This window comes from Ruegeria sp. AF8, from assembly GCF_056541825.1.
Genome location: NZ_JBQFYW010000004.1, coordinates 224,540 through 279,462, shown reverse-complemented (window position 1 = coordinate 279,462; position 54,923 = coordinate 224,540). Strand labels below are relative to the sequence as shown.

Here is a 54,923-nt window from a genome sequence, read left to right as displayed (position 1 = left end):
GCTTTTCGAACATTTCCCAATAGGCGCGCGACACGGCGCGGGCATTGGTCATCATGAAGGGCAGTTCGAACACCTCGGTCGAGGGGAAGCGGCCCGGCGTGTAGCCGACCACGGTCCAGACCACGTCGGCCACGCCGTCGATCGCCTGGTCCATCAGTTCGGGAGGCTTGCCGCCCAGTTGCATCGAAGGATAGCGTTCGACCTTGATACGGCCGTCCGAATCCTTTTCGACATTGTCGGCCCAGACATCCAGAACCAGTTTCGGCACGTTGGCCTGCGCCGGCAGGAACTGGTGCAATTTCAGCGTCACCTCCTGCGCCAGCGCCGTTCCCGCGCCAAAACCGGTGGCCAGCGCCGCAACGGCCGCGCCGCCGATGACGCCCAAAAGCGTTCTCCTATAGGTCATGTTTTCCTCCCTTTGACCCCTCATTTAAGCAATATAATGCCTACATCTTTGCGCAATGCAATATATTGCTCACTCCTTGCTCAGGCGGACACCGTACCCTCAAGGCCGGTGCTGCCGTACAGCCATTCGACCGCATCGTACCACTGGTCCGGGGTTCTGGCGCTCATCATCGCGTTTCGCAGCGCCGCATGCGCCCCGGCAGGGTGATAGATGTGGTCTCCGATTTCCCGAGACTGCAACTGAACACGGGCTGTGCGCAAGCGTCGTCTTTCCTGATAGGCGCCTAAAACCCCGTCCACTTCGCCTCCGGCCTCGAAAAGCGCCGATAAACAAACCGCATCTTCCATTGCCATGCAGGCGCCCTGGGCGAAGTATTGCAGCATCGGATGCGCGGCGTCGCCCAGCAGCGCCACGCGCCCGTCGGTCCAATCCATGACCGGGTCGCGGTCGCACAGCACCCACAGTTTCCAGTCGCGGCCCCGCTCGATCACCTGCCGGGCCTGCGGGCAGACATGTTCAAATCCCCGGCGCACCTCGTCATGGGTGACCGGCTCTCCTGCCACCGGCTCGGGCGCGTCATTGTGACAGGTCACCACGAGGTTGAAGCTTTGCCACCCCGACAGCGGGTAATGCACGATATGGCACTTGGGGCCGGCCCAGAGCGTGGCGGCGTTCCAGCGCAGCTCCTCGGGCATGTCCGCCGCCGGTATCACCGAACGGAAGGTGGTGTGCCCGGAGACCCGCGGCGGCCCGTCGTCGCGCATCTGCGCGCGCACTTTCGACCACAGCCCATCGGCCCCGATCAGCGCCGCACCCTGAACGCGGATGCCGTCGTGAAGGACAGCCGAAACGGCGGCGCCGTCCTGCTCATAGCCCTGAACGGCGCTGTTGGTACGCAACTCGACCAGCGGGTGATCCCGGCAGGCCTTCAGGAACACGCCATGCAGCTCGCCCCGGTGCACCACCGCATAAGGATTGCCCATCCGGGCGCGGAATGCAGCGTCCAGCGGAATGCGGGTGATTTCGGCCCCCGTCACCGCATCCATCAGGCGCAGGTTGTCGATATAGACCGCCATCGCCCGCGCCGCGTCACCCACGCCGAGAAAGTCGAAGGCGTGAAAGGCGTTCGGGCCAAGCTGGATGCCCGCCCCGATCTCGCCGAACCGGGCGGCCTTTTCCAGAACCAGAACCCGCCGCCCCCGCTGGGCGAGGCCGATGGCCGCCGCCAGCCCGCCGATCCCGCCACCTGCGATGAGGATTCGGTCGGGCATGGGTCACTCGGCCTCGGACAGGGTCAGTTCGATCGGGTCCAACCCGTCGATCCCGCCTGTGATCATGTCCCCCGCGACCACCGGCCCCACGCCCGCCGGGGTGCCGGTCAGGATCAGGTCGCCGGGGCGCAGGTGATAGAAGCGGGACAGATGGCTGACGATTTCGTCGATCTTCCAGATCAGTTCAGACAGCGTGGCGTCCTGACGGGATTCGCCATTCACCTGAAGATGAATGCGTTTGCTGTCATCCGGCGACCAGTCGCCCGCCCTGGTCAGCGGCGCAAAAACGGCGGCGTTTTCCACATCCTTGCCCAGATCCCAGGGACGCTGCTTGTTGCGCTCGCGGATCTGCAGATCGCGCCGGGTCATGTCCAGCGCGCAGCCATAGGCATAGACCGCCTGCCACGCCTCTTGCGGTGTCGCCCGGAACACCGGTTTGCCGATGGCCAGTGCCAATTCCATTTCATAGTGAAAGTTCTCGGTGCCCGGCGGATAGGGCACTGTCGCGCCCGTCAGGATGGCGTTGGGCGCGGATTTGGTGAAATAGAACGGCGCTTCGCGATCGACCTCGTTGCCCATCTCGGCGGCATGGGCGGCATAGTTCCGGCCCACACAGAAAATCCGGCCGATGGGATAGGTGGCGGTTTCGCCAGTGACCGGGATGCCGGGGATGGGAGGAAGGGTAAACAGGCTGTCGCTCATCGCGGGCGCTCCTCGTAATAGCCAAGTTTGTCCTGCAGGGGACGGTCGTGAATGCGGATCAGAAAGGCCTCGGTTGACGCCCTGTGGGAAATGTCGGCAAAGACCGGCGCGGTGAAGGTGTCTTTTGGCCCCCATTGCACCGTTTCGCCGTTGATCGAGGTCTCGCCCTCGCCGCCGACAACATGAAAGGCGCAGGAGGACGAGCGGAAGGGCGGCGTGTGGCGCTCGCCCTTGTTCAGCATCATCGCGGCGAAACCCAGGGTCGGCAGCACATCTTCGCCGGATTCGGGGTTGATATAATCCAGTTCGGCCACGCCGTCGCCACAGGCCGCCATCCGGCGCAGGGCGGATTCGGTGCGGTTCCAGGGAAAGCGCATCATCGGGTAGCGGCGCGCACCCTGCCCCGGTCGCCGCGATGGGGCCAGACCGGCGGCGCTGTATTCGACCTGACTGGCGTCGGGGCGGTTGCGCTGCGCCTGCAATTCACCCTCGATTGCATAGGAGCCTTCGAGATAGACGAACAGCGGCAGGTCCAGCGCGTCCAGCCAGACGACGGGCGCGTCGCCGTCATGGCCGTGGTCATGCCACTCACCGCCGGGTGTGAGCACCAGATCGCCCGCCTCCATCGGCAGCCTTTCGCCATCGACCACGGTGTATCCACCGGTGCCTTCGACGACGATCCGGACGGCGGAGGGCGTGTGCCGGTGCGCCGGAGCCTTTTCGCCGGGCAGCAGCAGTTGCAGCCCAAGATAGATTGTCGAGGTCGCTTGCATCGCACCGACGCCGCGTCCGGGATCTGACAGCACCAGAACCCGGCGTTCGGCCCGTTCAACCGGGGTCAGTTCCCCTGCGCGCATCAAAAGCGGGCGTACCGCGTCGTAGTTCCAATACCCCGGACGGGTGACCGGTTGCGGCGCGCCATGCGGAAGCACATTGCGCATCATCGGCCACAAAGGCGCGACGCCCGCGCGTTCCATATCGTCGCGATAATCCTGCGGCAGGTCTTCCAGCGTTCCCAGTTCCCGTGACACGGCACCCTCCCCCAAACGCGTGTTGCACAAGATGTTATCTTATGAAGCAATCGGCCCGGTGCAAGGCTGGCCGGGCGGAAATGCCAAAGCGTTCGCCGATTCGCTGACACCGCGCGTCACGCACCGCGTATCACCGGAACTCAAGGAATGCGCAGGCGCACATCTCGCGCTGGAAGGATGCGCGACGGCGAACGTAAACGTGATCAAAGAATTTTCGTGCCATTGGCTTGGCAATCGGTATATGCGGGCTACTTGTCAGCCTAGAGATGGAACCGGGCCGGGCCATTTCCCTGCTAAGGTGCGCGGCGGGGCGGTCAATTTGCCCAGATCCACTGACAATTGGGGCGGCGAATCCCAGTCAAAAAACTTTCGGGACATGAAGGAACATGGCCACTCACGCATGTGGCGGCACAGGAATGCTTCAGGGCACACCCATCAGAGAACCCGCACCCAAGCTTCTCTGTGGAATGGGCGGCCTCATTTCAGGCCATTTAAGCCCTGTTGCAGAGGCTGGATTCCGGTTTCGGCCGGGAACATCCGGCCTGTGGTCAGGCCAAGTAACCAGTATCATCCTGGCCACCCCGCCGGAGATAGCCCCCCTTGTCTCCGGCGGGACCTGCGGGGGGCGATTTCCGGCAAACGGGACGTGAAGGAACCGGCAGTTTTTTCGGGCCGTGTTCCGCTCACTCGTCCATGTCGTGCAGTTCGTTGAGCAAATCCAGCAGGGTCTCATAGCGTTCCGCCCCCATCTGGGCGCGGATGCGCTCGGAGGCTCGGACACTGGTGTTTAGGTTTTCCGCGATGATCTGGCGCCCCTTGTCGCGGATGCTGATGACCTGCTTGCGGCGGTCATGGGCGTCGGGGCGCCGCTCGATCAGATCCTTTTCCTCGAGCTTTTGCAGAATGCGCGTAAGGCTGGGCAACAGTAGGCAGGCGCGGTCGGAAATCCGCGTGGGGTCCTGCGGGCCCTCTTCCTGCAGCACCCGCAACACGCGCCATTGCTGTTCGGTGATGCCGACATCGGCCAGCATGGCGCGGATCGGGCCCATCACCCTCTCACGCGCGCGCAGCAATGCGATCGGCAGGGATCTTGACGTTAGCGGCAGGTCTTGACTCATAAAGGAATCCTTGCCGAATTTCCGCCGGTTAGCAACCGATCAGTGACCTGCGGTAAGGGACAAATTGGCTCATTTACTTCACTTGTTAATTATATATCATGGCATGGTCTATGAATTGGCCCATGGGTGCGGGTAAATATGAGGCCCGGCAGAACGGAGTAGGCGATGAAGTGGGATGAATTTGGCGCATGGGGCCGCAAGGCGGCAGACTGGGCGCAGGATTATCATTTGACCGTTGCGGACCGCCCGGTGCGCGCCCGGTCCGAACCCGGCGATATTCTGAACGCGCTGCCTGCGTCGCCGCCGGAGCAGCCCGAACCGATCGAAAAGGTATTTCGTGACTTTGAAGAGGTCGTGATGCCCGGCATTACGCATTGGCAGCATCCGCGGTTCTTCGCCTATTTCAACTCGAACGCTTCCGCCCCGTCGGTTCTGGCCGAGTTTCTGGCCAGTGCCATCGCGCCGCAATGCATGCTGTGGCAGACCTCGCCGGCGGCGACCGAGATGGAAACGCGGATGATGGACTGGCTGCGGCAGGCGCTGGGTCTGCCCGAAGGATTTGCCGGCGTCATTCAGGATTCCGCCTCGTCCGCCACCCTGGCCGCGGTGCTGACCATGCGTGAAAAGGCGCTGGCCTGGCAGGGCAACCAGCGGGGGCTGTTCGCGCAAGAACCGCTGCGCGTCTATTGTTCATCCGAGGTTCATACCTCGATCGACCGGGCGATCTGGGTCGCAGGGATCGGGCAGGATAATCTTGTCCGCATCCCGGTCAGGGGCGACTGGCGTGGGATGGACCCCGAAGCGCTGGAGGCCGCGATCGAGGCAGATCTGGCCGCCGGGCATCACCCGGCAGGCGTGATCCTGTGCGTTGGCGGCACCGGCACCGGGGCGACCGACCCGGTGGAACGCTGTCTGGAAATCGCGTCGAAATACGGTCTTTACAGCCATGTCGACGCCGCCTGGGCGGGTTCGGCGATGATCTGCCCTGACTATCGTCATTACTGGACGGGTGTTGAACAGGCCGACAGCATCGTCTTCAACCCGCATAAATGGCTGGGCGTGCAGTTCGATTGCTGCGCGCATTTCCTGAAGAACCCCGACGACCTGGTGCAAACGCTGGCGATCAGCCCGGAATACCTCAAGACTCATGGGCGTGACGGGATCGTCAACTATTCCGAATGGTCGGTGCCGCTGGGCCGCCGGTTCCGGGCGCTGAAGCTGTGGTTCGTGATCCGCGCCTATGGGCTGGAGGGGCTGCGCCAACGGCTGCGCAATCATATCGGCTGGTCGCGCAGGTTGCATGACCGGCTGGCGGCAGAGCCGGATTTCGAGATCGTGACCCCGCCGATGTGGTCGCTGTGGACCTTTCGCTATGTCCCCGAAGGCGTGACCGATCCGGATGATCTGAACCTGCGGCTGGTGAACGCGATCAACGACGATGGCCGCATCTATCTGACCCAGACCCGCGTCGACGGTGATCTGGTGATCCGCTTTCAGGCGGGTCAGTTCGAAACCTCCGAAGCCGATGTGATGATGGCCTTTGACGTGATCACCGAAATCGCACGCGCCCTGACACCCTGATGGACACGGGCCGCGAATGGCCTAACCTGTCCGGCAACCCAAAAGACGAGAGGCCCGTTATGCCCGCACCAACCAACCGTTTCAAACAGGCCCTTCTGGGCGGCGACCGACTGATCGGCTGCTGGATGAGCTTTGCCGAGGCCACAACCGCCGAGATCATGGGCACCACCGGGTTCGACTGGCTGGTGATCGACGGCGAGCACAGCCCCAACGGCATCCGCGCGATCCGCGACCAGCTGGTGGCGCTGGCGGCCAGCCCCTCGCACCCGGTGGTACGGGTACCGGTGGGCGAAACCTGGATCATCAAGCAGGTGCTGGACGCGGGCGCGCAGACCATTCTGGTCCCCATCGTGGAAAGCGCCGAGCAGGCCCGCGAACTGGTGCGCGCCTGCCGCTATCCGCCGACGGGTGCGCGCGGTGTAGGGGCGACGGCAACGCGGGCCACGATGTTCGGAACGGTGGGCGAGTACATTCAAACCGCCGACGCCGAAATCTGTCTGCTGGTGCAGGTCGAGAACCGCGCCGGGATCGCCGCGCTGGACGAAATCCTTGAGGTCGAGGGTATCGATGGCGTGTTCATCGGCCCGGCGGATCTGTCAACGGATATGGGGTTTCAGGGCGACAGCGCCGCGCCCGAGGTGCGCGCCGTGATCAGCGACGCCATCACCCGGATCAGTGAGGCCGGGAAGGCCCCCGGCATTCTGGGCACCAGCGACGAAGCGGCGCAGGCCTATCTGGACATGGGCGCGCAGTTTCTGGCGGTGGGCATCGATGTGCTGATGCTGGCCCGGAGCGCCCGCGCGTTGTCGGCCAGGTGGAAGGCGAAATAGGCCGGGGCGGTCAATCGCGCATCGTGGCGGCGGCCCGGGCATAGCCACCCGAGGCGCCGTCGATGAAATGCAGGTGGTCGTCACGCGTGGCCGAGGGCACGATACAGGTCATCATCGCCTCGTCCTGCGCGTGCAGACCATAACGGATCTTGCCCTGCGCCCGTGCCTCTTCCAGAAGCCGCTCGATGCGGTCGCGCGATGCCCGATCGCAGTCGAGCGTCATTTTCAGCCCGTCATCGAATTTGCGGAAATCAGTATTGAGGGTGACCATGCGCCGGTAGTGGCGGGGGTCGAAAGAGCCGAGATTCAGCCCCGTCACGAACAACAGCCAGATCAGCAGGTTCTGCCCGAGCAACAGCAGTTTTTGGACCGTCAGGTTGCCGCCGCCACGCGACACGTGGGCGTCGATGCTCAGCCCCGGCGGCGGCCAGCGCAAAGGCGGGCCGGAAACCGCCACCGGATGCCCGCCGCGCTCCAGGCCCGACGAGGCCTGAACGATCCGCCGCGCCAGATCGGCAAAGTCGCGATCCGTGGCGCGAGGGGTCGGCTGGATGACGACCGACACGATCTGCCCGTGCTGCGTACGGCTGTTGGCCCAGCGGCAGGACAGCCCGGTCAGGTCGGGCCGCGCGCCGGGTTCGGCGGGGAGCACAAGGTATTCGCCCGACTTCATGCGCGCCTCGGCCCAGATGATGCCGCCGCCCGAGAACATGGCATAGTCAACGCCGTCAGAGGCTGCGTAGCGGGCCACCCGAACGTCGCGGCCATGGGCGCGGATATCGCTTAACGGCACCAGGGCGGCACGCAGCGGGATCGCAAATTCCTCTTCCGCCCAGCGCCGCAGGTTCGCCAGTACCCGGCGCGCACGCGGTGCAAGGTTGCCCGGCACGGCAAAAGCTGCGCCATCGCCGCCGAAGACGAACGGGAGCGGCTCGTCCGGCATCTCGTTCATCATGGCCGAGATCACGGCGGCGCCGACGGTGTTCACGGTCTTGTAGCGGCCGCGTCGGATTTCCCCGGTGGAATCGACGATGTCCGCGACGCCCACATGCCAGTCCGCGGGCAGCGGTGTGAATCGCGCGGGCTCGGCAAGCTCAGCAAAATCGCGCACCGGCGCGAGCGCCGCATAGAAATCGCCCTGTTCGCTGATGACTGCCCTCATTCCCTGCATGCAAATTAAAATAGCGCGATTGCGGCGATGACCAGTGGGCGCGAACAGATACGCGCGCTTGTGCATACCGGCGGGACGTGTCAACCATCCTTAACAAGACAGGTATCGGAGCGGATCATGCAGGCTGGCTTGGTGGTTTTGTGTCTGGCCTATGTGCTGAGCCAGTTCTTTCGGGCCTTTCTGGCAGTTCTGACCGCCGATCTGGGCCGCGATATCGGCGCCGCGCCGGACGATCTGGCGGCTGCCTCGGGGCTTTGGTTCCTGACATTCGCGGCGATGCAGATCCCGGTCGGCTGGGCGCTGGACCGGATCGGACCGCGCCGCACGGCGGCGGTGTTGCTGTTGTTGGGCGGCGGCGGAGGTGCGGCCCTGTTCGCGTTGGCGGCAGCGCCCGTTCATGTCAGCCTTGCGATGGTGCTGATCGGGGTCGGCTGCTCGCCGGTTCTGATGGCGTCATACTATATCTTCGCGCGCGAATTTCCGCCGGCAAAATTCGCCACGCTGGCTGCGGTGATGCTGGGTGTGGGTTCGGTGGGCAATCTGGTGGCGTCATACCCGACCGCATTGGCGGTGGAATTGATGGGGTGGCGCGCCACGCTGGCGGGGCTGGCAGTGATCTCTTCGGGCGTCGCGGTGGGCATCTGGATGACCGTGCACGACCCCGAGCGGATCGATACGGAGCAGAAAGGATCGGTACTGGACCTGCTGAAGGAACCCCGGCTGTGGGCCATTCTGCCGCTGATGCTGGTCGCCTATGCGCCATCGGCGGCGCTGCGCGGGTTGTGGGCGGGGCCGTATCTGCGCGATGTCTTCGACCTGAGCACGCCGCAGATCGGGCAGGCGACGCTGATCATGGGGGCGGCGATGATCGCGGGCACCTTCAGCTATGGGCCGCTGGACCGGATCTTCGGAACCCGCAAATGGGTGGTTCTGGGCGGCAATGCCCTGGGGGCGGCGGCACTGGGGCTGTTGTGCCTGTGGATTGGCCACGCGGTGTGGTCCTCGGTCATGCTGATGGCGGTGATCGGATTCATGGGCGCGTCTTTTCCGGTGATCATGGCACATGGCCGGGCCTTCGTTCCGGCGCATCTGGTCGGACGGGGTGTGACGCTGCTGAACCTGTTCGGCATTGGCGGCGTCGGCCTGATGCAGTTCGCCACCGGCCGGATGCATGCGGCGGCGGCCGATGTCAGCGTGACTGCGCCCTATGTGACCATTTTCGGCTTTTTTGCGGTCGCGCTTGGCCTTGGTTGCGCGGTATACCTGTTCAGCCGCGACAGTATCGACTGACCGGCGGCAAACGGATCGGGAGAGACCAGTGAACGACGTGCGTGTCATCGCCCCCAACCTGAAACGCAGGCTGTCCGGCGTCACCGCGACGATCGCGCGGCTGGTGCCGCTGCAGGCCAGGCGGATCGACATCGCCGCCACCGGCCCCGGCCTGCCCGATGACATTCCGCATATCCCGCTGGCGAAGGTGCCGTTCCTGCCGCGCCGGTCCCTGCGGGTCTGGCACGCGCGGCGGAATACGGAAATGCTGCTGGGCCTGATCCTGCGCGGCCTGTTCCGGATGCGCCTGAAGCTGCTGTTCACCAGCGCCTCGCAGCGGCGGCACACCGGCTATACCAAGTGGCTGATCGGCAAGATGGACGCGGTGGTGGCGACCTCGCGCAAGACCGCCGGGTATCTGGAGCGGGATGCGCGCGTGATCATGCACGGGATCAACCTGCAGGACTTCACCCCGCCCGAGGACCGCGCCGCCATCCGGGCGCGGCTGGGGCTGCCCGGAGGGCTGCTGCTGGGCTGCTATGGCCGCATCCGGCACCAGAAGGGCACGGACGCTTTTGTCGATGCGATGATCGACCTGTGCGGGCGCTTCGACGATGTGTCGGGCATCGTGATGGGGCGGGCGACCGAAAAGCATGTGGGATTTCTGAACGATCTGAAACGGAAGGTGGCCGAGGCCGGGCTGGCCGACCGTATCCTGTTCATGCCCGAGGTCACGGTGGACAGGATCGCGGAATGGTATCAGGTACTGGACCTGTTCATCGCGCCGCAGCGTTGGGAAGGGTTCGGCCTGACCCCGCTGGAGGCGATGGCCTGCGGCGTGCCGGTGGTGGCCACGGATGTGGGCGCGTTTTCCGAGATCGTGACCGATCCGTCGCTGGGCCGCGTCGTGGCGCCCGATGACATAAAGGCCCTGGCCGATGCGGCAGCCGGGATGCTGGCGGACCGCGATTCTCTGACAAGTTCCGGGACCGCTGCCCGAACTCATGTCGAACGCCATTTTGATATCGAAGGCGAGGCAAAAGCGCTGGTCGAGGTGTATCAGGGCCTGCTGTCCGGGGGCTGAGACACCGCGCCACGCCTCAAATCAGCACCGGCAGGGCAAATACGGCGCCTATACCCCTTTCTTCTCGGACAAACGGTGCTATGAACGCGCGTCCTTAACTTTGGAGACGGAAAATGGGCTATCGCGTCGTCGTCGTCGGCGCCACGGGTAACGTGGGCCGCGAAATGCTGAACATCCTGGCCGAGCGCCAGTTCCCCGTGGACGAACTTGCCGCACTGGCAAGCCGCCGTTCGCTGGGCACCGAAGTCAGCTTTGGCGACAAGACACTCACCACCCAGGATCTGGCCACCTTTGACTTTACCGGCTGGGACATGGCGCTGTTCGCCGTGGGCTCGGCCGCGACCAAGGATTACGCACCCAAGGCGGCGGCGGCGGGCTGTGTGGTGATCGACAATTCGTCGCTCTATCGCTATGACCCCAAAATCCCGCTGATCGTGCCGGAAGTGAACCCGCAGGCGATCCACGACTACAAGAACAAGAACATCATCGCCAACCCCAACTGCTCGACCGCGCAGATGGTTGTCGCGCTGAAGCCGCTGCATGACCGCGCCAGGATCAAGCGCGTCGTGGTTTCGACCTATCAGTCGGTTTCCGGTGCCGGCAAAGAGGGGATGGACGAGCTGTGGGATCAGACCAAGGCCGTCTACAACCCGATCAACGAAGTTGAGCCGAAGAAGTTCCAGAAGCAGATCGCCTTCAACGTCATTCCGCATATCGACGTCTTCATGGAAGACGGTTCGACCAAGGAAGAGTGGAAGATGGTGGCCGAGACCAAGAAGATCGTGGACCCCAAGATCAAGGTCACCGCGACCTGTGTGCGGGTGCCGGTGTTCGTCGGCCATTCCGAGGCCGTGAACATCGAGTTCGAAGAGTTTCTGGACGAGGACGAGGCCCGCGACATCCTGCGCGAGGCGCCGGGCATCATGGTGATCGACAAGCGCGAGGCCGGTGGCTACGTCACGCCGGTGGAATGCGTCGGCGATTTCGCTACCTTCATCAGCCGCATCCGTCAGGATTCGACCATCGAGAACGGCCTGAACCTGTGGTGCGTCAGCGACAACCTGCGCAAGGGCGCGGCCCTGAACGCGGTGCAGATCGCCGAGCTTCTGGGCCGGGAAGTACTGAAAAAGGGTTGAAACCGGTTGGATGTGGAATTGCAGAAGGCGATACAATGTGTCGCCTTCTTTGCTATTGTTTACAGCCCGAAAAACCCACCGCTTCGAATCGATATGCTGGCCCACGTATAGCCAAAGAAGTTTGCAAAGATGATCCAGGCGAACCTCGGGTACCTTTTGTAGAAAATAATCGCTATGAACATGCCGCCGAATACGACGACGTGATACAGAAACGCGAACAGCAGCGCGGGCAGGAAATTCGATGCTGTTTCCGGGGTAAAGCTGGGATCGTTTATTGTTTTCGCCGCCAACCGCATGGCGAACCCTGTGACAACACAAATTGCACCTGAAACGATCCTATAGGTTGCGGTTATCCCCGGCTTGGTCCGACCTCTGTTTTGCCTTGTTCTTTCGACGTTCGCGTCCGAAACACGCGTGCCTTCAACGGCATGGCCATAACTATGACGAGCCATAACAAATCCCTCTTAAACAATCACAGGAAGAAATGCTAACGCGCGCCACAATGGCGCACAAGTTCTTGCCTCGACTGAAGCGGATCGAACCGTCCAAACTGGAGGAGCCTGTCAAGCGGCGTACGCAAGGCCAGGGAAAACGCGCCTCTTTTTCGTTGACTGCCCTGCATGGGTGTCTAGTGTCCGCCCACCTTTCGGTGCCCGCCTGTCGGGAGAATCGGGAACGCGGTGCAAACCCGCGACGTGCCCAACGCTGTAAGGGGGACTGTGCGGACATGAACCACTGGCCTTGGCCGGGAAGGGGTTCGCACGGGATGATCCCGAGTCAGAAGACCGGCCGAGAGGGATGGCGCGGTCCGCGTGGACGGCGGGCGGCGCGGGACCATCCAAGGGGACTCCGATGGCCACCATTCCAGAACCGGCGCTGCTGGCGCCCGATGCCTTTAACAAGGCGAGCCGCGAAGCGGTTTATCGTACTATCCTGACCCGCCGCGACACCCGAGGTGATTTCCTGCCTGACCCAATACCCGAGGACCGGCTGAGTCGTGTCCTGTTGGCGGCGCATCATGCGCCGTCTGTGGGTTACATGCAGCCCTGGGATTTCCTGATCCTGCGCGACCGCGGCACCCGAAAGCAGGTGCATGACCTTTTTGCCGAGGCCCATGCCGAGGCGGCGCTGATGTTCTCGGGCGAGCAGCGCGATACTTACCGAAAGCTGAAACTCGAAGGTATCCTTGAGGCGCCGTTCAACATCTGCATCACTTGCGACCGCAGCCGTGCCGGGCCGGTGGTGATCGGCCGCACCCATATTCCGATGATGGACATGTTCTCGTCGGTCTGTGCCGTGCAGAACTTCTGGCTTGCGGCGCGGGCCGAGGGGCTGGGCGTCGGCTGGGTTTCAATTCTTGACAATGACGCGCTGAAAGAACTCCTGAACCTGCCCACGGATGTCATACCTGTCGCGTATCTTTGCGTCGGGCTTGTTCGAGGATTTCACGACAGGCCTGAGTTGGAAAAGGCCGGCTGGCGTCCGCGCCTCGCCGTCGCGAACCATGTACACCATGATCAATGGGGGCAGACCGGCACCGATGCGGGGCTGACCGAACGCCTGTGCGCAGATCAGGCGTCGATTGCGGACGGGACATTTTTGTCACAACGGCTGGACTGACCGCAAAGGCATGTTCGGGCACCGGTGTACGGTGCCCGGAAAACTTCGTTCCCTGATATCTCAGACAGGTACGAACTTGCCTGCCGCAGGATCGTAGCACTGCAGCCCACCCGCGCCGATATCGGTCCACAGGCCGTGAATGCTAAGGCTTTTCTCCTGGACGGCAGAGGCCACGAACGGGAAGGTCATCAGATTTTCCAGCGACGCCACCACCGCCTGCTTTTCGAACTGCCGGGCCTGTTCGGTGCTGTCCTTGAGATCCGCCACCAGATCGTATTTCGGTTTCAGGATATCCATCCAGCGGCCGACAAAGCTTTCCTTGGCCTCAAGCTGTGGGGCCTGCCCCTTGCACATGTCGATGCAGCCCTGAACGCCGCCGCATTGCGAATGCCCCAGCACGATCAGGTGCGCCACCTTGAGCGCGGTGACCGCATATTCGATCGCCGCACTGGTACCGTGATGGTCGCCATCCGGCGCATAGGGCGGCACCAGGTTGGCGATGTTGCGGTGGATGAAGAATTCGCCCTGATCGGCCCCGAAGATCGAAGTGACATGCACCCGGCTGTCGCAACAGGAAATCACCATGGCGCGCGGATGCTGGCCTTCGCTGGCCAGCGTGCGGTACCAGGCCTCGTTCTCGGCATAGGTGGTGGCCTTCCAGCCGTGGTAGCGCTTGGTCAGGTAATTTGGCAGAGGTTTAGCGAATTCCATTCCTTTGATCCCCGAAGATTTCCGTGCTGCAGGGTGATCTAATCCGAATTGAAACAAAATTCGAGACATTATCTGCCTCCCCGGAAACCATTTGCGAACTACTGTGGCCTCAGGATGCCGTCGTGCCGTGGGGGTGCGAAATGATTGGGGTGAACGTGGTGGAAAAAGTGATCACACTCGTTCAGAGGGAGTCCGTGCGTCTGGATCCAGACCCTCTGGGCAATCTTTATGATCAACTGGGCGACTCGGGTGCCGAGGACGTGCTGTGCCGGGCCATCGAGGAGCTGGCCCTGCGTCTGTCGGGTTGTGAACGGATGTGGCGGCAGCGTGACTGGCCGGGTCTGCGCAGGGCCGCGCGTTCATTGGTGGCAATTGCCGAACAGGTCGGCATGACCGCGCTGGTCCGGGTCGCCGGCGATGTCACCGAAGCGGTGGATGCGGACGATCAGGTCGCCGCCAGCGCCACGCTGTTCCGGCTCATCCGGGTTGGAGAGCGGTCATTGACCGCGGTTTGGGATCAACGGAACCTTTCCGTCTGAAATGGCTTGCAGGTGGATCGGCGCGGAGTAGTCTGGGCCACGATTCAACGATGCGAGCCGCTCATGACCCTGTCCTTTGCCCCGCCTTCCGACGATGCCCTGCACCTGCATGTGATCGCACAGTCCGAGCTGGACACCTGGCTGGAGGCGCAGGACACCGAGATCCGCAGATGGGTCGCATCCAACGGCTTCACCGGGGCGTTGGGGCAGACGCTTCTGGTTCCGGGCGGCGAGGGCGCGGTCCGGTTCGTGCTGGCCGGATACGGCGACGCGGCCAAGCGGGCGCGCAAGCGTTTCCCGCTGGCCGCCGCCGCAGAAAAACTGCCCAAGGGCGACTATCGCATCGTATCGGGCCTCAAGAAAGAGGAGGCGGCCAACGAGGCGCTGGGATGGCTGCTGACCGGATATGCCTTTGACCGTTATAAGTCGCAATCTCCGGCCGGGGCCCTGCTGGTCGCGCCCGACGGTATCGACGCCCGCCGGATTGAGGCGATCGCGAATGCCGAAACCCTGATCCGCGATCTGATCAACACACCGGCATCGGATATGGGGCCGGAACATCTGCAGACGGCAGTCGAGGCGCTGGCCGGCGAGTTCGGCGCCAGCTGCGAGACCGTGACAGGTGACGACCTGCTGGCACGGAATTTGCCGATGATCCACGCCGTCGGGCGCGCCGCCCGGCAAGCACCAAGGCTGATCGAGATGAACTGGGGCAACAGCGGGCCGGGCCTGACGCTGGTCGGCAAGGGAGTTTGTTTCGATACCGGCGGGCTGGATCTGAAACCCGCCGCGGCCATGGCGCTGATGAAAAAAGACATGGGCGGGGCCGCGAATGTGCTGGGGCTGGCGCGGATGATCATGGCGCTGCAGTTACCGATAAGATTGCGGGTTCTGATCCCGGCGGTGGAAAACTCGGTGGCCGGAAACGCGTTTCGGCCCGGCGATATCCTGACCTCGCGCAAGGGGCTGACGGTCGAGATCAACAACACCGACGCCGAAGGGCGGCTGGTGCTGGCCGATGCGCTTGCCCTGGCGGACGAGGACAAGCCGGATCTGGTGATCTCGATGGCGACGTTGACCGGCGCGGCGCGCGTGGCGGTGGGGGCCGATCTGGCCCCGTTCTATACCGATGACGACGCGGCGGCGCAGGTTCTGGTGCAGGCGGCATCAAGGGTGGCCGACCCGGTCTGGCGGATGCCGTTTCACGAACCTTATGAAGAGATGATCGAGCCGGGCATCGCCGATCTTGACAATGCGCCGTCGGACGGTTTTGCCGGGTCGATCACGGCGGCGCTGTTCCTGCGCCGCTTCGTGAGCAACAGCGCCTATATGCATTTCGATATCTATGGCTGGCAAAAGGCCAGGGCGCCCGGGCGCAGCAAGGGGGGGTTTGGGCAAGGCCCGCGCGCCTTGCTCGAGGCGCTGCCCGAGTTGCTGAAATCATGAACGGGCACAGCGTTCACGTGCCGGTGGCGGATCTGCTGCGCGAACCCGACGGCCCCCGCGATCGCCAGTTGCTTTATGGCGATCCGGTAAGGATCGAAGAGGTGGCCGGAGTGTGGAGCCGGATCACATCCGAAAAGGACACCTATCCCGGCTGGATCCGGTCGGAGGTGCTGGGCGACCCGCAACGGCCCACCCACTGGGTCGCGGCACCGGCAACGCATGCCTATTCGCGGCCTGACATGAAAAGCCCCGAACGCATGTCCCTGAGCTTTGGCAGCAGGCTGGCGGCCCGCGCGGAAAGCGGCGGTTTTGTCGAAACCGACGCGGGGTATGTGCCTGCGGTTCATCTGGTCGAGACCGGAACGAAGTATGACGATCCCGTTGCGGTCGCGGCGCTGTTTCTGGGCACGCCCTATCTGTGGGGCGGCAACAGCCGGTTTGGCATCGACTGTTCGGGGCTGGTGCAGGCGGCGACGCTGGCCTGCGGCATCCCCTGCCCCGGCGACAGCGGCGATCAGGCACGTGCCCTGGGCACGGACCTGCCTGTGGGAACCACGCCGCAACGCGGTGATCTGCTGTTCTGGAAGGGCCATGTGGCCTGGGTGGCGGACCCCGAGACGCTGCTGCACGCGAACGCGTATCACATGGCGGTTCAGTACGAACCGCTGGACAGCGCGATTGCCCGGATCAAGGCGCAGGGCGACGGCCCTGTCACGGCGCACAGAAGGCTCTAGAGCGCTTCAGCCGTTGTCGACCGGCCGGATCAGCTTGCGTTCCAGCACCCGCAGTACCGTGCGAAGGTCGTGGCCGCGTTTCAGGATACGCCCGTCCATCCCCACCACCGAGTACAGCCCCTGCCGCTGGCGCAGCCGGGGGTGTTTTTCCACACGATAGATCGGATGTTCGGCGGTGCGCCGGAAGATTGAGAAAACGGCCATGTCGCGCAGGTTTGAGATACCGTAGTCGCGCCACTCTCCCACAGCCACCATCCGGCCATAGACAGAGAGGATCAAAGACATTTCGCGCCGGTCGAACGCGACCTGCATCTGGGCCGGGCCCGCAGCAAACGGGCTGGGAGGCTGCATGTTCATAACTTCAGCCTTGCCGGATTTTCGCGCCAAATCAAGCCTTCAAACCTGCAATCGCCGTCAGTTGACGCCGCGAGAGCACTCAGCGGCGATGCTCGGCGGGCACCCAATCGGCGGTTTCCCGGTTCCAGAACCGGTTCGGATTGTCCTCGTCCATGCCCCGAATATGCAGCGTTCGCAGCGCCGGAATGATCTGAATGACCGGTTCTTCATAAGGGTGGGCATGGTAGATGGCGCGCAGGATGCGTTCCAGCCGCGCCGGCGTGGCGCTGGTGAAGACCGAGAGTTCGCGGCACGTCACCGTCACGGCATCCTGCGTTGCCGCATTCCTGCCGCCCGGCAAAGAGCGGAACTGCTGAAGCCCCAGCCCGGAAAAGGCAACCTGATCATAGTCGCCGTATTCGAGCGGGTCCTCGGCCAGAATGGCTTGCAGCACCCTGTCGCAATCCGGCTCGGGGATCTGAATCAGAATCCGGTGCCCGGCTTCGGTGGCGAACCGTTTCGAGACGAGGCGCGGCAGCATCACGCGGTCTCCGGAAGGAGGCCGAGGATCTGAGCGAATGCCTGTGTTCCGGCACCGGTGAGGATCAGCCCGCGCTCGGCCCGTTTGCGGCGCAGCCAGCCCTGTTCCAGCGCATGTGTCAGAAGCTGCCGACCGACCGGCCCGGCCACATGGGACTTGCGTTCTGTCCAGTCCAGGCAGGGCCGGGCCAGGGGCGCGCGGCCCACCAGCCGGACACCCAGTTTCTGCCAACGCTCCGAAGGTTGCGGGTGGAACACGGCGCCGTCCCGGACGAGGTCGCCTGTGGCCAGCAGCGCAGCGGTGATCCGCACCCCCAGCCGCCCGGCCAGATGGTCATAGCAGCTGCGCGCCTCCAGCATGCGCACGCCCTTGCGCTGCTGAGCGCGGTAAAGATGATCGCCGGGCGCAATCGTGGCAAGGGTTTCCAGCGTCTCGGCCACCTCGGCGCACGCGATCCGGTGATAGAGGCAGCGCCCGCTGCGCTCGGCCACGATCAGACCGGCCTGTTCCAGCTTGCGCAGATGCGTGGTGGCGGTTTGCGGCGTGATCCCGGCGGCGCTGGCCAATTCCTTGTTGGTAAAGGCACGACCGTCCATCAACTCGCACAGCATCCGGGCGCGGCTGGCATCGGCAAGGGCGGAACCGAGAATATCGAGGCGCGGGGTCAGGGTCATGCCGCAAGCCTAGCGCCAGGGCGGGCCGGGTCACAGGGAAAACAGTTCGGTGATTGCCTGACTGTCACGCGAAACTGCCCTGACAGAACCAGCCCGAAGACAGGCTGCCGCCATGCCCATAGAACAGCCACAGCCGGTCGCCCTGTTCGGTCACCACCGCCCAATAGTCGCGCACGCCGCTGCGCCAGTCGGGGTCGTCCAGCCACCATTCCGGCGCGATGCGTTCGGGGCCGGTGGCCTGCGCCAGCCGCCAGTCTCGTCCACGCCAGCGGAACCGGTCGGGTACGGCCGGGGTATCCGGCGCCATCACCGGCTCGGGCCGCCACATCAGCAAGGGGCGCGGGCGCATGGGGGCGGGCCAGTCGCGCGCAGGCTCGGACCAGGCGGCGGCGAGGGTCTGGGCGGATTTCTCGGGGATGTGGGACGAGGCCGGGTGGCGGCGGGTGATCGCCTCGAGCCCCACCCGCGCGCCCAGCTTTCCGATCAGGTCATCGACGGCGGTGTTGCCCGCCAGCCGGTCGCGCACCGCACGGCTGGCCTCGGCATGGCCGGTGACGGTGCGGGCATGGACCGGCTCGGTCTGCACCGCCTCAAGCCGCAGCATGTCGATGCCATAGCCAGCATCGATCTGGTCGATCTTCATCTCGAGCAGGGGACGGATGCGGTGTTTGTCATAACTGGGCCGCGCCAGCCCGATCTCGATGATCCCGGCGGCCTGATCGGTGCGGTGGGCCTCCAGCCGCAAGGTGCGCAGGCCGCGCCTTTTCTCCTCGAGCCGGGCGCAGAGCGCGGGCAGCATCCGGTCGATGGCGGCCATCACATCCTCTTTCAGCCCGATCGGGTTGGGCAGGGTCATGCGCACCGCGAAATGGTGCGGCGGACGGGCGGGCGAGACCGGCTCGGGCGCGCTGCCCATGGCCTGATCCAGCCGCAGAACCAGCCCCCGCCCGAACCGGCGGGCAAGGCTGGCGCGGGGCTGGCCCAGCAGATCGCCGATCCGGCGCAGGCCCAGCCGGTTCAGTTGCGCCACGGTCTGGTTTTCCAGCCTGAGCGCCACGATGGGCAGCGGGCCGAGTGCGCCATAGGTCTGCCCCGGCAGGGCAATTCGGGCCCCGCCCCCCAGCGCCGTCACCTGTGGCGCCGCCCCGCCCCTGGTCCAGTGCCGCCGTTTGACCGCACGGGCGCGGGTGGCGCGGGCCTCCTGGCTGATGGCGTCGCCGGTACGGTCCGATCCGGCCTCCTGCCCGGCGTAACGCGCCAAGGCCCAGGCCGCGCCCAGCGTGTCGGCGATGCCCATCTGTACGCCGAGCCCCATATCGGCGCAGTCGGTCTCGATCACGCTCAGCAGGGTTTCCTCGCCCCCGAACAGATGCGCGCAGCCCGACAGGTCGATGACCAGCCCGTCCGGAGCTTCCTCGGCCACCCAGGGGCTGAACTTGCCCGCCCAGCGCCTGATTGCGGTCAGGAACGCCGCCTCGGCCGGGGCGTTGCGCGGGCGGGTGATCAGGGCCGCGCACATGGCATGGGCATCGCGCACCGGTTGGCCCACATGCAGACCAGCGGCCTGCGCCTCAATATTCAGTGAGGTGATGACCTGCATATTGGAGTGTTCGGCCACCACGGCCAGCGGGCCGGATTGCAGGCCGCGCGCGGCCCGCATCAGCCGTTCCGCCCCAAGACGGGGAAACCAAAGCGAAAGTATACGGCGTCTGGACATCCGGGCAACAACAAATGTTCTCAATTTGTTCTTATCCGGGAATCACCTGCCGAGTCGAGGGTGACCTAACCGCAGGTCAGGCGCTGAACGATGCCGTTTTCGTCCACAAAGACATTGAGCCTGTCGATGCGATAGTCCTGGGTGGCGATGCTGTCGGGTTCCAGCACCCGCGCCTTGTCCGGCAGGCTTGCCTGAATGCCTGACACCGGTTGGCCCGCCGCATCGGCAAAGGGTTCGCCGTCGCAAAAGGCCAGGTCCACCGGGGCCGCTTCGGGATCCGGGCCGGAGGCCTCCACATCCACGGACTCAGTTCCGCCGCAGGCAGCAAGCAGGGTGAAAACCACTAGAAATCGGTACATTGGCGCTCCTTCATGCGGTGATGCCGGTTCTGTGCGATCCTAGTCCGAACCATTCTGTAATGAAACGGGAGTTGAAAACACCCTGCAATTGACGCAGGGTCGGGACAAATTTGACAGGGAGACAATGACTATGCGTACCCGTGCCGCCGTCGCCGTTCAGGCGGGCAAACCTTTGGAAGTGATGGACGTGAATCTCGAAGGCCCCAAGGCAGGCGAGGTTCTGGTCGAGATCAAGGCCACCGGCATCTGCCACACCGATGAATTCACCCTGTCGGGCGCCGATCCCGAAGGCCTGTTCCCGGCCATTCTGGGCCACGAAGGCGCGGGCGTGGTGGTCGAGGTCGGCCCGGGCGTCACCAGCCTGAAGCCGGGCGATCACGTAATCCCGCTTTACACTCCGGAATGCCGTGAGTGCGAATACTGTCTGCATCCCAAGACCAACCTGTGTCAGGCGATCCGGTCGACGCAAGGCCAGGGCCTGATGCCGGACGGCACCTCGCGGTTCTCGACGCTGGATGGCGACCCGATCCTGCACTACATGGGCTGCTCGACCTTCTCGAACCACACGGTCCTGCCGGAAATCGCGCTGGCCAAAGTGCGCGAGGACGCGCCGTTCGACAAGATCTGCTATATCGGCTGCGGGGTCACCACCGGCATCGGCGCGGTGATCAACACCGCCAAGGTCGAGATCGGCAGCCGCGCCATCGTGTTCGGTCTGGGCGGCATTGGCCTGAACGTGATCCAGGGCCTGCGTCTGGCCGGGGCCGATCAGATCGTCGGTGTCGACCTGAACCCATCCAAGGTGGAAATGGCCACCAAGTTCGGCATGACCGATTTTGTGAACCCTTCCGAGGTCGAGGGCGATCTGGTGCCATATCTGGTGGACCTGACCAAGGGCGGCGCGGACTATACATTCGACGCCACCGGCAATGTCGGCGTGATGCGCGCGGCGCTGGAATCGGCGCATAAGGGATGGGGTGAGTCGATCATCATCGGCGTGGCGCCGGCCGGGGCCGAAATCTCGACCCGTCCGTTCCAGCTGGTTACCGGCCGCTCGTGGCGCGGCACCGCATTCGGCGGCGCCCGTGGCCGGACGGACGTGCCCAAGATCGTGGACTGGTACATGGAAGGCAAGATCGAGATCGACCCGATGATCACCCACACCATGGGTCTGGACGACATCAACAAGGGCTTTGACCTGATGCATGCAGGCGAAAGCATCCGGAGTGTTGTGATCTATTGATCCTGCTTGCATTCCCAAAATCGAAAATGGCCGGGTAATTTGTGCCCGGTCATAATTTTGCCTTGCTAATACGGCAATTTCCCAGCGTATTTTCAAGGTGATTTCATGACTTTAGATAAGAAGCGCCCAATCGCAGTTCTGATTGATGCCGAAAACGTATCGGCCAACTATGCTCAATCGGTATTCATGCAAGTCTCTCGCCTCGGCGATGCAACTATACGTCGCTTCTATTGCGACATTTCTAAACCAACCATCGCGTCGTGGATGGAACAGCAACCGCTCTTGGGTCTGACACCGGTGCATCAATCTCAGGTCGCCAACAATAAGAACGCGGCGGACATGGCGATGATCGTTGACGCGATGGACCTGATGTATAGCGGCCGCGTTACGGGTTTCGCAATTGTTTCGTCTGACAGCGACTTTACGCCACTCGCCCGCAGATTGCGCGAGCAGGGGATGCAGGTGTTTGGGTTTGGCGAAAAGAAGGTGCCCCGATCCTTCAGGTCTTATTGCAGCCGTTTTTTCGAGCTTGAAGAATTGCCAACGGATGTAATCAGGGCACCCGAACCCGCGACAGTTACGGCAGGCGTATCCGATGCTCAGGAACGTGTGTTGTCTGCCATGGCAATTTCAGGAACCACGGAGGGTTGGTATTCCCTTGGGGAAGTCGGCAGTCGGCTAAGGCAGAACGATGCCGAGTTTCGGCCCGGCAAGTACGGCTACAAAAAGCTGTCTGATCTGGTCAGGGTCATGCCATTGATCGAAGTAAGGCGCGGCGCGGGCAGTCAGCTCCTTCTCAGACGGGCGCAGCGGCAGCTCAGGACAGCGTAATCGACAGGATCCCCAGTGCGATCAGGCTGGCCCAGCCGATGCGGTGCAGGAAGCGCGGCTCTTTCAGAATGACCGCGGCGAGGATGACCGATACCGGGATCGACGCCTGCCGCACCGCGCTGACCGAGGCGGCCTCGGCCCCGAGCTGAAACGCGGTCAGGATGAAAAGGTAGGACAGATAGGAGGCGATCCCGGCAAAGACGATCCGGCCCGGCGCCAGTGCCCAGCCGCGTACGACCCCCAGAAACGGGGCGGACAGGTGACGGTCTTCCCAGGCCCGGATGCCGGCGAGCAACGGCGTGACCAGTACATAGGTGCAGAACAGGAAGGGCGCCGGGTTGGCCTGTTGCATGGCACTGGCGTCGCTCAGCGAATAGGCCGCCGACCCCAGCATTGCCATGACTGCCAGCGCAAATGCCTTGTGATCATGCAGCAGCCCGCCCTGTGATTTCTGGATCATCAGGCTGCCCAGCAGAACCAGCACGATTCCCAGAAGCGTGAGCCACGAGTATTGCTGATCCAGCGCCAGCCAGCTGAAGGCGACGATGGCAATCGGCGAAGAACGGATGATCGGGTAATAGACCGACAAATTACCACGCCGCAGGGCTGACAGGGTTCCATAGTAATAGAAGGTCAGCCCAAGGGCCGATATCACCACGAAGGGCCAGATTTCGCGTGGCAGGATGAGTGTCTGACCCGTGACCAGCGTATGGACCGCCGCCAGGATCACCCAGGTCAGCGATACGCCGACATAGCACGACACCGGATGCGCCGCGCCTTTCAGCGTCAGGTCGCGCAGCGGGTGGGTCGCCGCCGAGATCAGGACCAGTGCGATCCAGTACAGTTCCATGCTTCAGGTCTGGTGCAGGGGGTTGCGCTGCAGGAAGGTGTTGAAATGCACCGTCAACTGGTCATCCCCGATCTGCACCACACCATAGGCCGGTGGCTCATCGCAGAATTCGCCTTCGACACTGGCCGCATTCAGCGGGATCTGGTGGTTGAGGCTGGGCAGGCTGGTGAAGGGAATACCGCGCCAGTTCACATAGGTCATGCGATGCACGTGACCATAGAATACATGCCGGATGTTACGCCCATTTTGCAGAGCGTCGGCAAACGCGCCGGCCTCGATCAACCGGATCTCGTCCACGAAAGGGATACCGAGGTCGAAGGGCGGGTGATGCAGGAAAAGATAGCTGGGCTTGTCTCCGGCTTCGGTCAGCTGCTCCCTGAGCCAGTCCAGCCGGTCGGGGCACATCTGCCCTTCATGCACGCCGCGCCCGTCCTTGGTGGAATCGAGAAACAGGAATACCCCCTCATCGGTGTCGTGCCGGTGTTGAACAAATCCGTTGGTGTCCTTTGGATGGTCCGGGAAAACGGATTGGAACACGGCGCGGTCGTCGTGATTGCCGATCAGCAGGAAGCAGGGAAGCGCAAAAGCGGCCAGCCTTTCCTTGAGCGCCTCATACGCCTCGGCCTCGGCAAATTCGGCCAGATCACCGGAAATCACGCAAAAGGCGGCGTCGGCGTGCCACTTGGCGATGTCGTTCAGGCAGGCATCCAGCCGCGCGGAGGGCACCCCACCGTTCAACGGACCGCCGCCGCGGACAAGGTGGATATCCGTGATATGAATGAATTTCATCCGCAATGGCCTCCAATGAGTATGAAAATCGGACATCCGTGTTATCCGCCCGCCACGCAAGCTGTGATAACGATGTCGGCGATAGTCTCGTCTGAACGCGACAGAATGTTGGATTTGATCTCAGGCGGTTCCCTGGCCTGTCGCGGAGATCGGGCACCTGCCCCGCCCTCATCCGGCTATTTGAACGTTGCCGCATAGCGCGGTGCGAAGAATTTGGTGAAAGCTTTGACTTCGGGACGCCGATAGGCATCCGGCGCTATCAACATCATGTGCGACCTGGACAGTTCTTCGATATCGCCGAAGCATCGGACAAGAGCCTTGTCAAATTCAGCCTGCCGCAGGTTCACCAGCCCCAATCCCTGGCCTGCCCTGATGGATGCCTGCATCAGATCCACGTCGCTAAACGTCGCGACGATCTGCTCTGGTGATACCCGCTGCACAAGCCAGCGGTGCAAATAGTCCGGCACATCGCCATGTTCGAAGGTCACAAACCGGTGGCCCGAAAACTCGTCCGGAGATTTCGGCAGGCCGAATTCTTCAGCATAGCTGAACCCGGCGAACAATGCCCATTTCGCGGTACGAATAGGCCGGCAGATGAGATCTTCGTCCGGTTCGTTTTTCGTAACGCGTATCGCGATATCGGCCTCGCCCCCGGACAGGTTCAACACCCTGACGCTTGGAATGAACTCGAACGCAGCGCCCGGGAACCGGGCCGTGAACTCGCCGAATATGTCCATTACCCGGTCCGCGAATGCGCCTGGGGCGGTGATCCGGATCGGACGTTGTTCGGTCAGATCCCGCGTTTTGCTGGCAAAGTTCTCGGCCGCCTTTTCAATGGCTTCGGCCAGCGGCAGCAGTGCGCGCGCGTCCCTTGTCGGCCTGAACCCGCGTGTGTCACGTTCAAAAAGCGTGAGGCCGGTTTCGTTTTCCAGTGCTTCGATACGTCGTGCGACGGTGGGTTGAGCGATGCCCAGAACACGCGACGCGGCCAATGTCGAGCCCTCTCTGACCACCGCCAGAAACACGCGAATATCTGACCAGCTCCGGAATCTGTTCTTCATTTATGTAGAACAGCACAATTTCTGAACCGATACCAGACGCTTTGGTCACCGCCTATCGTGGTGTTCGAAGTTCTGGATCGGAGGGATCATGTCATGACCAACCTTGCTCTCGCGCGACTGGTGTTTACGGGACGATTTGCGGATCTCTGGAAACCTCTGGTGTCTTGGCGAAAAGAACCGACTCCAACGGAAGACCTGCAAGAGGAGGCTCGGGCCAGACGAGATTTTGCCCTTGAAATGCTGAATCATTATCCTGATGCATGCCAGGGCGATCTGAACGTTGAACACTTGGCGCATCTGTACCGCGGCAGATTCTGATCCGTTCGGGCCTCCGGTCTGCGACTGCACTGAAATTCATCGGGAATTCCTGGGTATCGGAGGCAAATCCAATTTTGGCCTGATCAGGCGGCGACCTCTGCCCCGTAACGCGCCATGAACGTATCGACTGCTTGCAGCGCCACCTCGTCGATTTCTTCCTGGCCAAAGCTGCTCTGGATGCCGAATGCGGCGCGCATCCACAGGCGGGTTTTGCACAATTCCGAGAATTGTCCGGCGGCAATCTGAACGTCGTCAATCACCAATTCACCCTTGGCCACGGCCTTTTCCAGATACTCTGTCAGTTGGCGCTGCCCGTTCTCGGGACCGGCGGCATAAAAGGCATGGCCAAGTTCCGGGAAGCGGTCACGCTCGGCCATGCAGATGCGGAAAACTTTCTGCGCGAAATCGGACACCAGAAACCCGGTCAGCTGCGTGGCCGCGATGGTCAGAACCTCGCGCGCGGGTTTGGTTTCGTCGATCATCGACAGGATTCGTTCGGACATCAGCCGGCATTCGGTTTGCGCCACCTCCATGAACAAGAGCCGCTTGTCCGGGAAATAGCTGTAGAGCGTCGCCTTGGACACCCCCGCCGCGCGGGCGATGTCGTCGACGCTGGCGCCTTCGAACCCATCCGCCATGAACACCTCGCGCGCACCCTGCAGAACCTGATCGAATTTGCGGCCGGTGCGATGGATGGCGGCGGTTTGAGTCATGGTATCTCCTGAGGTATTCGGTTTATCAAACTTATAAACCGATTGGTTCAGTTTCAACGGTTTTCGGGAGCCGTTGCATGATCCGGTGCAATCGCTAACTTAGAGCCATTCTAATTAAGGGGCGGCAGTATGCGTTTTCTCACTCAACGGAAGCATTTTCGCGACCTGTCCGAACAGGAGGTCATCGCGCTGGCCATTTCGTCGGAAGAGGACGACGCGCGCATCTATCGCTCCTATGCCGAAATGCTGCGCGGGGATTACCCCGCGACCGCTAAGATTTTCGACGGCATGGCAGCGGAGGAGGATGAGCATCGCGCCCGCCTGATCGCCCTGCACGAATCGCGGTTCGGCCCTGTGATCCCGCTGATCCGGCGCGAGCATGTGGCAGGTTACTATGCGCGGCGGCCGGTGTGGCTGGTGGAAAATCTGGGCATCGACCGCATTCGGGCCGAGGCCGAGGCGATGGAGAGCGACGCCGAACGGTTCTATCTGACGGCCGCGAAACGCACGTCGGACGCCGCCACGCGAAAACTGCTGGGGGATCTGGCGGTGGCGGAGGCCGGGCATCAGGCCGTCGCCTCAGAGCTGGAACACACGCATCTGAACGACGACATCCGCGCCGCCGAAGACGCGACCGCCCACCGGCAATTCATCCTGACATGGGTGCAGCCGGGGCTGGCAGGGCTGATGGACGGGTCGGTTTCGACACTGGCGCCCATCTTCGCCACCGCCTTCGCCACTCAGGACACGTGGACGACGTTTTTGGTCGGGGTGGCCGCCTCGGTCGGTGCCGGTATCTCGATGGGCTTTACCGAAGCGGCCTCGGACGACGGAGAATTGTCGGGGCGCGGCTCGCCGGTGAAACGCGGCATTGCCTCGGGGGTCATGACGGCGCTCGGCGGGCTTGGCCATGCCCTGCCCTATCTGATCCCCGAATTCTGGACCGCGACGACCATCGCCATCATCATTGTGTTCTTCGAGCTGTGGGCGATTGCCTGGATACAGAACAAATACATGGAGACGCCATTCTTCCGCGCCGCGTTTCAAGTGGTTCTGGGGGGCGCATTGGTTTTGGCAGCCGGCATATTGATCGGCAGCGGATGACGCTCGCGCTTGTCAATCGGTAAAACTATGTTACCAATTTCGCCATGATCGAGATCTTTCTGCGCACATTGCCGTTCTTTGCGATCATCGGTTTGGGATACTGGGCCGGGCGAAGCCGCTTTTTCAGCGAAGAGGCGACGGCCTATCTGACCAAGTTCGTTTTCTATTTCGCGCTGTCGGCGATGCTGTTTCGGTTCGCGGCCACCCTGCCCTTTGCCGAGATTTTCAACGGCAGACTGGTGATCGGCTATCTGATGGGCACCGCCGGCGTTTACGCGCTGGCCACGCTTGTGGCCTATCTGCGCGGGCTGGACATCCCGACTACAGCGGTCGAGGCGCAATGCGCAGCCATCGGCAATGTTGGTTTTCTCGGCCTGCCGATGATGGCGATGCTGTTCACAGAGGCGGCCATCGGCCCGATGATGCTGGTGTTGACGGTGGATCTGGTGGTGTTCTCCTCGCTGATCGTGATCCTGATCAATGGCGGGCGGGACGGCAGGCTGACGTCTGGTACACTGCGGCTCATCGGTGTGGGACTGCTAAAGAACCCGATGATCGTGTCGATCACCATCGGCCTGCTCTGGTCCGCCATCCGGCTGCCGGTTCCGGCACCGTTCGAGAACTTCCTGACCATTCTGGGCGGCGCGGCGACGCCCGGGGCACTGTTCGCCATTGGCGCCTCGCTTGCCAGCAAGTCGGCAGAGCGGCCGCAGATCGCGGCTTGGCTGAGCTTTTGCAAACTCGCGGTCCATCCGGCGCTGGTCGCAGTTGCACTGCTTTGGCTGATCCCTGTCGACCCCTTTGCCGCCACCGTCGCCATCGCCGCCGCCGCGCTGCCGGTGGCGGGTAACGTCTATATGCTGGCGGCGCATTATGGCGTCGCACCGCATCGCGCCTCGGCGGCAATTCTGCTGTCGACGGCGGCCAGCATCGTGACCGTGCCCTTGGTCATTGCCTGGATCGGCACCCCCTGACGCAAATTGCCGCCGCCTGACGCTCCTGCACTTTACGGCAGGCTCCGCTGCCGTTAGCCATGGCGTAACATCAAGCGCAAGGACCGAGCCATAATGGAAACCCTTTCCGAGAACACCTGTTTTGGTGGCACACAGGGCGTTTACCGCCACACCTCAGCCGCCTGTAACTGCGACATGACCTTTGGCCTGTTCCTGCCCGCCGAAGCCAGGCACGGCCCGGTGCCGGTGTTGTGGTATCTGTCAGGCCTGACCTGCACCCATGAAAACGCCATGACCAAGGCCGGTGCACAGATCTGGGCCGCCGAGCAGGGCATCGCGCTGGTCTTCCCCGACACCTCGCCGCGCGGCGAAGATGTGGCCGATCACGAAGATTACGATCTGGGTCAGGGCGCCGGGTTCTACGTGAACGCGACCCAGACGCCATGGGCGCCACATTTCAACATGTGGGACTATGTGGCCGAAGAACTGCCTGCGCTACTGACGGAGAACTTTGCCGTCGACGGCGACCGGCAGGCGATCACCGGTCATTCCATGGGCGGGCATGGCGCGCTGACGCTGGCGATGAACCTGCCGGGGCGTTACCGCTCGGTCTCGGCCTTCGCGCCGATTTCGAACCCCACCGGCAGCGACTGGGGCCGCAAGCAGCTAAGCGCCTATCTGGGCGATGACGAAACCAACTGGGCCAGGCACGACGCGTCGCTGCTGATGAAGGATACGGGCTTTGACGGCCCGATCCTGATCGACACCGGCACCAACGACCAGTTCATCGACCTGCTGCACCCCGAGGCGCTGGCCGCCGCCATCGCCGGGCGCCGCCAGCAGGCCACCAACCGGATGCAGCCGGGATACGACCATTCCTATTTCTTCGTCTCGACGTTCATGGAGGACCACGTCGCCTTTCACGCCGAAGCGCTTTACGGAGACTGAGACATGAGCAGCCATGACTATGACCTGATCATCATCGGCTCGGGCCCTTCGGGGAAATCCGCAGCGATTCAGGCAGGCAAACTGAAACGCAAGGTTCTGGTCATCGACCGCAAGGACCGGCTGGGCGGAGTGTCGGTGCATACCGGCACGATCCCGTCCAAGACCCTGCGCGAAACCGTGCTGAACCTGTCGGGCTGGCGCGAGCGCAGCTTTTACGGGCTTGCCTATCGCGTCAAGGATCAGATCAGCGCCGACGACCTCAAGGCGCGTCTGCATATGACGCTCGACTATCAGGTCGATGTGCTGGAGCATCAGTTCAACCGGAACCATGTGGAGACCCTGAGCGGTCTGGCAAGGTTCGTCGCCCCGCATGAGATCGAGGTCACGTCGGACAGCGGCGAAACCACCCGGCTGACGGCGGCCAAGTTTCTGATCGCGACGGGCACCAAGACCTACCGGCCCGACTATGTCCCGTTCAATGGCAGGAGCATCGTGGACGGCGACGAGTTTCTGGAGATGGAGGAGATCCCCCGCTCGCTGGTCGTGATCGGCGCGGGTGTGATCGGGGTGGAATATGCCACCATGTTCTCGGCGCTGGATGTGCGGGTGACCCTGATCGAGCCGCGCGAGACCTTCCTGGATTTCATCGACCGCACCCTGATCCAGGAATTCACCCATCAGATCCGCGAAAACGGCGTCGATCTGCGGCTGGGCTCGGCGGTGGAAAAGATCGAGGATGCAGGAAGCCATGTCGAGGTGAGCCTGGCCAATGGCCGCCATGTACGGGCCGAGATGCTGCTGTTCGCCGCCGGGCGCATGGGCATGACCTCGGCGCTGAACCTCGACGCGGTGGGGCTGGAAACCGATCACCGCAACCGCATCAGCGTGGACCGCAGGACCTATCAGACGGCGGTGCCGCATATCTATGCAACCGGCGACGTGATCGGGCATCCCTCGCTGGCCTCGACCTCGCTGCAGCAGGGGCGGGTTGCCGCCTGTCACGCGCTGGAAACGCCGACGCTGCCGGAAAGCCCATGGTATCCCTATGGCATCTATTCGGTACCCGAGATGTCGACCTGCGGCATGTCCGAAGAGGAATTGCAGGAACGCGGCATCCCCTATGAGGTCGGCGTGGCGCGGTTCCGCGAAACCTCGCGCGGGCATATCATGGGGCTGGAACATGGCATGTTGAAAATGCTGTTCTCGCTGAAAACCCGCCGGGTGCTGGGGGTGCAAATTGTCGGCGAAGGTGCGACCGAACTGATCCACATCGCGCAGGCGGTACTGAATCTGAAGGGCACGGTGGACTATTTCGTGCAGAACACGTTCAACTATCCGACGCTGGCCGAAGCCTACAAGATCGCCGGTCTGGACGCGTTCAACCGGATGCCGATCCCGAAGGAGTTCAAGGTGCGCAAAAAGCCGGTCGAGGTCAAACCCGAACCCAAAGAGGCCGAAAAGAAGGTCAAAAAGGCGTGACGACGCTTTATGTCGATGCCGACGCCTGCCCGGTCAAGGCCGAGGCGGAAAGGGTGGCGACGCGGCATCGGCTTCCGATGGCTCTGGTATCGAACGGCGGGTTGCGCCCGTCGGCGAACCCACTGGTGCAGGTGGTGACCGTGGCCGAAGGCGCGGACGAGGCCGACAAGTGGATCGCCGAGCGCTGCGGCAAGGGGGATGTGGTGGTGACCTCGGATATTCCGCTGGCGGCCAGATGCGTCGAGGCGGGCGCACGGGTTCTGCGCCCCAACGGAGAGGCGTTCACCGCAGCCAATATCGGACAGCAACTGGCGATGCGCGACCTGATGGCGGATCTGCGCGCCGCCAACCCGCTGGGCGCGGGCGGCGGCGGCAAGCCGTTCGGCAAAGCGGACCGGTCACGGTTCCTGGACGCGCTGGAGCGGGAAATCCGGGCGGCGCGGCACGGGTGATCGGTAGTGCTCCCGCCCGAAGGCGCCACATCACAGATGTGCCCCTTCGGTTGGGCCGGGCATCGCGCGGGCAAGGCCCGCACGATGCGGTTGGCGCTTGCACATCCGGGCGGGAGTTGGTTCAGTCGCCCTGCCCGTTCCGAACCCTCACAGGATGCATCCGATGCCCGTAAACGCCGTCATATTCGACATAGGCAATGTTCTGATCGAATGGCAGCCCGAGCGCTATTACGACCGGGTGATCGGCGAGGACCGCCGTCGGGCGATGTTTGCCGAGGTCGATCTGCATGGCATGAACGATCTGGTCGATCAGGGGCATCATTTCACCGACACGATTTACGATTGGGCCGAGAAATACCCTGAATGGCGCGACGAGATCCGCATGTGGCATGACAGGTGGATCGATCTGGCCACGCCCGAGATTCCGCGTTCGGTCCGCCTGCAGAGGGCGCTGCGGGCCAGGGGCGTGCCGGTTTTCGCGCTGACCAATTTCGGGGTGCAGAATTTCGACTATGCCTGCACCGTCTATCCGTTTCTGAACGAGTTCGACAAGCACTATGTCTCGGGCCGGATGCAGACAGTCAAACCGCACGCGCCGATCTATGAGATGGTCGAAGCCGATTGCGGCTTGCCGCCCGAGACCCTGCTGTTTGCCGACGACCGCATCGACAACATTGAAACCGCCCGCGCCCGGGGCTGGCAGACGCATCATTTCAACGGCCCCGAAGGTTGGGCCAGGCGTCTGGTGGCCGAGGGGTTGCTGACGGAAAGCGAGGCCCAATGACAATCACCCAAATCCCCTTTGCCGAAGGCGAAGCAAATCTCGACTGGCTGGAACTGACCGAAGCGCTGGCGGCAGGGCACAAGCTGCCCAAGGCCGAAATCGGCGATACGCTGCTGTATCGCGACCCCGACACGCTGTTGTCGCGGGCGGCGTGGATCGACGGGCTGGGCATGGCGGTGAAGACCGCCAATATATTCCCCCGCAACCCCGAACGCGGAGAGCCGCTGATCAACGGCGCGGTGAATGTCTATAGCGACCATGACGGGGCGCTGTCGGCGCTGGTCGATTTTCATCTGGTCACCAAGTGGAAGACCGCCGGGGACAGCCTGTTGGGGGCATTGCGGCTGGCAAATCCTGGCAGCCGCGAGATTCTGATCGTCGGCGCCGGTACCGTCGGGCAGTCCCTGTGCGAGGCGTTTGGCGCCGGATACCCGGATGCCCGGCTGCGCCTGTGGAACCGGACCTTGTCCAAGGCCGAGGATCTGGCGGCGAAGCTGGAGGGTGTCGATGTGACACCGGATCTGGCGGAGGCGGTGAACCGGGCCGATATCGTGATCTCGGCCACGATGTCGTCGGTGCCGGTGATCAGGGGCGAATGGCTGCGGCCGGGCCAGCACCTGAACCTGATCGGCGCCTATCGTCCCGACATGCGGGAGTCCGATGACGAGGCGTTGCGCCGCTCGCGTATCTTTGTCGACAGTTTCGATACCACGGTGGAGCATATCGGAGAAATCATGACGCCGCTGGCCGAAGGGGTCATCTCGCGTTCGGACCTGCTGGCCGATTTCTATGATCTGGACGCCTTTGGCTATGAGCCGGGGTCGATATCATTGTTCAAGAACGGCGGCGGCGCGCATCTGGACCTGATGACCAGCCGCTACATTCTGGACAAATGGCAGGGATGATCAGGCCGGTTGCGGCGTTCCTGGCCGGTTTTCACGGATCGGCAGGTGCACGATGGCGCTGAAGGCTCCGACACCCACTCCGACCCACCAGACCATGGTATAGTCCCCGTATATGTCATACATCCGCCCGCCCAGCCAGATTCCCAGGAAACTGCCGATCTGGTGGCTGAGGAAAATGATGCCGTAGAGCGTGCCCATATAGCGCAGCCCGTAAAGATGCGCGACTAGGCCCGAGGTCAGAGGCACGGTCGCCAGCCAGAGCGACCCCATCACGATCGAGAACAGGATTACGGTAAGAGGAGTGATCGGAAACAGGATAAACGCGGCCGCGGCAAGTGTTCGCGCGGTGTAGACGCCCGCCAGCACGTATTTCTTGGGGAAATGATTTCCAGCCCAACCTGCCAGAAGCGTGCCGCCGATATTGGCCAGACCGATGAGAGAGATCGACAGAGCCCCCAGGCCAGAGGTCGTGGTGATGCCCATGGAATGCAGCACGCCGCCCGGCTGAATCGGACCGCACATCTCGGTCACGAAGGCCGGGAAATGAGCCGTGACAAAGCCAAGCTGATAGCCACAGCTGAAAAAGCCCGCGAAAATAAGCGCATAGGACGGGTCGCGGAACGCTTTTCCGAGGATGCGGCTCATGCTTTCCTCAACCTCGGGTCTGCTGGCCTGCACGGGTGCGCGCATGAATGGAAGCGTCAGGATCATTGCCAGAATCGCTGCGGCGAAGATCACGAACACCTGTTGCCAGGGCAGAAAGCCCAACATCCATTCGGCGGCCGGCGCGCCGATCACCTGGCCGAAACTGCCGGCGGCGGTGACGATGGCCAGCGACATCGAGCGGTTTTCCTCCGCCGCCGCCCGCGCGACCACCGCCAGCACCACGCCGAAACCGGTGCCCGCAATGCCGAAGCCCACCAGCCACGCGTAAAGCTGATGTTCGAGCGGTGTGGTGGACCAGGCGGTCAGGACCATGCCCGCCGCATAAGTCAGCGCCCCCATCACGATGGCGCGGCGATCGCCGATCTTTTCGGCAATGGCGCCGAATACCGGCTGGCCGATACCCCAGGCGAGATTCTGGATCGCGATCGCCATCGAAAATTCGGCGCGCAGCCAGCCGAATTCGGTCGCAATCGGAATCTGGAACACCCCAAATGACGCACGCACCGCAAAGCTCACCATGATGATGATGCATCCGACAGTCAGAACCGGGGTCAAAAGGCGGGCCGGGCGATCCATGCGTACTCCGGGTTGGGGTTTCGGGCACGGACGGTAGCTGGAAACGATGCAAGGTCAATTCAGGAAATTTGGTCACAGGGATAAGGGAATTTGATGTGACGAGGTGTAATCCCCGCTTTTCAAGGTGGAAAGCGGGCGGTATGCCTCGGGAATGTTCGACGTGATTTCGCTTTACTCCGACCGCGTGACCGAAGGCATTCTGCACGCAGATGACGCGCAAGAGGCGGTTCTGCCCGAGTTCGAACGTATCCGTTCGGAACTGGCCCGCCCGGTCAAACGGGGGCTGTTCCGCAAACCGCCGCCACCGCCCAAGGGACTGTATTTGTGGGGCGGCGTCGGACGCGGCAAATCCATGCTGATGGATATGTTCGTGGAAACGCTGGGCGATATTCCGGTGCGGCGGGTGCATTTCCATGCCTTCATGCAGGAAATCCACGCAAAGATGCATGCCGCGCGCCAACGCGGCGCCGAGGATTCGCTGGCCCCGGTGGCAGCGGAGGTGGTGAAATCGGTCAAGGTGCTGGCCTTTGACGAAATGCAGATCACCGATATCACCGACGCGATGATCGTGGGGCGGCTGTTCGAGTTCCTGTTCGACGCAGGCGTGGTGGTGGTGACCACCTCGAACCGGGTGCCGGATGATCTTTATAAGGACGGGCTGAACCGGCAGTTGTTCCTGCCCTTCATCAAGCTGATCAAGGAGCAGTTGGTGGTGTGGGAAATGGTCTCGCCCACCGACTACCGGCAGAACCGGCTTGAGGGCGCGAAGGTCTATTTCACCCCGATCGGACCCGAGGCGCGCGAAGGCATCCGCGCGGTCTGGCGGGATCTTTCGGGCGGGCCGGCCGAGCCGCTGACCCTGCATGTGAAAGGACGCGAGGTGGTACTGCCCGCCTTTCGCAACGGGGTGGCGCGGGCATCGTTCTATGATCTCTGCGGGCGGATGCTGGGACCCGGGGATTATCTGGCGATTGCCGAAGAGGTAAAGGTGCTGGTGCTTGAGGACATCCCGCGCCTGTCGCGCAACAACTTCAACGAGGCCAAGCGATTCGTGACCCTGATCGACGCTTTGTACGAGGCCAAGGTGCGGCTGATCTGTTCGGCGGCAGCAGAGCCCGAAATGCTGTATGTCGAGGGCGAAGGCACTTTTGAGTTCGAACGCACCGCGTCGCGCCTGCGCGAGATGCAGGCCAGGGACTGGGGCGCCTAGTCACGGCGACCCTGCGCCATTCAACGGCAACGGTGTTCCACGCGAACTCTCGCACCCAATTCCAGAGCGCTTCGGATGGCTGTTTCCCTGGCTCCGCGAAAAGCCCCTGAAAGAATGACCGCAATTCGAACAGGCAGATATTGACGGCTTCTGCGCGTTTGAAAGTGTCGGAGTGCAGGTGATTGTCGGTCCATAACCCCTCCGGCAGGGCCAGCAGGGCGTCCGTGGCACGCTTTGCGTCAGCGCGCGCATAGCCGCTCTCGTGCTTCAATGTCTCGCACGGGTGCAAGATCATCGACCGGAAACCCTGGTCTCGTGAAGCGATGTAGGGATAGACATCCGGGTTCGAGAGCGCATCTGCGCGAAACGCAAGCCAGATCGCGACGTATCGCGCATTCAGGACATGCGGATTGAAATCCGCCTCCATCACACGATGCAGCTTTTCGCGGACTTCAGTTCGACTTTGTCTGCGATTGCTTTCCACTGCTCGAAATAGCGGGCCGACAATTCTTCGGCCACGGCGAGCAACAGCATTTCCTTGGGCCCGAAATGCAGGTTGACCATGCCTCGCGACAATCCCGACAGTTCCTGAATTTTTGCAGCCGTGGTTCCGCGAAGGCGGAATGTGTGAACGGCCCCGCAGCCGCCGGTCTCAAGACGATTGAAATCATGGAGCGTGACGGCGTTCTTGAGCACGTACGGGCGATCACGCCGCTGTTCGAGAAACGGCTCAAGGCTCTGGGAGAGTTGCCGTTGGTCGGTGACGCGCGCGGCATGAGGCTGGTCGGCTGCGTGGAATGCGTCGCCGACACGGATGCCGACAACTTGCCGGACTTCGACAAATCGGTGGCGGCGCTGATTGACCGGCATTGCCGGGAGAACGGGCTGATCCTGAGGCCACTCATCAACATGTGCGTTTTTTCTCCGCCACTGATCATCAACGCGGACGAGTTGAACCTGATGTTCGACATTCTGGAAAAAGGCATCCGGCTGACAACCGAAGGTCTGGCGTGTCAGGGGGCCTTGAAAATTCAGGTGCGAATCCGCCCCATGAAAAAGGCATCGCAACCCGAAGGATCGCGATGCCTGCCGATACCGAATGCGGCACTCAGCTGGCGCGCATCGCTTCGGGCGGTAGTTTGATCGGAAATCTGGACCGGACCTCCTCATCAAATTTGCTACCGAAATAGTTAGGATAGTGATTGGACAGAATGTCGTTCACCACCGCGCGGCTTCTTTCGAACATGTCCTGACGGCCCGCTTTTTCCCATGTATCGGTCAGTTCCCGGTCCATGAGCGTGGGATAGACATACTCGGTCTCCATGTACTGCAGGGTCTGGGTATTGCCCAGGAAATGCCCGGGCTCGATCGCGCAGTCGTGGATCACATCGACCGAAAGCGTCTCGTCGCTCACCTCGATCCCCCGAAGCGTTCGCGAAATCATGCCCGCCGCTTCATTGTCGATGACCATGGACTCGAAACTACATCCCATCAGGCTGCCGACCATGCCGCCAAACTCGCACAGCCTGTTGGCTCCCGCATGGGCTGCAAGCGCAAAGGTCAGCGCCTTTTCCAGCCCATATTGCGCATCCGGAATTTTCGAATCCGTCATGCCACAGCCGACGCTGGTCGGCAGGTTGTAGAAATTGCCCATCTGGATCGCCGCGGCCGAGATCAGCGCCTGTTCGCCACTGCCGCCGGTAAACGACCCGGTGCGCAGATCGGTGATAAAGGGCCAGGCCGCGAAAACAACGGGTGTCCCGGGAGTGATGAGGTTTGCGATGGCCACGCAAGACAGCGTTTCCGCCACCGCCTGCGCCAGCGTTCCGGCCAACGGTGCAGGTGACGTCGCCCCGGCCTGCGGCGGCACGGCAAGATCGCAGACCAGTCCAAGTTTCGCCGTGTCGATCAGAATTTCCAGGTTTTCCCGCCCGAACCTGAGCGGCGAAACGATCGGGCAACCGCCAAAAATGACGGATGGCTTTTCAAGAAACTTACCCTCTCCACCCGATGCCAGATCGAACAGATGGATCGCGTCCTGAATATGCTCTCGCGTGCGGAATGTCAGGCAGGATGGTTTTTCGCTGCCCGCCAGAATGGCATAGAGCATGCTCATGTCATGTTCGTAATCCTGCGGCACATCCGTCGCCAGAACCGTGTCGCCGGTCATGTGAATATTGTCCAGCCGGTCAACCAGACGCGTGAAATCGTAAATATCCTTGAGCGTTGACGGTCTGTAACTGCGCGTCTCGGCGTCGAACGTGGTCACCGCCGTACCGGAGTTTGCGTAATACACCTTGTCCTTGGTGCAGTGCATGTCGTCCTTGCCGGCCCGCGATCCGCGCGCGTGGACATAGAATTCACTGGCCGCCTTTGACAGCAAATCCTCCATCAATGCGCGCGGAAAGCAAAGCCTGCCATGCTCATTCACGGTCGCGCCTTTCGGCAGTACCAGATCAAGGACCTCCTGGGTTGGATCTCCGATACCGGTGCGTTCCAGAATGCTGAGCGCGGCATTGTGAATGCGCGCCATATCCGTGTCTGAAAGGGGTTTGTATCGCCCGCCCGGAATGCCCGGCCAGATCGCCTGAGATGGCGCATTGCTGGTCCTCACCGCTGCCCGGGCCTCGCGCCCGCCCCCGCGCCGTCTCGATCTGCGCTGAACTAGTTCTGTCATGGTCGTACTCCGAATTTTGCGCGCATCAAATCATGCCGAAATAGGTGCGATAGAAGCCGGGAATGCTCCGTTCCATCTCGGACAATGGTCCTGGAACGAAACGGTGCGAGTTCACGCCTTCCTGATTGTGCCGGATGATCCGTTCATCATCGAGCGAGGTGACATGCCAAAGCCACGTCAGGGCATCCCTGTCATAATCACGCCCCTCTTCGGCATCCCCGCGCACGTACCAGACGATCTGAATATCCGTCTCTTGCAGGCTGCGGGGGACGAACCGGTAACCGACCACATGATCGGCATAGACGAGAAAATAGTTCAGCGTGCCAACGGCCAGATCCGTGGCCCCACCATCATGCCCTTGCAAGTCACCCAGGGCAGGCGCCAGAGGCGCGCCGTCGCGGCTGCCGGTCAGATATCCGGGAAACAGCGGGTAGCGCCGCCAATAGACATCCGCACCCGGTGCGATGGCGCTCTCGCCAGTCAGGTCCAGTTGCTGCGGTGAAAGGCCAATCGCCTCCATCCGCTCATGCAGTGCCCCGCTGAATTCCAGAACCTGTTCCGGGTCTTTCAGCGAATGACTGCGGGAATAATCCTGATGCGACGGCGCGCAGTGATAGCACTCCAGATAGTTTTCCAATGCCAGCTTCCAGTTCGCCGGAACGGGGTATGACGCCTCGTGCGCGATCTTCAGGTTTTCGAAATCGAACGGTCTGGACAGAGGCTCCAGCCTTTCCAGCGCGTCGTCCAGCGGCGGGGCGTCTTCGGAAACGCAGATGAATATCAGGCCCTGAAAAATTCTAACCAGAACCGGAAACAGCCCATATTCGCCCGGATCGAAATCCGGCCCCATGGCCCGCCCGTTGCGCAGTTTGCCGTTCAGATCAAAGGTCCAGGCGTGATAGGGGCAGACGAAACTTCGCGCCTTGCCGGCCTTTTCAAGACAGACACGAGATCCCCGGTGACGGCAGACGTTCAGATGCGCGCGCACCTCGCCCTCGCGGTCGCGCACGACGATTACCGACTCCGAGCCATAATCGAACAGGAAGTAGTCGCCAGGTTCGGCGATCTGACTCACGTGACCGACCCAGATCCAGTTGCGGTTCCAGAACGAACGAATGTCGTTCTCATAAACCTCCTGAGACGTGTAGAAATGGCGCGGCAGGGCAAAGCCCTCGCGTTGTGTCTCCATCAAGTCACGCATCACTTGCAGGTCGTCTTTCGGCATCGCTCACCTCATGCAGTTTCGAGGGAAATCAATTCCCGGCGGAAGAATTCGCGGTCGATATCGTCCGCGTTACGTTCAAAGTTTCGGGCCGCCATGTGTCCCGAATAGACCGCGTCGGCGATCAGTCCGGGATTTGCGGCGTCACCGATCAGCTCCAGCTTATTCAGCGGGCTGCCGGTCAGCGCGCGAAGCGCATCGTAAAGCGCGGTCTCGCGCGCCCGTTGCGTCACCAGAAGAACCGATCCGCATTCCGCAGTTTGTGGCCGGTTCGTATAGACGCATTGCAGCGTTGCATGCCCCGGGCCGGCGCTTGCGACGGTGTGGGACATGATCAGTCGAACCCCTTTTTCCAAAAGGCTGCGCTGCACCCGAGCCTGTTCCAACGTCAGTTCGGTGAACGGGGAAACCATCGAAGCCGGGGTCACAAAGATGATTTCGCGGCCGTTTTGCGCCAAATGGTCCGCCAGAACTGCGCCGAGATAAGCCTGATCGTCATCGTAGACCAAAACCGGGCCGTCTCCGGGCAATGTGCCCGACATGATGTCATCCGGTGTCAGAATTCGGGTACCCGGCCCGATTGAGACGCCATCAAATGCAGATTTTCCGCGACCATCCCGCCGCCACGATGCGCCGGTCGCCAGAAAGACGTTCGGAATGCCAAGTTCCACTACTTCACCGGGCGACAAGCGGCTGTCAGTGAACAGTTGAACGTTGCCGCGCTGCTGCAGGTCGTAGATACGGTGATCCGTGACCCGTTTCCAAGCAGACAGCCCCGCCAGACCGGATTCCTGCAGCACCCGGCCACCAAGCTCCGGCTTTGCTTCGGCCAGGGTTACTTCGTAGCCTCGGCGCGCCAGTTGCATGGCGCATTCAAGCCCTGCCGGTCCGCTGCCTACTACAAGCGCGGCATCCTCTTTTCCCCGGCTTTCTATGATTTCAGGATGCCATTTCCGGCGCCATTCCTCACCCATGGTCGGGTTCTGCGTACACCGGATGGGGACTCCCAGAGAATCGGATGAAACACAGATATTACATCCGATGCATTCGCGGATTTCCTCGATCCGGCCTTCCCTGATCTTGTTGGGCAGAAACGGGTCGGCGATCGATGGCCGCGCCGCGCCGATGAAATCAAGGATTCCCTTCTTGACCAGTGATACCATCAAGTCCGGAGAAGTAAGACGTCCGACGCCCACCACAGGTTTGGAAGTGACCTGTTTGACGAACTCGACATACGAGGTTTGAAAACCATCGCGGGGCTCAAAGCGGGTGGTGGCGGAATCGTTGCTCCAGTCCGCGACGTTGACGTCCCAGAGATCGGGGAGCTCCGCCAGCATCTCGACAACCGCGCGGCCTTCTTCCTGCGCCTGCATTCCATCGGAACCCAGCATTTCATCGACCGCGAAGCGAAGGGCGACGGCGCAATCGTCACCGACCTCCTCTCTGGTTTCTTCCAACAGTTCGCGGGTCAGCCGCACCCGGTTTTCCAGTGAACCGCCGTATTCGTCGGTCCGATCATTGAACTGCGGCAGCAGAAAATGGTGCGGCAGTGTCATGTGATGCCCGGCGTAAATATATACAATGTCAAAGCCCGCCTCGCGCGAGCGCCGCGCCGCCGCGCGATGCCACTTGCGAAACTCGCGGATGTCCGTCTTGTCCATTGCCCGGGCCTGCTTGGGATAGGCGGTCTGCAGGGCGAGCTCTGACGGAGCAAGCAGCGGTGCCCGGCTCAGGTGGTTTTGTGCATGATGGCCGTTATGGGCCAGCTGGATTGCGGCAAGCGACCCCTTCTCTTTAACTGCGTTGGTTATCAAGCGCAGTGCAGGAATGTCCCGATCGTCCCAGATCCGGTTCTCAGAATAGGGAGACAGATCCGAAGTTGGATGAATCTCGGCCTCCTGGGTGGACACGACGGCCCAGCCGCCCTCGGCCTTCATCGCCCGCATGGCGGCCTCGGCCTGTGGCCGCATATGCCCCAAACCGTTGCAGTGAGGCACCTGATAGAACCGATTTCGGGCCGTCACAGGCCCGATCTGAACCGGTTCAAAGAGAACAGAATATTGGTCAGCGCCTGACATTGCCGCGCTTCCTCCAGAAAACCAGGGAATAGTTCCGCGGGAACGGCGGGCTGTTTGACCCAACCGTTCCCTATTGTGGGGTTAGATGTGCTCAGAAGCCCGCTTTGATGCGTTCGAACTCCTTCAGCATCTTGGCTTCAAGCTCGGGGGTGACCGCGTCGAAGAACAGACTGCCGTCAAAGAAGCTGTCCACATCCGAGAATCCGTATGTCTTGATCAGTTCCGGGTCCGCCTGTGCAAACGCATCCTCGTTGGCATGGGCATAGCCCCAGCTTTCGATGATATACTTGCCGCTGGCCGCAGAGCTGAGCGCGTTGAGCATGTCATAGACCTGCTCATCCGGCTGTTTGGCAGATTTCAGATGCACATAGCCGCAGACCCATGTGGCAATTCCCTTGTCCACATCGCGCATCATGACCGCCGGAGTTTCGTTCCAGATCAGGTTCAGTTCCGACTGGTTCCAGCCCCAGCCCAATGTCACCTCACCGCTGGCAATCGCCTGATCAAGCTGCCCCGCGTCGGACCAATAGAAACGCACGTTCGGATGAATTGCGCGCAGGTAATCCGCCGCTTTCTGGAATTCCTCGTCACTCATGTCGGTATAGCTGGAGGCGCCTGTTGCCAGCGCGGCCATGGCAAATGCACTGGATGCGGCGTCCGGAATGGCCACTTTGCCCTGATAGGCAGGGTCCGTCAGCAATTGCAGCGACACATCGTCCGACGAAACCATGTCGGTTCGGTAGATCAGGCCGGTATTGCCCCATTCGAACGGCACCATATAGGTCTGGCCATCGATCGTGATGCCATCGACCTCTTTGATCTTGGGCATCAGCTTGTCCCAGTTCTCCAGCTTGCTGGTGTCAATCGGCTTGAGCATATCCGCGGCCACCCATTTGCGCAGGGCATCGGTGCAGGGATGGGCCAGGTCCGCCTCGAACCCCGACTGAAGCTTGGTGAACGCCTCCTCGACGCTGCCGAAATAGGTATAGCTGGGCGGGCCGCCGTATTTTTCGACGTAGTCGCCATAAAATCCCTGATCCTCGTAACCGGACCAGTCGAAAACCGTCAGGTCGGCCGCATTGGCCAATGCATGACTTGCCGTAAAACTGGCGATCGCCGCCGCCGCGAATGCTGTCGTTGCTTTTCTCATTTCTCTCCTCCCAAAGATTTATGCGTCTCTTTTTCCCAGATCGATCACCGACGCGTTCTGAACGCCCAGCCAGACGGTGTCGCCGCGCCTGTGATCGACCGTGTGAAAGTAGTTTGGCACCGCGACCGAGATGCTGTCCGTCAGGCCGCCGATGCGGACATAATAGTGGACGCTCTCGCCATAGAACGCCACGTCCGTGACCTCGCCCTGGACATAGGCGTCATATCCGTCCGGCTTTTCTGCGCCGATTTCCAACTGTTCGGGCCGAATGCCCACAAGCAGGTCTTTATCATGGGTCCGAACGTTGGGGTTCACCCCGATTGTCATTTGCCCGAACCCCTGAACGGTGACTTCCAGCGTGTCTGTGCCCTGCCCTGCAACCTCGGCGTTCAGAAAGTTCATTCCGCCGATGAACGACGCAACTTCGCGGTTGCAGGGCTGCGAATACAAGACCTCGGGCTTGTCGACCTGCTTGAGCTGACCGGCGAACATGACGCCGATGCGGTCGGACATCGTCATCGCCTCGTACTGGTCATGCGTGACCATCACGAATGTGATGCCCAGCTTTTGCTGGAGGCGGCGCATTTCCAGTTGCATGGCCTCGCGCAGGTTCTTGTCGAGCGCCGACAAGGGCTCGTCCAGCAAAAGCACCTTGGGGCGCATCACCAGGGCGCGGGCCAGCGCCACACGTTGCCGCTGCCCCCCGGACAACTCGTTTGCCTTGCGATCCTGCAAACCGCCAAGTTCGACCATCTCAAGCGCTTCGGCAACACGTTCCCGGATTTCCTTCCGCGACAGTTTGGTCTTGCGCAGGCCGAACCCCACATTGTCGCCGACATTCAGATGCGGAAAGATCGCATAGCTCTGGAACACCATATTGGTCGGACGCTTGTTGGCCGGAACATCGCCCATGGCGCGCCCGTCAATTCGAATTTCGCCTTTCTCGTGGTCCTGAAATCCGGCAATCATACGAAGCGCCGTCGTCTTGCCGCACCCGGATGGCCCGAGCAGCGAAAAGAACTCGCCCTCCTTCAATGTGAGATTCAGGTCGGAGACGGCCACAAAGGAACCGAAGCGTTTTTCGACGCCCTGGATTTCGATGATGTTCTGTTCACTCATCCTGTTCGTTTCCTTTGTTTCAATCCGAAGATCGCGTGGAACGGCGGCGGAAATATTCGGCGATCAGCAAAAGCAGGACCGAGGACATCAAAAGCAGCGACCCCAGTGCCAGCGTGTTGGGCAGCTTGGCCGGGAACCGGATCTGGCTCCAGATATAGACCGGCAGGGTCGGGCTGTTTCCGGACAGGAAAAAGGCCAGCACAAATTCGTCGAAGGACACGGTAAAGGTGACCAGCAGGCTGGCGACGATGCCCGGTGCAACAATCGGCAGCGTCACGCGCCGAAAGGTTCCGACAACGCTTTCTCCGAGATCGAATGCCGCCTCTTCCAGCGACTGGTCGAAATCGTCAAATGCGGATTTCATAATCGACACGGCAAATGGCAGGGCCACAAAGACATGGCCGAGGATGACCGTCGTCAAAGATGGCTTTAGCCCGATGCTGATGAACAGGACCAGCATGGAACTGGCAACGATGATGCCGGGAATGACCAGCGGCAGCATGACCAGACCTTCGGATACCTCGCGCCCCCTGAAACGATAGCGAACATAGGCGCGGGCAGCGAACAGGCCCAGCGACGTGGCCATCACCGCGGTCACACTGCCAACGATCAGCGAGTTCACCATCGCCTGCAACAGCGTGTCCTGCTGACCCAGTTGCGCGTACCATTTCAGCGTGAAGCCCTTGAGCGGAAAGGCCACGATTGTCCCGTCATTGAACGAGAACAGCGGCAAAAGCAGAACCGGCAGATACAGAAACACCAGATAGGCGACCGCATAAACAAGCAGCCAGGGGATCTGAATGGTTTTCGTCATCTGATCCTCCGGCCCAATGCGGTCACGACCGCCACGAACAGGACCGCGACACAGCCGACCGAAAGCATCGCCAGCAACGACAGCGTTGCGCCCAATGGCCAGTTGTTGGCGGCGCCGAACTGCACCTGGATCAAGTTGGCAACCATCTTGCCCTGCGAGCCCCCGACCAGCGCCGGAGTGACATAATCGCCGACAGTCGGGATGAAAATGATCAGACAGGCCGCAATGATCCCCGGCACCGTCAGGGGCAGGGTCACGCGGACAAAACGTTCCAGCTTGCTGCATCCGAGGTCGGTCGCGGCCTCAAGCAGGCTGCGGTCGATTTTCTGCAGCGACACATAGATCGGCAGGATCGCAAACGGTGCCCAGGCATGGGCCAGCGTGAGAACCACCGCAAATTCGTTGTATAGCAGGAAGGTCAGAGGCTCTTGTATAAAACCCAGCGAAATCAGGGCTGAATTCATCACCCCGTTAAAGCCAAGTATCAGTTTCCAGCTGAACACCCGCAACAGGTAGCTGCTCCAGAAGGGGATGGTGATCAGCAACAGCCACAGCGTTTTTTTTCGGGTCCGGAACGCAATGAAATAGGCAATCGGATAGGCAAGGCCCACCGTCGCCAGCGTCACCGCACCCGCAATCGCAACCGACCGGATCATCAGGTGACGGACCAGCGGATCAGTAAACGCCTCCTGATAGTTCGCCCAGGTCAGGGTGCGGTCGATTTCGACATAGGTCTGTGTCCAGAAGCTATAGGCAACCAGAATACACAGCGGCACGGCCACAAGCAGACCGACATAGAGTGTCGCAGGCGCGCTGAGCGCCAGGCCTTTGCCTGCTTCGCTTCTGATAACTCCGGCCATGCTTCCTCGATGAACGCGATTTCGGTGACATTCCGACCGCCATCACAAAATGGACAATCGTCCATTTAAATCTGGAATTTTCTGACGGGCTGTGTCAATAGATAATTTCAGAGGCCGAACCGAAAAAAATGTTCGGGCTCATCGGCCCGCAGAGCAACCAACTGAAAACTAAGAAAACCGACATCTGAAATGACAGGAAAACGCCAACAGATACGTGAACGAAATCGCCTGTCTCTGATTGAGGCGGTCCTCGATTCAGTCGCCGAAAAGGGGATATCGGAAACATCGGTGAGCGAAATCATCCAGCGCGCCGAGCTGTCCCGAGGAATGATTCACCTGCACTTTGGCGGCAAGGACAATCTTGTGGACGAGGCTGCCCGGCACTCATCCGAGCAATATTACAACGGCATTTATGCGCTGCTGGACACGACGGGGCACACCGGTCAGGAACATATCGAAATGATCGTTCGCGGCGATCTGAGCGAGGAGGTTCTTAACAAAAGAAACGTGTCGATCTGGTACGCGTTCCGCGGCGAGGCCAGAAACCGGGCGACGATCGCCGCGTTTTCGGACACCCGCGACGCCAAACTTCGGAACATGGTCTACAATGCTTTCGCGCGCATCGCCAAGGAAACCGGCATCGACCAGCCTTCTCAGATCGCCCGCGACGCGACCCATGGCACGCTGGCGATGCTGGAAGGCATGTGGACCGACTATTTGCTTCACCCGGATTCGTTCGATCGCGTCGAAGCGGCAAGAATTATATTTCGCTTCTTGAGCGCGATGTTTCCCGGACATTTCGATATCAATGGCGCGTTACCTTTGCGCCGGGCCGCACCCGGCTGAGGCCAGGCGGGCGGCGCGATTTTCGAAACGTCGCGGAACCACACTAGGCTGCAACACCCGCAGCAACGCAAGCAACCGTTCAGGTCGAAAGAACGCAGGTCAACCGTTTTCGCGCAAAATGTTCCCCGCCAGATAGAGCGAACCGCAGATCAGGATGCGGGCCTGCGGGTCGCGCGCGGTGATGGCCGCAAGCGCCTCGGCAACGCTGGCGGCGGTGGTGGCGGGCAGGTCGACCCGGCTGGCGGCGGCGGCGGTGGCCTCGGCGCTCAGCGTGTTGGCCTCGCCGGGAATGGACACGCCTGTCAGGCTGTCGGCACAGGCCGCAAGCGGCGCGAGATAGCCGGTCACGTCCTTGGTGTTGAGCATGCCGCAGATCAAGTGCGTGGGCCGTTTCGGCAACCGGCTCAGGACATCGGCCAGCGCCAGACCGGCGGCGGCGTTGTGGCCGCCATCCAGCCAAAGCTCGGCTTGCGGCGCAGCCTCGGCCAGCGGGCCGGTTTTCAGGCGCTGCATGCGGGCGGGCCAGAAAGCGTTGGTCACCGCAGCCTCGTATGCCGCATCGCCTTGGTCCAGATGCCGCAGAACGGCCAGCGCCGCGCCCGCGTTCTGAACCTGATGCGCGCCCATCAGATTGGGCAGCGGCAGGTCGCGCAGGCCAGTTTCGTCCTGATAGACGAGGCGCCCATTTTCCTCCTGCACGTGCCAGTGCTGTCCGTACGAGATTAACGGCGCACCCAGCCGGGCAGCGGTGGCTTCGATCACCTCCATTGCCTCGTCCGGCTGCGGGCCGACGATGCAGGGCACGCCGCGTTTGATGATCCCTGCCTTCTCTGTGGCGATCTTGGGCAGCGTGTCGCCCAGGAACTGCTCGTGATCGATCGAGATCGGGGTGATCACGGAAACCGCCGGTGTGTCGATGACGTTGGTGGCGTCCAGCCGCCCGCCAAGCCCGACCTCGAGCAGGGTGTAATCGGCCTGGGCGCGGGCAAAAGCCAGCAGGGCGGCGCAGGTGGTGATTTCGAAATAGGTGATGTTTTCGCCACGATTGGCGGTGTAGCATTCGTCCAGAACCGCTGTCAGGTCGGGTTCGGAAATCAGCTCTCCGGCGACGCGGATGCGTTCGTGAAACCGCGCCAGATGCGGCGAGGTATATGCGTGAACCTTGCGACCGGCCGCTTCCAGCCCGGCGCGGATCATTGCCTGGGTCGAGCCCTTGCCGTTGGTGCCCGCGATATGGATCACCGGCGGCATCTTGTCCTGCGGGTTGTCCAACGCGGCCAGCAGGCGCCAGACACGATCCAGCGTCAGGTCGATGATCTTGGGGTGCAGCGCCATCATCCGTTCCAGGATGAGGTCGGACGTGGGCGCGCTCATTTCTCGGCTTCGACCTCGGCAGCGGCGGGTTCGGCCTTGGGTTCTTCCTGGGCGGGGGCGGGCAGATCGCCGGCGATCGCGGGCGGCAGGTTCAGCAGCATCCGGGTGATGGTGATCAGTTCGTCCCGCATCTCGGTGCGTTTGGTCACGCGGTCCAGCATGCCATGATCCAACAGGTATTCGGCGCGCTGGAACCCTTCGGGCAGCTTCTCGCGGATGGTCTGTTCGATCACGCGCGGCCCGGCAAAGCAGATCAGCGCGTTGGGTTCGGAAATATGAACATCCCCAAGCATCGCGTAAGAGGCGGTGACGCCGCCGGTCGTGGGGTGGGTGAGCACGACGATATAGGGCAGGCCCGCCTCTTTCAGCATCTGCACAGCGACCGTAGTGCGCGGCATCTGCATCAGGCTCAGGATGCCTTCCTGCATCCGGGCGCCACCAGCGGCCGAGAACAGGATCAGCGGGCGCTTGAGCTTGACCGCTTCTTGCGCGGCGGCGATGATCGCGTTGCCCACGAACATGCCCATCGAGCCGCCCATAAAGCTGAAATCCTGCGCGGCGGCGATGATCGGCGTGCGCCCGATCTCGCCGGCGGCGACCAGCATCGCCTCTTTCTCGCCGGTTTTCTTCTGCGCCGCCTTCATGCGGTCGGGATATTTCTTCTGATCGCGGAAATGCAGCGGGTCGGCGGTGGGTGCGGGCACGTCAACTTCGGCAAAGATTCCGCCATCGAACAGCGCGTTGAACCGGTCGCGCGGAGTGATCGCCATGTGATGGTCGCAATGGGTGCAGACGTTTTGATTTTCCGCCAGTTCGCGGTGGAACAGCATGGTTCCGCACTCGTCGCATTTCTGCCAGAGGTTCTCGGGCATCTCGCGGCGCGAAAAGATCGAATTGATCCGTGGTCGGACGTAGTTTGTGATCCAGTTCATGACGGAACCCTGATTGTGCTGCGTTCAGGTCACATAAGACCCTGCGGCAGGAAATGCAATCAACGCCTGAGGGCAATCCGGGCCGCCAGCCAGGCGGTTATCATCATCGCGAAATCGACGTAAAGCCAATCGCGCAGGAATACGGTATCCGACATCTCGTAGGGAATCAGGAACAGGGCCAGACCGTCCAGACTGCCCGGCAGGGCAATGAAGAGAAGGGCAATCATGTTGTTGAACAGATGCAACGCAATCGCCGGACCCAGGGTACCGGACCGGGCGGTCAGATCAGCCATCAGAAAACCGAACACACCGGACCAGAGCGCGATCAGGGCGGCGTTCTCACCCGCCTGCACCGGCAGGTAATGACCCATCGCGAACAGAACCGACGGCAGCCCCATCCAGATCAGTGGCGACCGGAACCGCGCCGCAAGGCTTTGCTGGAGATAACCGCGAAACAGGATCTCTTCGGCGCCGGTCTGAACCAGGATCGCCAAAAGAGAAACCGGTAGCAAAATAACCCATTGCAGGAACGGCAGGTTCGGTTCAAGCGGAGTGCCCATGTCATAGGGCGGAAGCACCAGAATGGCGCCTCCCAGAATCAGCAGAGCCCGCAGGACGTGCCAGAATTGCCGCAGGGTCTGCCGATACGGCCCGATCACCGAACCCAGCGAGCGGTGCTGCAAGTGCCTGGCAGCCAGCAGGACCCCCAGAACGACAAATCCGAAACTCGCCAGAAGCACGATCATCGGCCCCGGCGCGGTTCCGGCCAGAAAATCCATCACCCACACGTCGGACATCAGATTGCTGACGATGGCGAACAGCATCGCGTTCAGGGTGAACACAACGACCGCCACCAGGATCAGACCCGCCAGCTGCCGCCAAATCTCGGGTCGGGGGCGAACCGGCGCAACCAGTTGTTCATGGGCCGAATAGGCCGGATGGCGACGGTCAGCGCCCATGCATGGCATCCAGATCCGAGGTGAGGGGTTCAGCGGCGGCAGGATCGGATATGCCCATCCGCGCGGAGCGCAACCGGTCGGCCACGTCGACCAGATATCCGGCCACTGTTTCCAGCAATTGCGTCGCCACCGAGGCGTCGCTTTCGACCACCGCACGGAATTCATCGGCCCCGATCCTCAGGAAACTGCTCTGTTCTTCGGCGATCAGGTCGAATTGCCGGGGCAGTCCGGTGATGATCGACAAGTCGCCGATCAGGCGGCCCGGCTCTACGGTGGAGACGGTGCGGGTCCCGCCGCCATTGTCGCTCCAGTTCAGGGTCGCCCGGCCCTCAAGGCACAGGTAGGCAGCGTCGGCGGCCTGCCCGCCCGAAAAAATCACCTGCCCTGCCGCCGCATCGTACCACTGCGCCGAAAACGCCAGCAGCCGCTGGTTGCGCGCGTCGAGTTTCGAGAACAGTTCGGTCGAGGCGATGATGTTCAGCTTTCGGCTGAGATCGGCGGCCGCGCCTTCGCCCAATTCAAGCTGCGTGCGCGAAACCCCGTCGATGCGACCGTCCTGGATTTCGATGAACAGATCATATGCTTCGGGATGGGCAAAGTGATCTTCCATGAAGATCATGATCGAATCGGGCAAAAGCTCGCGCAGTTTCTGCCGCGTGCGCAGGCGGCTTTCGGAATCGTGGCTGGCCAGCGCCTTGTCGAGGATCAGAATGTCGGGGCGCTTGATCCCGGCGCGCGAGAAGGCGGCGCGTTCCTGAAACACCGTGGGCAGGTTGGTGCCGCCCAAACCGGATGGAAGGTCATAGATGATCGCGGCGATACGGCGGCGCAAGCCGGCCTCGTTCAACACGTCGGCCACCACGTCCTCGATGTCGTCCTGCCGGGCGCCGGCCATGATGGAAACCCGGCCATAAAGCGCGTTTTCCATGACCGTCAGCCGTGGCACATATTGATCAGGTGCGACCGGAACAAACAGGCCCGTCAGCGAGTTTCGCAATTGCCCCGCCTGCGACCTGCGGATCGACAGGATCTTTTCCTTGTACTTTTCCGGAAAGCTCGGACCGATCTGTTCGGCGGTCAGCAGGAACGGGACGGTCAGCAGCAGGGCACGTTCCTGTTCGTCCAGGGCACGGTCTCCGCGTGCCACCCGCCGCTCGGCGATGTCGAGCAGGCGGTGATACATTTCCGGTTTCATGCCCAATCGGCGGAACAGCGGGTGATCGGTATCGTCGCGCCCGAAGGTCTGCTTGAGCGTCTCGATCACGCCCAGGGCGATATCGCGGGCCTCATCAGCCAGGCCCTGCCCCTCCAGCATACCGATAAAGCGTTTGTCCCCGGCCAGCAGATCGGGCGCGATGTCACGCTTTGGCGAGGCGAAAAGCAGATTGCCGCCCAGCGGCACGGCGGGGTTGAACCGTTCCGGATCGAACCGATGCACCAGATCGGCAAGGCCCCTGGCGGCGATACGCTCGGCAACCTTCGGGCGCAGATCGACCAGCGCCTGGGCCAGTGCCGGATGCATCGCCGGGTTCAGACGCGACCGCAGGGTGCGGCGGAACATGAACTCGTCGATCCCCATCGCCTCGACCAGCTGAAACCACCAGTCGCGGATCTGTTCGCCATCCTCCAGCCCGGCCAGGCCCGGATCCGTCCAATCCGCTTCAAGCCGGTCGACGCTGTTTCCCGCGCGCTGCGCTTCGATCCGGGCGCGGTCCGTGGGGCTTGCGCCATCCGCCCCGTCGCTCTGGGGATATGTTCGCAGCGGCATCAGCAAATTGTCCCCCAGCGTTCCGTCAAACAGGTAGGGGCGCGAATGGGCATAGCCGACGCGGGCAGCAATGACGGCCTGGTGCAGATCGTTGAGCTTATGGCGCGCGACAACGACCTCGCCGCGCGACGGCAACACTTCGCGGGTCAACAATTGCGCGATCGCCTGCCGTTCCGAGGTTCGCGACGACTGAATCGCCACGCGCGCACCCGGAGGGATGGTCAGATCGATATCTTCGAGGATGATGTTGCCGTCCTTGTCCTGAACCGTCACATCCCGCAGCTCGACGGCGCCCCGCAGATGCGGGATTTCCTTTGGACGGCCTTCGAACAGATGCTCGGGGATCATGTCGCGGGGCGCGAACCGTTCAGTGACGATCTGCCAGCGCAAAGACATGTCCTGAACCTGGTTGTAGTAGAACAGCAGCTCTTTCCACGGGTTGGACAGATCCTTGTAGGCCGCCAGCGCCGCCACCAGCGCCCCCACCGTGATCTGACCCCGGATCGCCAGATATCCGCCGACCGAATAGAACAGGAACGGCGTCATCTGGGAGATCAGATTGTTGAGGAACTTCATGAAGAATTTCTTCTGATAGATCCTGAACCGGATCTCGAACAGAGTTCCCAGCCGGTCGGTGAACTGCGCCATCCGGTAGCGCCAGCCGCCATTGGCGCGCAAATCGCTGATGCCGGCGGCGCTTTCGCCGATTTCGGAACTCAGCCGCCGGACTTCTTGAATCCGGTCCTTGTTCAGCAGATTGATCTGGCGCTGCAGCATCGGGATCAGCCACGCCTGCAGCGGAATCAGTGCGACCGAGGCCAGCCCGAACCAGACGCTTTGCATGAACAGGAACATCACGATGGTCAGCATCTGCCCAGCCTGAAACACCGGCTGCGCGACGGCATCTCCCATCAGTCCGCCCATCGGCTCGGCCTCGGAGGTGATCATCGACACCAGTTCGCCCTGGCTGGTGGTTGCGAAATAGGTCTTGGGAAACCGCATCATCCGGCCGATGAGCGTATACCGCAGCCGCCGCAACATACGCTCGGACAGCACGCCCTTCATGGTGTTGATGCGCATTTTCATGACGCCGCTGATCAGAACTGTGGCCAGAAACGCAAAACACAGAACCATCAGATACTGCACCTGAGTCAGTGACATGCCCCACAACTCGATCGAGTCGCGGGTGGAACCGATGGCGTCGTTTATGATCCGCTTGGGCAGTTCCAGCGAAGCATAGAGGAACGGAAAGGACAGAACCGTCAGCGCCAGCAGGACAAGCTGCTGCCGTTTGGAATACTTCCAGATGAACGCGAACAAACTGGGTTCCATACCCCGGTCCCTTTGTTGGCTGGAGCGATCCGCGGCACAGCGCGAAAAACTCTCTGCTACCGGGACAGTGACGGTAAGCACTGCCCCACATGATTACAAGAACGCGCAATTCCCGGTTGCGTCCACGCAGTTCTGCCTGTCGCCATAGCACCGGCAACGTCCGGATCAGAGCGCCGAATGCGCTTTGCCGATAAATTTTCCGCACATTGTCTTTATCTCGCCGACCTTCTTTCGCTAAAGAGAGGCGCAACCGAACGCGCTCAATGGACACGCTATGGACAGGCTGCTGGACCGAATTCTGCACAAACAGGCGATCAAACGCTGGCAGGCCGCCGCCAGCCGGTCCGAAAGCGCCGACCTGCCCGAGCTGCGCACCCAGCGCAACCGCGCCCGGGCGCTGCGCCGCGATCTGGACGCACTTATTCAGGTCGCCGACGGAAGGCTTGCGCGGCCCCGCGTGGGCAGCAATCACTTTCCCAGACCGCACGGCACCGATTGGGCATGGCGGCCCAACCTGTGGCGTGGCCCGCTGCGTCAGCCGGGATTTTCTTCGGCCGCGCAACGGGAACAGGTTGCCGACGATGTCGCCCTGTTCCACGACTGCCCGCTTTCCGAAATCACCTGTCGTCAGTTGCGCAACACGCACGAAGAGGACTTTGCCCCTTTTGGCATCTGTCTTGAGGTGTTCAAGTTCGAAGGTTCGTTCCTGGCGCTGGCCATCGATCTGCCGCCCGACGCCTTGCAGGGGCTGACCCGTTCGCACATGATCCGCGCCGATTTGATCGTCGAAGCCGAACGGCCGGTCGGGATCATTGCGCGGCTCAATGTCCAGCATGGGCCGAATACCGGACAGGTGTCGCAAAACCTGACATCCGGGGCGCGCACCGTCTGCGCGGATTTCGATCTGGCCTATGCCGATATGAACGAGAAACGGGTCGAAAAAATCTGGCTGGACCTGATCATTCAGGATCCGGAATGGAACCGGATCACGCTGCGCGACCTGACACTGTGCCGCCATCACCGCGCCGATCTGTAACCGAGGTCTGAGATGAGCCAACTGACCCTGACGAAAATTCGCCTCGTAGACGGTATGTGGGAGGGCCTGGTGACCGGTGCCCTTCGGCAGCCGCGACTGGACGTGCGCCACCGCGGCCAGCCTGTCGACGGCGTGGCGCTGACCGGGGACGCGGCAGGGTGGAAGGTGCAGATACCGATCCCGGCCCAGGCCGTTTCCGAGGGTGTGAACAGCGTCTTGATCCATGATGCCGAAACCGGCGCGAAACTCGGCGATATCACCCTGATCGCCGGAGAGCCTGCCGCAGATGACCTGCGAACCGAAGTCGAATTGTTGCGGGCGGAGCTGGACATGCTCAAGCGCGCCTTTCGCCGCCACTGTACCGAGACATAAAGGGTTTTGGGCCAGGTTTGAAATTACCGTGAATCCGGGCGACTATCGTTATGGTTTTGGATCATGAGCAAACCCACAACTCAGACCATTTTTCAGCCTGGAACCAATTCCTCCCCAATAAACCCACTTTTGTGATATAATATCTGAGTTTTTTCAACTCGGATCCAATTATGATCAGCTTAAAGAAGATATTTATTGTCTGGATGTTCGGGCTTTTTCTTTTGATTTGCCTGCAGGCCAAGCATGCTTTTGCGCAGGTGCCACCGCACAATCCGGGCGAGATCTGCTTCACGGCCTATTTCTGGTGCTGGGCTGAATATCCCGGGCCGCCGGGGGCCTACTGCGAATGCTGGTACAACGGGGACTGGTATCCGGGTTATCTGGGGTGATGTACCATGGCGAGCGAAGATACCCAAAAATCGTTTGAATCCTCGGAACGCACCGCCGTCCGGGAATTTCTGAAGGATGCGCGGCGCGTGGAAAATTACGCCACCTGCTGCGGATACCTGAATGACGACAAATTCCTGCTGGCGCTCGAGGCCGCGCACAGGGCCGAAAAGGACGGCGGGCTGGCGATCGATTCCGATGAATACCGGACATTGCGATCCGAATTCAACAAGGTGATCCGCAGCATCTATCCGGTCACCCTACTTGATTTGCGCGAATGGAACCCATTCCAAAGCCGCCGGCGCACCCGCGACATTCCTTTGCCCACCCGGGTCCTGCAGGGTACGAAAAAATGGCTCACCAATCTGACCATCGCGGTCGCGGCCCTGGTTCTTTTCGTCCTCACCGGATTTTACACGGTCTGGGCGCAGCGCACCGAATTGCTGATTTCGGAAATTCAGGCCCTTGAAAAGCAGGACCTTGTGGAACTGGAACGCACCTATCTGGCCTGGCTGATCGGGCGGTTGGAAACCAACACCACCCAGGACACGCAGTGGAATTCAAGCTGGAGCGAGGGATCTTCCTATTTCGACAAGATACTGGCCTTCGAGGAAAAGGTCGAAAAGCTGCGACTGGATGTTCAGAGGGCGGAACAGGAAACCTATCCGCTGCAAAAGATGCTGGCCCGGGTCGGCGACTATACCTGTTTCGAGCAGAGGCCCGCAGATGCCGCTTCGGGCGGTTCGGCCGATGGGCCGCCGCGCCCGCACAGGGTGTACCGTGCGCAGTGGCTCAAGATATTTTGTCCGCAGACCACCACTGCGACGCCCTATTTTCAG

The 54,923-nt window shown here is 61.8% G+C and carries 56 protein-coding genes, 1 pseudogene and 1 riboswitch (2 of these 58 running past the window's edge); of the genes and pseudogenes, 26 read left to right on the top strand and 31 right to left on the bottom strand.

The genetic code is table 11. The annotated features are described in order from the left end of the window. The 5 genes from ACR0AO_RS10240 to hpaR form a co-directional block, all read right to left on the bottom strand. Positions 1-406, bottom strand: the start of a protein-coding gene (locus ACR0AO_RS10240) for a TRAP transporter substrate-binding protein (RefSeq protein WP_480603043.1). 653 nt of this gene lie to the left of the window's left edge; the window shows 406 of its 1,059 coding nt (coding positions 1-406); it begins with the start codon at positions 404-406; its stop codon lies off the left edge, out of view. A gap of 80 nt (positions 407-486) precedes the next feature. Next, positions 487-1,677, bottom strand: a complete 1,191-nt coding sequence (locus tag ACR0AO_RS10235; protein ID WP_480603041.1) for a 3-hydroxybenzoate 6-monooxygenase — start codon at positions 1,675-1,677, stop codon at positions 487-489. A gap of 3 nt (positions 1,678-1,680) precedes the next feature. Continuing rightward, positions 1,681-2,379: a fumarylacetoacetate hydrolase family protein gene (locus ACR0AO_RS10230; protein ID WP_480603040.1), complete on the bottom strand. Its 699-nt coding sequence runs from the start codon at positions 2,377-2,379 to the stop codon at positions 1,681-1,683. Further along, positions 2,376-3,410, bottom strand: coding sequence for a cupin domain-containing protein (locus tag ACR0AO_RS10225; RefSeq protein ID WP_480603039.1), 1,035 nt, complete (start codon positions 3,408-3,410; stop codon positions 2,376-2,378). Before ACR0AO_RS10225 ends, ACR0AO_RS10230 begins: the two co-directional genes overlap by 4 nt. Positions 3,411-4,093: 683 nt before the next feature. After that, a complete protein-coding gene (hpaR, locus tag ACR0AO_RS10220) occupies positions 4,094-4,528 on the bottom strand; it encodes a homoprotocatechuate degradation operon regulator HpaR (RefSeq protein ID WP_480603038.1) in 435 nt (144 codons plus the stop codon). A 165-nt stretch (positions 4,529-4,693) separates the two neighbouring features. Here hpaR and ACR0AO_RS10215 point away from each other — a divergent pair, with 165 nt between their 5' ends. Together ACR0AO_RS10215 and ACR0AO_RS10210 are read left to right on the top strand one after the other, a co-directional pair. Further along, positions 4,694-6,109, top strand: a complete 1,416-nt coding sequence (locus tag ACR0AO_RS10215; protein WP_480603037.1) for a pyridoxal phosphate-dependent decarboxylase family protein — start codon at positions 4,694-4,696, stop codon at positions 6,107-6,109. Positions 6,110-6,168: 59 nt separating this feature from the next. Then, positions 6,169-6,939 (top strand): HpcH/HpaI aldolase family protein, encoded by a 771-nt coding sequence (locus tag ACR0AO_RS10210; protein WP_480603036.1) that lies wholly within the window; start codon positions 6,169-6,171, stop codon positions 6,937-6,939. Between the two features lie 10 nt (positions 6,940-6,949). Here ACR0AO_RS10210 and ACR0AO_RS10205 read toward each other — a convergent pair whose 3' ends face one another. Beyond that, on the bottom strand, positions 6,950-8,101 hold the full coding sequence (locus ACR0AO_RS10205) for a DUF3095 domain-containing protein (protein ID WP_480603035.1): 1,152 nt from the start codon (positions 8,099-8,101) through the stop codon (positions 6,950-6,952). 126 nt (positions 8,102-8,227) lie between these two features. Between ACR0AO_RS10205 and ACR0AO_RS10200 the strand changes: the two genes are divergently transcribed. The 3 genes from ACR0AO_RS10200 to ACR0AO_RS10190 all read left to right on the top strand — a co-directional run bounded on the left by ACR0AO_RS10200 (position 8,228) and on the right by ACR0AO_RS10190 (position 11,599). Beyond that, positions 8,228-9,400 carry an MFS transporter gene (locus ACR0AO_RS10200; RefSeq protein WP_480603034.1) on the top strand — a complete coding sequence of 391 codons (1,173 nt, stop codon included), beginning with the start codon at positions 8,228-8,230 and terminating at the stop codon, positions 9,398-9,400. Between the two features lie 28 nt (positions 9,401-9,428). Then, positions 9,429-10,463, top strand: a complete 1,035-nt coding sequence (locus tag ACR0AO_RS10195; protein WP_480603033.1) for a glycosyltransferase family 4 protein — start codon at positions 9,429-9,431, stop codon at positions 10,461-10,463. 113 nt (positions 10,464-10,576) lie between these two features. Continuing rightward, positions 10,577-11,599: an aspartate-semialdehyde dehydrogenase gene (locus tag ACR0AO_RS10190; protein ID WP_480603032.1), complete on the top strand. Its 1,023-nt coding sequence runs from the start codon at positions 10,577-10,579 to the stop codon at positions 11,597-11,599. 59 nt (positions 11,600-11,658) lie between these two features. Here the strand turns inward: ACR0AO_RS10190 and ACR0AO_RS10185 are convergent, their stop codons facing one another. Continuing rightward, positions 11,659-12,051, bottom strand: a complete 393-nt coding sequence (locus ACR0AO_RS10185) for a hypothetical protein (protein ID WP_480603031.1) — start codon at positions 12,049-12,051, stop codon at positions 11,659-11,661. A 178-nt stretch (positions 12,052-12,229) separates the two neighbouring features. Next, a riboswitch (cobalamin riboswitch) is annotated at positions 12,230-12,407 on the top strand. 44 nt (positions 12,408-12,451) lie between these two features. Between ACR0AO_RS10185 and bluB the strand changes: the two genes are divergently transcribed. After that, a complete protein-coding gene (gene bluB, locus ACR0AO_RS10180) occupies positions 12,452-13,219 on the top strand; it encodes a 5,6-dimethylbenzimidazole synthase (protein WP_480603030.1) in 768 nt (255 codons plus the stop codon). Positions 13,220-13,279: 60 nt separating this feature from the next. Here bluB and ACR0AO_RS10175 read toward each other — a convergent pair whose 3' ends face one another. Further along, positions 13,280-13,930: a carbonic anhydrase gene (locus ACR0AO_RS10175; protein ID WP_480603029.1), complete on the bottom strand. Its 651-nt coding sequence runs from the start codon at positions 13,928-13,930 to the stop codon at positions 13,280-13,282. 149 nt (positions 13,931-14,079) lie between these two features. On the opposite strand from ACR0AO_RS10175, the gene ACR0AO_RS10170 reads away from it, so the two are divergent. From ACR0AO_RS10170 to ACR0AO_RS10160, 3 genes are all read left to right on the top strand, one after another. Continuing rightward, complete coding sequence (locus tag ACR0AO_RS10170; protein ID WP_480603177.1) at positions 14,080-14,469, top strand: hypothetical protein; 390 nt, start codon at positions 14,080-14,082, stop codon at positions 14,467-14,469. A 63-nt stretch (positions 14,470-14,532) separates the two neighbouring features. Beyond that, complete coding sequence (locus ACR0AO_RS10165; protein WP_480603028.1) at positions 14,533-15,915, top strand: leucyl aminopeptidase family protein; 1,383 nt, start codon at positions 14,533-14,535, stop codon at positions 15,913-15,915. Next, complete coding sequence (locus ACR0AO_RS10160; protein WP_480603027.1) at positions 15,912-16,649, top strand: C40 family peptidase; 738 nt, start codon at positions 15,912-15,914, stop codon at positions 16,647-16,649. The genes ACR0AO_RS10165 and ACR0AO_RS10160 overlap by 4 nt, the downstream gene beginning before the upstream one ends. Before the next feature lie 6 nt (positions 16,650-16,655). On the opposite strand, the gene ACR0AO_RS10155 is transcribed toward ACR0AO_RS10160, so the two are convergent. From ACR0AO_RS10155 to ACR0AO_RS10135, 5 genes are all read right to left on the bottom strand, one after another. Beyond that, positions 16,656-17,006: a DUF2794 domain-containing protein gene (locus tag ACR0AO_RS10155; RefSeq protein ID WP_480603026.1), complete on the bottom strand. Its 351-nt coding sequence runs from the start codon at positions 17,004-17,006 to the stop codon at positions 16,656-16,658. A 79-nt stretch (positions 17,007-17,085) separates the two neighbouring features. Then, positions 17,086-17,526: a YqfO family protein gene (locus tag ACR0AO_RS10150; protein WP_480603025.1), complete on the bottom strand. Its 441-nt coding sequence runs from the start codon at positions 17,524-17,526 to the stop codon at positions 17,086-17,088. Then, a complete protein-coding gene (locus ACR0AO_RS10145; protein WP_480603024.1) occupies positions 17,526-18,200 on the bottom strand; it encodes an ArsR/SmtB family transcription factor in 675 nt (224 codons plus the stop codon). Before ACR0AO_RS10145 ends, ACR0AO_RS10150 begins: the two co-directional genes overlap by 1 nt. 64 nt (positions 18,201-18,264) lie before the next feature. Beyond that, positions 18,265-19,917, bottom strand: a complete 1,653-nt coding sequence (locus ACR0AO_RS10140) for a DUF6504 family protein (protein ID WP_480603174.1) — start codon at positions 19,915-19,917, stop codon at positions 18,265-18,267. A 65-nt stretch (positions 19,918-19,982) separates the two neighbouring features. Then, positions 19,983-20,276 carry an I78 family peptidase inhibitor gene (locus tag ACR0AO_RS10135; RefSeq protein ID WP_480603023.1) on the bottom strand — a complete coding sequence of 98 codons (294 nt, stop codon included), beginning with the start codon at positions 20,274-20,276 and terminating at the stop codon, positions 19,983-19,985. 130 nt (positions 20,277-20,406) lie between these two features. Here ACR0AO_RS10135 and ACR0AO_RS10130 point away from each other — a divergent pair, with 130 nt between their 5' ends. Further along, positions 20,407-21,519, top strand: coding sequence for an S-(hydroxymethyl)glutathione dehydrogenase/class III alcohol dehydrogenase (locus tag ACR0AO_RS10130; protein ID WP_480603022.1), 1,113 nt, complete (start codon positions 20,407-20,409; stop codon positions 21,517-21,519). A gap of 105 nt (positions 21,520-21,624) precedes the next feature. Then, a complete protein-coding gene (locus ACR0AO_RS10125; protein ID WP_480603021.1) occupies positions 21,625-22,350 on the top strand; it encodes an NYN domain-containing protein in 726 nt (241 codons plus the stop codon). On the opposite strand, the gene ACR0AO_RS10120 is transcribed toward ACR0AO_RS10125, so the two are convergent. The 3 genes from ACR0AO_RS10120 to ACR0AO_RS10110 form a co-directional block, all read right to left on the bottom strand. Then, positions 22,337-23,200 (bottom strand): EamA family transporter, encoded by an 864-nt coding sequence (locus ACR0AO_RS10120; RefSeq protein WP_480603020.1) that lies wholly within the window; start codon positions 23,198-23,200, stop codon positions 22,337-22,339. The two genes, ACR0AO_RS10125 and ACR0AO_RS10120, sit on opposite strands and share 14 nt — an antisense overlap. Positions 23,201-23,203: 3 nt before the next feature. After that, positions 23,204-23,989, bottom strand: coding sequence for a phosphodiesterase (locus tag ACR0AO_RS10115; RefSeq protein WP_480603019.1), 786 nt, complete (start codon positions 23,987-23,989; stop codon positions 23,204-23,206). A gap of 176 nt (positions 23,990-24,165) precedes the next feature. Beyond that, on the bottom strand, positions 24,166-25,050 hold the full coding sequence (locus tag ACR0AO_RS10110; RefSeq protein WP_480603018.1) for a LysR family transcriptional regulator: 885 nt from the start codon (positions 25,048-25,050) through the stop codon (positions 24,166-24,168). A gap of 93 nt (positions 25,051-25,143) precedes the next feature. Here ACR0AO_RS10110 and ACR0AO_RS10105 point away from each other — a divergent pair, with 93 nt between their 5' ends. Then, positions 25,144-25,368, top strand: a complete 225-nt coding sequence (locus ACR0AO_RS10105) for a hypothetical protein (protein ID WP_480603017.1) — start codon at positions 25,144-25,146, stop codon at positions 25,366-25,368. 83 nt (positions 25,369-25,451) lie between these two features. Here the strand turns inward: ACR0AO_RS10105 and ACR0AO_RS10100 are convergent, their stop codons facing one another. Further along, positions 25,452-26,081, bottom strand: a complete 630-nt coding sequence (locus ACR0AO_RS10100) for a TetR/AcrR family transcriptional regulator (protein WP_480603016.1) — start codon at positions 26,079-26,081, stop codon at positions 25,452-25,454. Positions 26,082-26,210: 129 nt separating this feature from the next. Between ACR0AO_RS10100 and mbfA the strand changes: the two genes are divergently transcribed. From mbfA to ACR0AO_RS10065, 7 genes are all read left to right on the top strand, one after another. Then, positions 26,211-27,185 (top strand): iron exporter MbfA, encoded by a 975-nt coding sequence (gene mbfA, locus ACR0AO_RS10095; protein ID WP_480603015.1) that lies wholly within the window; start codon positions 26,211-26,213, stop codon positions 27,183-27,185. 44 nt (positions 27,186-27,229) lie between these two features. Then, positions 27,230-28,159: an AEC family transporter gene (locus ACR0AO_RS10090; RefSeq protein ID WP_480603014.1), complete on the top strand. Its 930-nt coding sequence runs from the start codon at positions 27,230-27,232 to the stop codon at positions 28,157-28,159. A 93-nt stretch (positions 28,160-28,252) separates the two neighbouring features. Beyond that, positions 28,253-29,086 carry an S-formylglutathione hydrolase gene (gene fghA / locus ACR0AO_RS10085; protein WP_480603013.1) on the top strand — a complete coding sequence of 278 codons (834 nt, stop codon included), beginning with the start codon at positions 28,253-28,255 and terminating at the stop codon, positions 29,084-29,086. A 3-nt stretch (positions 29,087-29,089) separates the two neighbouring features. Then, a complete protein-coding gene (gene sthA, locus ACR0AO_RS10080) occupies positions 29,090-30,565 on the top strand; it encodes a Si-specific NAD(P)(+) transhydrogenase (RefSeq protein ID WP_480603012.1) in 1,476 nt (491 codons plus the stop codon). Further along, a complete protein-coding gene (locus ACR0AO_RS10075) occupies positions 30,562-31,017 on the top strand; it encodes a YaiI/YqxD family protein (RefSeq protein ID WP_480603011.1) in 456 nt (151 codons plus the stop codon). The genes sthA and ACR0AO_RS10075 overlap by 4 nt, the downstream gene beginning before the upstream one ends. Before the next feature lie 163 nt (positions 31,018-31,180). Next, positions 31,181-31,801: an HAD family hydrolase gene (locus ACR0AO_RS10070; protein WP_480603010.1), complete on the top strand. Its 621-nt coding sequence runs from the start codon at positions 31,181-31,183 to the stop codon at positions 31,799-31,801. Beyond that, positions 31,798-32,706 carry an ornithine cyclodeaminase family protein gene (locus ACR0AO_RS10065; RefSeq protein ID WP_480603009.1) on the top strand — a complete coding sequence of 303 codons (909 nt, stop codon included), beginning with the start codon at positions 31,798-31,800 and terminating at the stop codon, positions 32,704-32,706. Before ACR0AO_RS10070 ends, ACR0AO_RS10065 begins: the two co-directional genes overlap by 4 nt. On the opposite strand, the gene ACR0AO_RS10060 is transcribed toward ACR0AO_RS10065, so the two are convergent. After that, the gene (locus ACR0AO_RS10060) at positions 32,707-33,948 is read right to left on the bottom strand and encodes an MFS transporter (protein ID WP_480603008.1); all 1,242 of its coding nucleotides are present in this window, start codon (positions 33,946-33,948) and stop codon (positions 32,707-32,709) included. 151 nt (positions 33,949-34,099) lie between these two features. Between ACR0AO_RS10060 and zapE the strand changes: the two genes are divergently transcribed. Beyond that, complete coding sequence (gene zapE, locus ACR0AO_RS10055) at positions 34,100-35,158, top strand: cell division protein ZapE (protein WP_480603007.1); 1,059 nt, start codon at positions 34,100-34,102, stop codon at positions 35,156-35,158. A 172-nt stretch (positions 35,159-35,330) separates the two neighbouring features. Here the strand turns inward: zapE and ACR0AO_RS10050 are convergent. Both ACR0AO_RS10050 and ACR0AO_RS10045 read right to left on the bottom strand, forming a co-directional pair. Continuing rightward, a pseudogene (locus ACR0AO_RS10050) lies at positions 35,331-35,585 on the bottom strand (TetR family transcriptional regulator C-terminal domain-containing protein); the annotation flags it as partial. Beyond that, complete coding sequence (locus ACR0AO_RS10045; protein ID WP_480603006.1) at positions 35,585-35,722, bottom strand: hypothetical protein; 138 nt, start codon at positions 35,720-35,722, stop codon at positions 35,585-35,587. The pseudogene ACR0AO_RS10050 and the gene ACR0AO_RS10045, both read right to left, overlap by 1 nt. A 63-nt stretch (positions 35,723-35,785) precedes the next feature. On the opposite strand from ACR0AO_RS10045, the gene ACR0AO_RS10040 reads away from it, so the two are divergent. Further along, complete coding sequence (locus tag ACR0AO_RS10040) at positions 35,786-36,301, top strand: aminotransferase class III-fold pyridoxal phosphate-dependent enzyme (protein WP_480603005.1); 516 nt, start codon at positions 35,786-35,788, stop codon at positions 36,299-36,301. On the opposite strand, the gene ACR0AO_RS10035 is transcribed toward ACR0AO_RS10040, so the two are convergent. The 7 genes from ACR0AO_RS10035 to ACR0AO_RS10005 form a co-directional block, all read right to left on the bottom strand. Continuing rightward, positions 36,267-37,835, bottom strand: a complete 1,569-nt coding sequence (locus ACR0AO_RS10035) for a trimethylamine methyltransferase family protein (protein ID WP_480603004.1) — start codon at positions 37,833-37,835, stop codon at positions 36,267-36,269. The genes ACR0AO_RS10040 and ACR0AO_RS10035 overlap by 35 nt on opposite strands. Before the next feature lie 25 nt (positions 37,836-37,860). Beyond that, entirely contained in the window at positions 37,861-39,060 is a 1,200-nt protein-coding gene (locus ACR0AO_RS10030) for an aromatic ring-hydroxylating oxygenase subunit alpha (RefSeq protein WP_480603003.1), read from the bottom strand. 8 nt (positions 39,061-39,068) lie between these two features. Next, complete coding sequence (locus tag ACR0AO_RS10025) at positions 39,069-41,135, bottom strand: oxidoreductase (RefSeq protein ID WP_480603002.1); 2,067 nt, start codon at positions 41,133-41,135, stop codon at positions 39,069-39,071. Between the two features lie 91 nt (positions 41,136-41,226). Further along, the gene (locus ACR0AO_RS10020; RefSeq protein WP_480603001.1) at positions 41,227-42,285 is read right to left on the bottom strand and encodes an extracellular solute-binding protein; all 1,059 of its coding nucleotides are present in this window, start codon (positions 42,283-42,285) and stop codon (positions 41,227-41,229) included. Positions 42,286-42,303: 18 nt separating this feature from the next. Then, positions 42,304-43,404, bottom strand: a complete 1,101-nt coding sequence (locus ACR0AO_RS10015) for an ABC transporter ATP-binding protein (protein ID WP_480603000.1) — start codon at positions 43,402-43,404, stop codon at positions 42,304-42,306. Positions 43,405-43,423: 19 nt separating this feature from the next. Beyond that, positions 43,424-44,218 (bottom strand): ABC transporter permease, encoded by a 795-nt coding sequence (locus ACR0AO_RS10010; protein WP_480602999.1) that lies wholly within the window; start codon positions 44,216-44,218, stop codon positions 43,424-43,426. Next, positions 44,215-45,078, bottom strand: coding sequence for an ABC transporter permease (locus ACR0AO_RS10005; protein WP_480602998.1), 864 nt, complete (start codon positions 45,076-45,078; stop codon positions 44,215-44,217). Before ACR0AO_RS10005 ends, ACR0AO_RS10010 begins: the two co-directional genes overlap by 4 nt. Before the next feature lie 189 nt (positions 45,079-45,267). Between ACR0AO_RS10005 and ACR0AO_RS10000 the strand changes: the two genes are divergently transcribed. Beyond that, positions 45,268-45,924 carry a TetR family transcriptional regulator C-terminal domain-containing protein gene (locus ACR0AO_RS10000; RefSeq protein WP_480602997.1) on the top strand — a complete coding sequence of 219 codons (657 nt, stop codon included), beginning with the start codon at positions 45,268-45,270 and terminating at the stop codon, positions 45,922-45,924. A gap of 99 nt (positions 45,925-46,023) precedes the next feature. Here ACR0AO_RS10000 and ACR0AO_RS09995 read toward each other — a convergent pair whose 3' ends face one another. The 4 genes from ACR0AO_RS09995 to ACR0AO_RS09980 are packed head-to-tail and all read right to left on the bottom strand — an operon-like array spanning position 46,024 to position 52,289. Beyond that, entirely contained in the window at positions 46,024-47,298 is a 1,275-nt protein-coding gene (locus ACR0AO_RS09995) for a bifunctional folylpolyglutamate synthase/dihydrofolate synthase (RefSeq protein WP_480602996.1), read from the bottom strand. Next, the gene (gene accD / locus ACR0AO_RS09990; protein WP_480602995.1) at positions 47,295-48,230 is read right to left on the bottom strand and encodes an acetyl-CoA carboxylase, carboxyltransferase subunit beta; all 936 of its coding nucleotides are present in this window, start codon (positions 48,228-48,230) and stop codon (positions 47,295-47,297) included. The genes ACR0AO_RS09995 and accD overlap by 4 nt, the downstream gene beginning before the upstream one ends. 59 nt (positions 48,231-48,289) lie before the next feature. Then, positions 48,290-49,189: a CPBP family intramembrane glutamic endopeptidase gene (locus ACR0AO_RS09985; protein WP_480602994.1), complete on the bottom strand. Its 900-nt coding sequence runs from the start codon at positions 49,187-49,189 to the stop codon at positions 48,290-48,292. Beyond that, positions 49,179-52,289 (bottom strand): ABC transporter transmembrane domain-containing protein, encoded by a 3,111-nt coding sequence (locus ACR0AO_RS09980; protein ID WP_480602993.1) that lies wholly within the window; start codon positions 52,287-52,289, stop codon positions 49,179-49,181. The genes ACR0AO_RS09985 and ACR0AO_RS09980 overlap by 11 nt, the downstream gene beginning before the upstream one ends. A 274-nt stretch (positions 52,290-52,563) precedes the next feature. Here ACR0AO_RS09980 and ACR0AO_RS09975 point away from each other — a divergent pair, with 274 nt between their 5' ends. The 4 genes from ACR0AO_RS09975 to ACR0AO_RS09960 form a co-directional block, all read left to right on the top strand. Beyond that, positions 52,564-53,325 (top strand): DUF6478 family protein, encoded by a 762-nt coding sequence (locus ACR0AO_RS09975; RefSeq protein ID WP_480602992.1) that lies wholly within the window; start codon positions 52,564-52,566, stop codon positions 53,323-53,325. A gap of 12 nt (positions 53,326-53,337) precedes the next feature. After that, positions 53,338-53,697, top strand: coding sequence for a hypothetical protein (locus ACR0AO_RS09970; RefSeq protein ID WP_480602991.1), 360 nt, complete (start codon positions 53,338-53,340; stop codon positions 53,695-53,697). Between the two features lie 170 nt (positions 53,698-53,867). After that, positions 53,868-54,086 carry a hypothetical protein gene (locus ACR0AO_RS09965; protein WP_480602990.1) on the top strand — a complete coding sequence of 73 codons (219 nt, stop codon included), beginning with the start codon at positions 53,868-53,870 and terminating at the stop codon, positions 54,084-54,086. 6 nt (positions 54,087-54,092) lie between these two features. After that, positions 54,093-54,923, top strand: the 5' portion of a protein-coding gene (locus ACR0AO_RS09960; RefSeq protein ID WP_480602988.1) for a hypothetical protein. The gene runs 813 nt beyond the window's last position; only the first 831 of its 1,644 coding nucleotides appear in the window; the start codon lies at positions 54,093-54,095; its stop codon lies beyond the right edge, outside the window.

What these genes read in the sequence shown, in the direction of transcription:
- ACR0AO_RS10235 (WP_480603041.1), bottom strand. Translation starts at nt 1,677, where the DNA reads ATGCCCGACCGAATCCTCATCGCAGGTGGCGGGATCGGCGGGCTGGCG.
- ACR0AO_RS10230 (WP_480603040.1), bottom strand. Translation starts at nt 2,379, where the DNA reads ATGAGCGACAGCCTGTTTACCCTTCCTCCCATCCCCGGCATCCCGGTC.
- hpaR (WP_480603038.1), bottom strand. Translation starts at nt 4,528, where the DNA reads ATGAGTCAAGACCTGCCGCTAACGTCAAGATCCCTGCCGATCGCATTG.
- ACR0AO_RS10215 (WP_480603037.1), top strand. Translation starts at nt 4,694, where the DNA reads ATGAAGTGGGATGAATTTGGCGCATGGGGCCGCAAGGCGGCAGACTGG.
- ACR0AO_RS10210 (WP_480603036.1), top strand. Translation starts at nt 6,169, where the DNA reads ATGCCCGCACCAACCAACCGTTTCAAACAGGCCCTTCTGGGCGGCGAC.
- ACR0AO_RS10205 (WP_480603035.1), bottom strand. Translation starts at nt 8,101, where the DNA reads ATGAGGGCAGTCATCAGCGAACAGGGCGATTTCTATGCGGCGCTCGCG.
- ACR0AO_RS10200 (WP_480603034.1), top strand. Translation starts at nt 8,228, where the DNA reads ATGCAGGCTGGCTTGGTGGTTTTGTGTCTGGCCTATGTGCTGAGCCAG.
- ACR0AO_RS10190 (WP_480603032.1), top strand. Translation starts at nt 10,577, where the DNA reads ATGGGCTATCGCGTCGTCGTCGTCGGCGCCACGGGTAACGTGGGCCGC.
- ACR0AO_RS10185 (WP_480603031.1), bottom strand. Translation starts at nt 12,051, where the DNA reads ATGGCTCGTCATAGTTATGGCCATGCCGTTGAAGGCACGCGTGTTTCG.
- bluB (WP_480603030.1), top strand. Translation starts at nt 12,452, where the DNA reads ATGGCCACCATTCCAGAACCGGCGCTGCTGGCGCCCGATGCCTTTAAC.
- ACR0AO_RS10175 (WP_480603029.1), bottom strand. Translation starts at nt 13,930, where the DNA reads ATGGAATTCGCTAAACCTCTGCCAAATTACCTGACCAAGCGCTACCAC.
- ACR0AO_RS10165 (WP_480603028.1), top strand. Translation starts at nt 14,533, where the DNA reads ATGACCCTGTCCTTTGCCCCGCCTTCCGACGATGCCCTGCACCTGCAT.
- ACR0AO_RS10160 (WP_480603027.1), top strand. Translation starts at nt 15,912, where the DNA reads ATGAACGGGCACAGCGTTCACGTGCCGGTGGCGGATCTGCTGCGCGAA.
- ACR0AO_RS10155 (WP_480603026.1), bottom strand. Translation starts at nt 17,006, where the DNA reads ATGAACATGCAGCCTCCCAGCCCGTTTGCTGCGGGCCCGGCCCAGATG.
- ACR0AO_RS10150 (WP_480603025.1), bottom strand. Translation starts at nt 17,526, where the DNA reads ATGCTGCCGCGCCTCGTCTCGAAACGGTTCGCCACCGAAGCCGGGCAC.
- ACR0AO_RS10145 (WP_480603024.1), bottom strand. Translation starts at nt 18,200, where the DNA reads ATGACCCTGACCCCGCGCCTCGATATTCTCGGTTCCGCCCTTGCCGAT.
- ACR0AO_RS10140 (WP_480603174.1), bottom strand. Translation starts at nt 19,917, where the DNA reads ATGTCCAGACGCCGTATACTTTCGCTTTGGTTTCCCCGTCTTGGGGCG.
- ACR0AO_RS10135 (WP_480603023.1), bottom strand. Translation starts at nt 20,276, where the DNA reads ATGTACCGATTTCTAGTGGTTTTCACCCTGCTTGCTGCCTGCGGCGGA.
- ACR0AO_RS10130 (WP_480603022.1), top strand. Translation starts at nt 20,407, where the DNA reads ATGCGTACCCGTGCCGCCGTCGCCGTTCAGGCGGGCAAACCTTTGGAA.
- ACR0AO_RS10125 (WP_480603021.1), top strand. Translation starts at nt 21,625, where the DNA reads ATGACTTTAGATAAGAAGCGCCCAATCGCAGTTCTGATTGATGCCGAA.
- ACR0AO_RS10120 (WP_480603020.1), bottom strand. Translation starts at nt 23,200, where the DNA reads ATGGAACTGTACTGGATCGCACTGGTCCTGATCTCGGCGGCGACCCAC.
- ACR0AO_RS10115 (WP_480603019.1), bottom strand. Translation starts at nt 23,989, where the DNA reads ATGAAATTCATTCATATCACGGATATCCACCTTGTCCGCGGCGGCGGT.
- ACR0AO_RS10110 (WP_480603018.1), bottom strand. Translation starts at nt 25,050, where the DNA reads ATGAAGAACAGATTCCGGAGCTGGTCAGATATTCGCGTGTTTCTGGCG.
- ACR0AO_RS10105 (WP_480603017.1), top strand. Translation starts at nt 25,144, where the DNA reads ATGACCAACCTTGCTCTCGCGCGACTGGTGTTTACGGGACGATTTGCG.
- ACR0AO_RS10100 (WP_480603016.1), bottom strand. Translation starts at nt 26,081, where the DNA reads ATGACTCAAACCGCCGCCATCCATCGCACCGGCCGCAAATTCGATCAG.
- mbfA (WP_480603015.1), top strand. Translation starts at nt 26,211, where the DNA reads ATGCGTTTTCTCACTCAACGGAAGCATTTTCGCGACCTGTCCGAACAG.
- ACR0AO_RS10090 (WP_480603014.1), top strand. Translation starts at nt 27,230, where the DNA reads ATGATCGAGATCTTTCTGCGCACATTGCCGTTCTTTGCGATCATCGGT.
- fghA (WP_480603013.1), top strand. Translation starts at nt 28,253, where the DNA reads ATGGAAACCCTTTCCGAGAACACCTGTTTTGGTGGCACACAGGGCGTT.
- sthA (WP_480603012.1), top strand. Translation starts at nt 29,090, where the DNA reads ATGAGCAGCCATGACTATGACCTGATCATCATCGGCTCGGGCCCTTCG.
- ACR0AO_RS10070 (WP_480603010.1), top strand. Translation starts at nt 31,181, where the DNA reads ATGCCCGTAAACGCCGTCATATTCGACATAGGCAATGTTCTGATCGAA.
- ACR0AO_RS10065 (WP_480603009.1), top strand. Translation starts at nt 31,798, where the DNA reads ATGACAATCACCCAAATCCCCTTTGCCGAAGGCGAAGCAAATCTCGAC.
- ACR0AO_RS10060 (WP_480603008.1), bottom strand. Translation starts at nt 33,948, where the DNA reads ATGGATCGCCCGGCCCGCCTTTTGACCCCGGTTCTGACTGTCGGATGC.
- zapE (WP_480603007.1), top strand. Translation starts at nt 34,100, where the DNA reads ATGTTCGACGTGATTTCGCTTTACTCCGACCGCGTGACCGAAGGCATT.
- ACR0AO_RS10045 (WP_480603006.1), bottom strand. Translation starts at nt 35,722, where the DNA reads ATGGTCAACCTGCATTTCGGGCCCAAGGAAATGCTGTTGCTCGCCGTG.
- ACR0AO_RS10035 (WP_480603004.1), bottom strand. Translation starts at nt 37,835, where the DNA reads ATGACAGAACTAGTTCAGCGCAGATCGAGACGGCGCGGGGGCGGGCGC.
- ACR0AO_RS10030 (WP_480603003.1), bottom strand. Translation starts at nt 39,060, where the DNA reads ATGCCGAAAGACGACCTGCAAGTGATGCGTGACTTGATGGAGACACAA.
- ACR0AO_RS10025 (WP_480603002.1), bottom strand. Translation starts at nt 41,135, where the DNA reads ATGTCAGGCGCTGACCAATATTCTGTTCTCTTTGAACCGGTTCAGATC.
- ACR0AO_RS10020 (WP_480603001.1), bottom strand. Translation starts at nt 42,285, where the DNA reads ATGAGAAAAGCAACGACAGCATTCGCGGCGGCGGCGATCGCCAGTTTT.
- ACR0AO_RS10015 (WP_480603000.1), bottom strand. Translation starts at nt 43,404, where the DNA reads ATGAGTGAACAGAACATCATCGAAATCCAGGGCGTCGAAAAACGCTTC.
- ACR0AO_RS10010 (WP_480602999.1), bottom strand. Translation starts at nt 44,218, where the DNA reads ATGACGAAAACCATTCAGATCCCCTGGCTGCTTGTTTATGCGGTCGCC.
- ACR0AO_RS10005 (WP_480602998.1), bottom strand. Translation starts at nt 45,078, where the DNA reads ATGGCCGGAGTTATCAGAAGCGAAGCAGGCAAAGGCCTGGCGCTCAGC.
- ACR0AO_RS10000 (WP_480602997.1), top strand. Translation starts at nt 45,268, where the DNA reads ATGACAGGAAAACGCCAACAGATACGTGAACGAAATCGCCTGTCTCTG.
- ACR0AO_RS09995 (WP_480602996.1), bottom strand. Translation starts at nt 47,298, where the DNA reads ATGAGCGCGCCCACGTCCGACCTCATCCTGGAACGGATGATGGCGCTG.
- accD (WP_480602995.1), bottom strand. Translation starts at nt 48,230, where the DNA reads ATGAACTGGATCACAAACTACGTCCGACCACGGATCAATTCGATCTTT.
- ACR0AO_RS09985 (WP_480602994.1), bottom strand. Translation starts at nt 49,189, where the DNA reads ATGGGCGCTGACCGTCGCCATCCGGCCTATTCGGCCCATGAACAACTG.
- ACR0AO_RS09980 (WP_480602993.1), bottom strand. Translation starts at nt 52,289, where the DNA reads ATGGAACCCAGTTTGTTCGCGTTCATCTGGAAGTATTCCAAACGGCAG.
- ACR0AO_RS09975 (WP_480602992.1), top strand. Translation starts at nt 52,564, where the DNA reads ATGGACAGGCTGCTGGACCGAATTCTGCACAAACAGGCGATCAAACGC.
- ACR0AO_RS09970 (WP_480602991.1), top strand. Translation starts at nt 53,338, where the DNA reads ATGAGCCAACTGACCCTGACGAAAATTCGCCTCGTAGACGGTATGTGG.
- ACR0AO_RS09965 (WP_480602990.1), top strand. Translation starts at nt 53,868, where the DNA reads ATGATCAGCTTAAAGAAGATATTTATTGTCTGGATGTTCGGGCTTTTT.